The organism is Pseudomonas sp. F220 (assembly GCF_057813935.1).
Map to the genome: position 1 here is coordinate 1 of NZ_JBVASJ010000006.1, position 55,588 is coordinate 55,588.

56 protein-coding genes (1 of these 56 cut by a window edge) are annotated in these 55,588 nt (G+C 58.9%); 24 read left to right on the forward strand and 32 right to left on the reverse strand.

Annotated features, from left to right (window positions below):
- Positions 1 to 826: reverse transcriptase domain-containing protein (locus ACZYSM_RS07810; RefSeq protein WP_489070465.1), on the forward strand; the 826-nt coding region annotated here is incomplete at its 5' end.
- A 171-nt stretch (positions 827 to 997) separates the two neighbouring features.
- Here ACZYSM_RS07810 and ACZYSM_RS07815 read toward each other — a convergent pair.
- The 15 genes from ACZYSM_RS07815 to exaC form a co-directional block, all read right to left on the reverse strand.
- Positions 998 to 1,426, reverse strand: a complete 429-nt coding sequence (locus tag ACZYSM_RS07815; RefSeq protein ID WP_489070467.1) for a hypothetical protein — start codon at positions 1,424 to 1,426, stop codon at positions 998 to 1,000.
- Entirely contained in the window at positions 1,389 to 2,291 is a 903-nt protein-coding gene (locus ACZYSM_RS07820; protein ID WP_489070469.1) for a DUF6731 family protein, read from the reverse strand. Before ACZYSM_RS07820 ends, ACZYSM_RS07815 begins: the two co-directional genes overlap by 38 nt.
- 335 nt (positions 2,292 to 2,626) lie before the next feature.
- Positions 2,627 to 2,902: a hypothetical protein gene (locus ACZYSM_RS07825; RefSeq protein WP_489070471.1), complete on the reverse strand. Its 276-nt coding sequence runs from the start codon at positions 2,900 to 2,902 to the stop codon at positions 2,627 to 2,629.
- Complete coding sequence (locus ACZYSM_RS07830; RefSeq protein ID WP_489070473.1) at positions 2,899 to 3,879, reverse strand: integrase domain-containing protein; 981 nt, start codon at positions 3,877 to 3,879, stop codon at positions 2,899 to 2,901. The genes ACZYSM_RS07825 and ACZYSM_RS07830 overlap by 4 nt, the downstream gene beginning before the upstream one ends.
- Positions 3,866 to 4,246: a hypothetical protein gene (locus tag ACZYSM_RS07835; protein WP_489070829.1), complete on the reverse strand. Its 381-nt coding sequence runs from the start codon at positions 4,244 to 4,246 to the stop codon at positions 3,866 to 3,868. The genes ACZYSM_RS07830 and ACZYSM_RS07835 overlap by 14 nt, the downstream gene beginning before the upstream one ends.
- A gap of 275 nt (positions 4,247 to 4,521) precedes the next feature.
- Positions 4,522 to 4,803, reverse strand: a complete 282-nt coding sequence (locus tag ACZYSM_RS07840) for a hypothetical protein (protein ID WP_489070475.1) — start codon at positions 4,801 to 4,803, stop codon at positions 4,522 to 4,524.
- A 458-nt stretch (positions 4,804 to 5,261) separates the two neighbouring features.
- The gene (locus tag ACZYSM_RS07845; protein WP_489070477.1) at positions 5,262 to 6,491 is read right to left on the reverse strand and encodes a tyrosine-type recombinase/integrase; all 1,230 of its coding nucleotides are present in this window, start codon (positions 6,489 to 6,491) and stop codon (positions 5,262 to 5,264) included.
- Between the two features lie 525 nt (positions 6,492 to 7,016).
- Positions 7,017 to 7,544: an inorganic diphosphatase gene (ppa, locus tag ACZYSM_RS07850; RefSeq protein WP_489070479.1), complete on the reverse strand. Its 528-nt coding sequence runs from the start codon at positions 7,542 to 7,544 to the stop codon at positions 7,017 to 7,019.
- A 110-nt stretch (positions 7,545 to 7,654) separates the two neighbouring features.
- Complete coding sequence (locus ACZYSM_RS07855) at positions 7,655 to 8,467, reverse strand: M90 family metallopeptidase (protein WP_489070481.1); 813 nt, start codon at positions 8,465 to 8,467, stop codon at positions 7,655 to 7,657.
- Between the two features lie 6 nt (positions 8,468 to 8,473).
- Positions 8,474 to 9,130: a DedA family protein gene (locus tag ACZYSM_RS07860; RefSeq protein WP_489070483.1), complete on the reverse strand. Its 657-nt coding sequence runs from the start codon at positions 9,128 to 9,130 to the stop codon at positions 8,474 to 8,476.
- A gap of 270 nt (positions 9,131 to 9,400) precedes the next feature.
- Positions 9,401 to 9,862 (reverse strand): GNAT family N-acetyltransferase, encoded by a 462-nt coding sequence (locus ACZYSM_RS07865; RefSeq protein ID WP_489070485.1) that lies wholly within the window; start codon positions 9,860 to 9,862, stop codon positions 9,401 to 9,403.
- Between the two features lie 119 nt (positions 9,863 to 9,981).
- Positions 9,982 to 10,794 carry an ethanolamine ammonia-lyase subunit EutC gene (eutC, locus tag ACZYSM_RS07870; RefSeq protein ID WP_489070831.1) on the reverse strand — a complete coding sequence of 271 codons (813 nt, stop codon included), beginning with the start codon at positions 10,792 to 10,794 and terminating at the stop codon, positions 9,982 to 9,984.
- An 11-nt stretch (positions 10,795 to 10,805) separates the two neighbouring features.
- On the reverse strand, positions 10,806 to 12,200 hold the full coding sequence (locus ACZYSM_RS07875) for an ethanolamine ammonia-lyase subunit EutB (protein WP_489070487.1): 1,395 nt from the start codon (positions 12,198 to 12,200) through the stop codon (positions 10,806 to 10,808).
- Positions 12,201 to 12,386: 186 nt separating this feature from the next.
- On the reverse strand, positions 12,387 to 13,757 hold the full coding sequence (gene eat, locus ACZYSM_RS07880; protein ID WP_489070489.1) for an ethanolamine permease: 1,371 nt from the start codon (positions 13,755 to 13,757) through the stop codon (positions 12,387 to 12,389).
- A gap of 245 nt (positions 13,758 to 14,002) precedes the next feature.
- On the reverse strand, positions 14,003 to 15,523 hold the full coding sequence (exaC, locus tag ACZYSM_RS07885) for an acetaldehyde dehydrogenase ExaC (RefSeq protein ID WP_489070491.1): 1,521 nt from the start codon (positions 15,521 to 15,523) through the stop codon (positions 14,003 to 14,005).
- 437 nt (positions 15,524 to 15,960) lie between these two features.
- Here exaC and ACZYSM_RS07890 point away from each other — a divergent pair, with 437 nt between their 5' ends.
- From ACZYSM_RS07890 to ACZYSM_RS07905, 4 genes are all read left to right on the forward strand, one after another.
- A complete protein-coding gene (locus ACZYSM_RS07890) occupies positions 15,961 to 17,877 on the forward strand; it encodes a sigma-54-dependent Fis family transcriptional regulator (protein ID WP_489070493.1) in 1,917 nt (638 codons plus the stop codon).
- Positions 17,878 to 18,177: 300 nt separating this feature from the next.
- Positions 18,178 to 19,527 (forward strand): UDP-N-acetylmuramate:L-alanyl-gamma-D-glutamyl-meso-diaminopimelate ligase, encoded by a 1,350-nt coding sequence (gene mpl / locus ACZYSM_RS07895; RefSeq protein WP_489070495.1) that lies wholly within the window; start codon positions 18,178 to 18,180, stop codon positions 19,525 to 19,527.
- Entirely contained in the window at positions 19,524 to 20,156 is a 633-nt protein-coding gene (ubiX, locus tag ACZYSM_RS07900; RefSeq protein WP_489070497.1) for a flavin prenyltransferase UbiX, read from the forward strand. The genes mpl and ubiX overlap by 4 nt, the downstream gene beginning before the upstream one ends.
- Positions 20,149 to 20,433: a YceK/YidQ family lipoprotein gene (locus ACZYSM_RS07905; RefSeq protein ID WP_489070499.1), complete on the forward strand. Its 285-nt coding sequence runs from the start codon at positions 20,149 to 20,151 to the stop codon at positions 20,431 to 20,433. Before ubiX ends, ACZYSM_RS07905 begins: the two co-directional genes overlap by 8 nt.
- A gap of 113 nt (positions 20,434 to 20,546) precedes the next feature.
- On the opposite strand, the gene ACZYSM_RS07910 is transcribed toward ACZYSM_RS07905, so the two are convergent.
- From ACZYSM_RS07910 to ACZYSM_RS07920, 3 genes are all read right to left on the reverse strand, one after another.
- Positions 20,547 to 21,188, reverse strand: coding sequence for an oxidoreductase (locus ACZYSM_RS07910; protein ID WP_489070501.1), 642 nt, complete (start codon positions 21,186 to 21,188; stop codon positions 20,547 to 20,549).
- A 27-nt stretch (positions 21,189 to 21,215) separates the two neighbouring features.
- Entirely contained in the window at positions 21,216 to 22,934 is a 1,719-nt protein-coding gene (locus ACZYSM_RS07915) for a C13 family peptidase (RefSeq protein WP_489070503.1), read from the reverse strand.
- Positions 22,935 to 23,033: 99 nt separating this feature from the next.
- Positions 23,034 to 23,489 carry a MaoC family dehydratase gene (locus ACZYSM_RS07920; RefSeq protein ID WP_489070505.1) on the reverse strand — a complete coding sequence of 152 codons (456 nt, stop codon included), beginning with the start codon at positions 23,487 to 23,489 and terminating at the stop codon, positions 23,034 to 23,036.
- Positions 23,490 to 23,670: 181 nt separating this feature from the next.
- On the opposite strand from ACZYSM_RS07920, the gene ACZYSM_RS07925 reads away from it, so the two are divergent.
- Genes ACZYSM_RS07925 through ACZYSM_RS07935 form a run of 3 tightly spaced genes read left to right on the forward strand, consistent with a single transcriptional unit; the run spans position 23,671 to position 25,347 of the window.
- Positions 23,671 to 24,033: a CidA/LrgA family protein gene (locus tag ACZYSM_RS07925; RefSeq protein ID WP_489070507.1), complete on the forward strand. Its 363-nt coding sequence runs from the start codon at positions 23,671 to 23,673 to the stop codon at positions 24,031 to 24,033.
- Positions 24,030 to 24,746 (forward strand): LrgB family protein, encoded by a 717-nt coding sequence (locus ACZYSM_RS07930; RefSeq protein WP_489070509.1) that lies wholly within the window; start codon positions 24,030 to 24,032, stop codon positions 24,744 to 24,746. Before ACZYSM_RS07925 ends, ACZYSM_RS07930 begins: the two co-directional genes overlap by 4 nt.
- Positions 24,747 to 24,756: 10 nt before the next feature.
- Positions 24,757 to 25,347, forward strand: coding sequence for an LON peptidase substrate-binding domain-containing protein (locus tag ACZYSM_RS07935; protein WP_489070511.1), 591 nt, complete (start codon positions 24,757 to 24,759; stop codon positions 25,345 to 25,347).
- 24 nt (positions 25,348 to 25,371) lie between these two features.
- Here ACZYSM_RS07935 and ACZYSM_RS07940 read toward each other — a convergent pair whose 3' ends face one another.
- Both ACZYSM_RS07940 and ACZYSM_RS07945 read right to left on the reverse strand, forming a co-directional pair.
- The gene (locus ACZYSM_RS07940) at positions 25,372 to 26,688 is read right to left on the reverse strand and encodes a bifunctional DedA family/phosphatase PAP2 family protein (protein ID WP_489070513.1); all 1,317 of its coding nucleotides are present in this window, start codon (positions 26,686 to 26,688) and stop codon (positions 25,372 to 25,374) included.
- Between the two features lie 68 nt (positions 26,689 to 26,756).
- Positions 26,757 to 27,452 (reverse strand): DNA-3-methyladenine glycosylase, encoded by a 696-nt coding sequence (locus ACZYSM_RS07945; protein ID WP_489070515.1) that lies wholly within the window; start codon positions 27,450 to 27,452, stop codon positions 26,757 to 26,759.
- A gap of 177 nt (positions 27,453 to 27,629) precedes the next feature.
- Here ACZYSM_RS07945 and ACZYSM_RS07950 point away from each other — a divergent pair, with 177 nt between their 5' ends.
- The 13 genes from ACZYSM_RS07950 to ACZYSM_RS08010 all read left to right on the forward strand — a co-directional run bounded on the left by ACZYSM_RS07950 (position 27,630) and on the right by ACZYSM_RS08010 (position 40,212).
- On the forward strand, positions 27,630 to 28,901 hold the full coding sequence (locus ACZYSM_RS07950; RefSeq protein WP_489070517.1) for a glutamate-5-semialdehyde dehydrogenase: 1,272 nt from the start codon (positions 27,630 to 27,632) through the stop codon (positions 28,899 to 28,901).
- Between the two features lie 46 nt (positions 28,902 to 28,947).
- Entirely contained in the window at positions 28,948 to 29,592 is a 645-nt protein-coding gene (gene nadD / locus ACZYSM_RS07955) for a nicotinate-nucleotide adenylyltransferase (RefSeq protein ID WP_489070833.1), read from the forward strand.
- A gap of 70 nt (positions 29,593 to 29,662) precedes the next feature.
- Entirely contained in the window at positions 29,663 to 30,157 is a 495-nt protein-coding gene (rsfS, locus tag ACZYSM_RS07960) for a ribosome silencing factor (protein WP_489070519.1), read from the forward strand.
- Between the two features lie 9 nt (positions 30,158 to 30,166).
- Positions 30,167 to 30,634: a 23S rRNA (pseudouridine(1915)-N(3))-methyltransferase RlmH gene (gene rlmH, locus ACZYSM_RS07965; protein ID WP_003185785.1), complete on the forward strand. Its 468-nt coding sequence runs from the start codon at positions 30,167 to 30,169 to the stop codon at positions 30,632 to 30,634.
- 13 nt (positions 30,635 to 30,647) lie between these two features.
- On the forward strand, positions 30,648 to 32,543 hold the full coding sequence (gene mrdA, locus ACZYSM_RS07970; RefSeq protein WP_489070521.1) for a penicillin-binding protein 2: 1,896 nt from the start codon (positions 30,648 to 30,650) through the stop codon (positions 32,541 to 32,543).
- A 31-nt stretch (positions 32,544 to 32,574) separates the two neighbouring features.
- The gene (gene rodA / locus ACZYSM_RS07975) at positions 32,575 to 33,678 is read left to right on the forward strand and encodes a rod shape-determining protein RodA (protein WP_489070835.1); all 1,104 of its coding nucleotides are present in this window, start codon (positions 32,575 to 32,577) and stop codon (positions 33,676 to 33,678) included.
- Between the two features lie 17 nt (positions 33,679 to 33,695).
- Positions 33,696 to 34,706, forward strand: a complete 1,011-nt coding sequence (gene mltB, locus ACZYSM_RS07980; RefSeq protein WP_489070523.1) for a lytic murein transglycosylase B — start codon at positions 33,696 to 33,698, stop codon at positions 34,704 to 34,706.
- On the forward strand, positions 34,706 to 35,716 hold the full coding sequence (locus ACZYSM_RS07985) for a septal ring lytic transglycosylase RlpA family protein (protein ID WP_489070525.1): 1,011 nt from the start codon (positions 34,706 to 34,708) through the stop codon (positions 35,714 to 35,716). The genes mltB and ACZYSM_RS07985 overlap by 1 nt, the downstream gene beginning before the upstream one ends.
- Before the next feature lie 182 nt (positions 35,717 to 35,898).
- Positions 35,899 to 37,056 carry a D-alanyl-D-alanine carboxypeptidase family protein gene (locus ACZYSM_RS07990; protein WP_489070527.1) on the forward strand — a complete coding sequence of 386 codons (1,158 nt, stop codon included), beginning with the start codon at positions 35,899 to 35,901 and terminating at the stop codon, positions 37,054 to 37,056.
- Positions 37,057 to 37,136: 80 nt separating this feature from the next.
- A complete protein-coding gene (locus ACZYSM_RS07995; protein WP_008152827.1) occupies positions 37,137 to 37,412 on the forward strand; it encodes a DUF493 domain-containing protein in 276 nt (91 codons plus the stop codon).
- Positions 37,412 to 38,059: a lipoyl(octanoyl) transferase LipB gene (gene lipB, locus ACZYSM_RS08000; protein WP_489070530.1), complete on the forward strand. Its 648-nt coding sequence runs from the start codon at positions 37,412 to 37,414 to the stop codon at positions 38,057 to 38,059. Before ACZYSM_RS07995 ends, lipB begins: the two co-directional genes overlap by 1 nt.
- 1 nt (position 38,060) lies before the next feature.
- Positions 38,061 to 39,083 carry a lipoyl synthase gene (gene lipA / locus ACZYSM_RS08005; protein WP_489070532.1) on the forward strand — a complete coding sequence of 341 codons (1,023 nt, stop codon included), beginning with the start codon at positions 38,061 to 38,063 and terminating at the stop codon, positions 39,081 to 39,083.
- Between the two features lie 178 nt (positions 39,084 to 39,261).
- The gene (locus ACZYSM_RS08010) at positions 39,262 to 40,212 is read left to right on the forward strand and encodes a S66 peptidase family protein (protein ID WP_489070534.1); all 951 of its coding nucleotides are present in this window, start codon (positions 39,262 to 39,264) and stop codon (positions 40,210 to 40,212) included.
- Between the two features lie 163 nt (positions 40,213 to 40,375).
- Here ACZYSM_RS08010 and ACZYSM_RS08015 read toward each other — a convergent pair whose 3' ends face one another.
- The 5 genes from ACZYSM_RS08015 to leuS all read right to left on the reverse strand — a co-directional run bounded on the left by ACZYSM_RS08015 (position 40,376) and on the right by leuS (position 46,454).
- On the reverse strand, positions 40,376 to 41,698 hold the full coding sequence (locus ACZYSM_RS08015) for a lytic murein transglycosylase (RefSeq protein WP_489070536.1): 1,323 nt from the start codon (positions 41,696 to 41,698) through the stop codon (positions 40,376 to 40,378).
- 61 nt (positions 41,699 to 41,759) lie between these two features.
- The gene (gene arfA, locus ACZYSM_RS08020; protein WP_489070537.1) at positions 41,760 to 41,924 is read right to left on the reverse strand and encodes an alternative ribosome rescue factor ArfA; all 165 of its coding nucleotides are present in this window, start codon (positions 41,922 to 41,924) and stop codon (positions 41,760 to 41,762) included.
- A gap of 150 nt (positions 41,925 to 42,074) precedes the next feature.
- On the reverse strand, positions 42,075 to 43,112 hold the full coding sequence (gene holA / locus ACZYSM_RS08025) for a DNA polymerase III subunit delta (RefSeq protein ID WP_489070539.1): 1,038 nt from the start codon (positions 43,110 to 43,112) through the stop codon (positions 42,075 to 42,077).
- A 39-nt stretch (positions 43,113 to 43,151) separates the two neighbouring features.
- Positions 43,152 to 43,757 carry an LPS-assembly lipoprotein LptE gene (locus tag ACZYSM_RS08030; RefSeq protein WP_489070541.1) on the reverse strand — a complete coding sequence of 202 codons (606 nt, stop codon included), beginning with the start codon at positions 43,755 to 43,757 and terminating at the stop codon, positions 43,152 to 43,154.
- Positions 43,758 to 43,847: 90 nt separating this feature from the next.
- Entirely contained in the window at positions 43,848 to 46,454 is a 2,607-nt protein-coding gene (leuS, locus tag ACZYSM_RS08035; protein WP_489070543.1) for a leucine--tRNA ligase, read from the reverse strand.
- Positions 46,455 to 46,724: 270 nt separating this feature from the next.
- Between leuS and ACZYSM_RS08040 the strand changes: the two genes are divergently transcribed.
- A complete protein-coding gene (locus ACZYSM_RS08040) occupies positions 46,725 to 47,045 on the forward strand; it encodes a hypothetical protein (RefSeq protein ID WP_489070545.1) in 321 nt (106 codons plus the stop codon).
- 128 nt (positions 47,046 to 47,173) lie between these two features.
- Positions 47,174 to 47,935 carry a YdcF family protein gene (locus tag ACZYSM_RS08045; protein WP_489070547.1) on the forward strand — a complete coding sequence of 254 codons (762 nt, stop codon included), beginning with the start codon at positions 47,174 to 47,176 and terminating at the stop codon, positions 47,933 to 47,935.
- Between the two features lie 63 nt (positions 47,936 to 47,998).
- On the opposite strand, the gene lnt is transcribed toward ACZYSM_RS08045, so the two are convergent.
- The 5 genes from lnt to miaB all read right to left on the reverse strand — a co-directional run bounded on the left by lnt (position 47,999) and on the right by miaB (position 53,407).
- Positions 47,999 to 49,522 (reverse strand): apolipoprotein N-acyltransferase, encoded by a 1,524-nt coding sequence (lnt, locus tag ACZYSM_RS08050; RefSeq protein ID WP_489070549.1) that lies wholly within the window; start codon positions 49,520 to 49,522, stop codon positions 47,999 to 48,001.
- Positions 49,523 to 49,530: 8 nt separating this feature from the next.
- Positions 49,531 to 50,370: a CorC family transporter gene (locus ACZYSM_RS08055; RefSeq protein ID WP_489070551.1), complete on the reverse strand. Its 840-nt coding sequence runs from the start codon at positions 50,368 to 50,370 to the stop codon at positions 49,531 to 49,533.
- 5 nt (positions 50,371 to 50,375) lie between these two features.
- Positions 50,376 to 50,870, reverse strand: coding sequence for an rRNA maturation RNase YbeY (gene ybeY, locus ACZYSM_RS08060; RefSeq protein WP_489070553.1), 495 nt, complete (start codon positions 50,868 to 50,870; stop codon positions 50,376 to 50,378).
- Positions 50,863 to 51,882 (reverse strand): PhoH family protein, encoded by a 1,020-nt coding sequence (locus tag ACZYSM_RS08065; protein ID WP_489070556.1) that lies wholly within the window; start codon positions 51,880 to 51,882, stop codon positions 50,863 to 50,865. The genes ybeY and ACZYSM_RS08065 overlap by 8 nt, the downstream gene beginning before the upstream one ends.
- Positions 51,883 to 52,078: 196 nt before the next feature.
- Positions 52,079 to 53,407 carry a tRNA (N6-isopentenyl adenosine(37)-C2)-methylthiotransferase MiaB gene (miaB, locus tag ACZYSM_RS08070; protein ID WP_489070558.1) on the reverse strand — a complete coding sequence of 443 codons (1,329 nt, stop codon included), beginning with the start codon at positions 53,405 to 53,407 and terminating at the stop codon, positions 52,079 to 52,081.
- Between the two features lie 133 nt (positions 53,408 to 53,540).
- Between miaB and ACZYSM_RS08075 the strand changes: the two genes are divergently transcribed.
- The gene (locus ACZYSM_RS08075; RefSeq protein ID WP_003215457.1) at positions 53,541 to 53,867 is read left to right on the forward strand and encodes a DUF1820 family protein; all 327 of its coding nucleotides are present in this window, start codon (positions 53,541 to 53,543) and stop codon (positions 53,865 to 53,867) included.
- 127 nt (positions 53,868 to 53,994) lie between these two features.
- Here the strand turns inward: ACZYSM_RS08075 and ACZYSM_RS08080 are convergent, their stop codons facing one another.
- Positions 53,995 to 54,549, reverse strand: a complete 555-nt coding sequence (locus ACZYSM_RS08080; protein ID WP_489070560.1) for a tetratricopeptide repeat protein — start codon at positions 54,547 to 54,549, stop codon at positions 53,995 to 53,997.
- 223 nt (positions 54,550 to 54,772) lie between these two features.
- Positions 54,773 to 55,588, reverse strand: partial view of a glutamate-1-semialdehyde 2,1-aminomutase gene (gene hemL, locus ACZYSM_RS08085; protein WP_489070562.1) — the 3' portion only. Its footprint extends 468 nt past the window's final position; the window shows 816 of its 1,284 coding nt (coding positions 469–1,284); the start codon falls outside the window, past its right edge; its stop codon occupies positions 54,773 to 54,775.

Sequence of the window (55,588 nt, forward strand, 5' to 3'; positions counted from 1 at the left end):
GTCGAAATTCATAAGGGCGAAATTTTGGTGGTATTCCGGGTTGATCCCGATCCGGGGTTCAACGCCAGCGAGACGTCGACTGGCTCAGGCAGCAGAGAAAAAAGTATGCAAGATCGTACGCGGCGTAATCTCGCCGCTGCTGGCGAATATCTATCTTCACTACGTGCTGGATCTGTGGACAAGGCAGTGGCGCGAGCGACATGCCCGTGGCGATGTAATCGTTGTGCGCTACGCGGACGACAGCGTGGTGGGTTTCAGGACGCAATGGCAGGCTCAGCAGTTTCTGGTGCAGTTGCAGGAGCGGTTGGCCAAGTTCGGATTGTCCCTCAATGCCTCGAAAACACGACTGATTGAGTTTGGTCGTTTTGCTGCGAGAAATCGTAGGAAGCGAGGGTTAGGTAAACCGGAGACGTTTGATTTCCTGGGATTCACGCACTGTTGTAGTACCAACAGAAGCGGTGGCTTTCAAATACTGCGACTGACGGTCAAGAAGCGAATGCGTGCGACGCTACTGGCTATTCGGGATGAGCTGAAGCGCCGACGTCATGAACCCATCCGGGCTCAAGGGCAATGGCTCACTCGAGTGGTGAGTGGTTACTTCAATTACCACGCGGTGCCAGGAAACTTGAAGCTGTTGAGTGGCTTCAGGAAGGCCATATGCCGATATTGGCGTCAGGCCCTCGGGCGACGCAGCCAGCGAAATCGGCTGCAATGGTCTCGCTTCGGGTTGCTCACAGATCATTACATACCGAGTCCAAAGAACGCACACCCGTATCCTGAAGATCGCTTCGCGTCACGTACCCAAGGCAGGAGCCGTATGCGGTAGTTCCGCACGTACGGATCTGTGCGGGGGGTGGCAGGTAACTGCCATCCCTACCGCGACCGGGAAAGAGTGAGCGAGAGCAAGCTTGGCATCGGCGAGTTAGGCGGCAGAAGGCAATGCCGGACATGAAAAATCCGTTCGGCGGCGGGCCTAACTATCACACTGAAGCGCCGGCTAAATGGTCGACACGACTACCGCAAATTTTCTGCCCGACCCATAGGCATAAAGCAAGCTCAAGGTCAGAAAAAAAGCAGTAACTGTTGAGACATGCTTTACCGAGTCCTGGGCAACCACAAGTGCTGCCGTGCTGATAGCAAGCGTCACGAGAAGCAAGGCGCAGGTTAGGAACGCCTCGTCCATCAACACCTTGTAATGTCCCGTTTTCTTCATATTCGCAATCAGCGTCTTCTCGACAAGCGCAGTGATTATTGCGACTGACGCTATCAAGAAACCAAGGAGTGTTGCACAAACACCTGCCACCACACCTGTGGCGCTATAGATCTGAGCAGCTTCGACGTTAGACCAGCGTTCAAACGAATAGCCGACACCGGCAGATAAAAGCACCCTAATCAACAGCGCCATCTGGCGGCCCAAAGTAGTCATCTATGGATCCTTGGCATTCTTGCCTCGCAGTGTCTACGGCCTGATACATTGTGCCCGCCGGCGGGTACTTCGCGTTCGTCTCTAGCTCCTGAACTGAGAATACTCGATCAGCAATCAGGTCAATAGGATGCTCGATACCCTCATCATAGACGATAGCCTTGGCCGTCGAAGCGCCTAGGGAGGCCGCCTCTGTTAGCGCGCGTTTCAGTCGCGCCGCCAGGCTTCCGCGTGTATCGCTTCTGCGAGAGTCGATACCCATTTCGATATGAATCGAGTCAGCGTCCGATCCACTCATCATCTCCATCATGCCTCGGGTGAAGTCATTGTCGGAGTACATGTCAGGATTCGAAGGGCGGGGAATTGTCAGTATTATTTTTTTGAGGGAAATCTCATTGCGCATGATTCGTCTGGCTGCGTCCGGCGCGAGTATTGGCCCGGCGATGACTTTCGTGGACCATAGCGCGGATAGGAACTTGGCGAATTGATTCGCTGTGTTACCGTGCGAATTTCGGCACCAGCCGAGGAGGCTTCGAACAGGGTAGTAGACGAAGAAATTTCGCTCGACCAGCCCCTGATTGGCCTCGAGCTCTAGCTCAAGAGCATCCTGCCCGGCAGAACCGATTTCGGGAAGATCGCTGGTGCGAAATTTCCGGAACTGTCCAGCAAACGAGTCAGGCAGTGGTGCGGACCTTTGGAGTGGCTGCCATATTTCTCGCGTGTAGCCGTTAACCTCGAACGACCGGCTCCCAGGTCCTGCCACGATAGCCTCTAGGCCAGCAGCGATAGACGCAACGCTTGCTGTCGGCGTGATCGAAAGACTGTAAAAATCTATCACGTATTTTTTGTCTTGCACCGCATCTACCATGAATTTTCCCCATCCAAATCAATCACCTCAGGCCTCTCCTGGCATTAGGTACAAGTCGAGCAATCGGCAGGGCTACCGGTTACACCAGCTGCCCATTCCACACATACAGCACGCGAGTCCTACGGTGGGCCGTTAAATGATCAAGTTCATCGACACTTAGCGCATCAAGGTGTTGAAAGACGGCCTGATATTGACAGACGATCGCATTACAAACCACTACAAGCGCTATCGTAAAACCGGTATTACCGAGCCAAAACGACCCATTTAGGCACAAAAAAAGCACTCGCAGTATTCGCTAAGTGCCTATTCTGTAACGCTTATTTATGGATCTAGCGTTAGGTCAGTATTTCTCGGTTATTTCCTAATCGTTTCCAGATCAATAGGGTGGTGAGTCGATAGTAATACCGGGTGGCGTCTGAGTGGTCTTTCAGGTGCTGAGTGAGAAACCAGCGCACATGCTTGAGCTGCCAGGTCCAGGGATTATCTCGCTGCCATCGTTGTTGAATGGCCGCTTGCATGACTCGGGCTTGGCGTAGGTGGCGTTGCTGGGTGATCTTCGAGCCGGTCAGTACGCCGCTCAGGAACAGCGCCATATCGAAGGGCTTGCTCATGCTCGACCTCCAATGTAGGCCGACACTACATCGATCCGGTTATGCCCGAGCTCAAGGCTGATCTGCTGCCGCGCCTGTTGATCAAGGTCGCGGTCAATGCGATAGCAATGGCCGCCGTTGACCGGGGCGGCGTGGCCAGTGAGCTGTTCGTAACGCTCGCAGGCGTAGGCCGCTCGCAGTTCATGGAAACCCTTCAGGCCGTGTTCATGCAGCGTTTCACGGGCGGGGAGTACAGCCCGATGCAGAAACGCGGCGTAGCTTTCGTCGCGGGCCAGCAAGTTGCGGCTGCGGGGCGGCGATACCTTACGAGCAAACTGCAGCGCCGCTTTCACCGCTTCATTTACCGCGACCCATCGCGGCGCTGATGCGCCTGAGCGGCCGCCTTTGGTGCCGTCCTGAATGTTGATGCGGCCTAAGTGTTCGGCTTCTCGGTGCAAGCGTGGCAGGTCCGCCAGGATTGCTTCGCGCAGGCGCATACCGGTTGTTCGGGCTAACAGGACAATCGCGGCCACCCGCTCGTGGTGCTGTTCGCCCAGCGCCTCGAGTACTCGCCGCACCTGTTGGTGGTCTTGGCCATCCGGCGCGCGGGTGCGTACGCTCGAGCGCTGCTGTCCTAACGCCTGGCTCGGGCTGGCGATCCTCACATCCTGATCACCGCGCAGCGCAGCGAGGGTGCGGTTGACGCTGCTCAGGCGGTTCTGCGCGGTGGCGATGCAGAGTTCACCTTGCTGGGTCTGCTGGCGCAGGTACGCGGCGTAGTCTTGCAGCGTTTGTCGATCGATCTGGCGCGCATCGTTGTAACCAGGGCCGTCCGCTGATCGACACCAACGCACGAACGCATGCCAGCGATCGCTATGCGCTTTGACCGTGGCGAAGTGGCCGCCGGCAAACAAATCCTTTAGCGCTTGTGAGCCGGCATAGCTCAGCTGGCGGCCATAGCCAAAGTTGCGACCATCACGCCGACTAATCAAGGTCATCGTCATCACCGTTTTCGTTTGTTTGCAGAAAGAGCAGCAGGGCTTTCCAGTGAGGGCTGAGCCTGTCCACCTGCCGCCAGTGTGTCGGGCGGATCAGGAGGGCGTTCTCGTGGTGTTGCAGCAGTGCCCCTTCCTCACGCAGTTGCTCGATCAGCCGGGCGAGATTGGTAGGCTCCAGGGGTGGTGTGGCGACAGCGGCGACAGTGGCGACAACCCGCGTCGTTTCTGGCCTGGCGCGTGGCGACAGGGTGGCGACAGAAGCGGCGACACGCTGTAATTCTGGCTGGGGTTGATGTTGCGCTTGGTAGGGCGCCTGCTGGTATTCCAGCAATAGTTGTGGTGGCTCGAACGCTTCGGACAGTTGCATCGCAATTCTCCTGAGATTATCGACTTCGTCCTCACTCATCCCGCCACGGTTGTTGAGTGTTGCCAGGGATCAAGGCCCCTGCGACCTGTGAGGTTTGTCCACTACGCGGGACTGACGGCTCTTTACGACCGGGAGCTTGGGCATCTCATGATCTGGCCTCCTGAACACTTCCGTAGAAGTGGGCGGGTGGAGGCTGCACTGGCTGACGAGACCAATGCCGCGAGATCCTGAGTCAGGTGAAGGCAGTGATGTGATGACCGGGGCATGCCTGACTGTCAGTCAGGTGCAGTCCATTTCATGGGCTGCGGCACCATCATCGGCATCGCTGTGGTGAGTGAGCATTCGGTGTTTGTCACGCCGATTGTCACGAGGGGGAAAGCCGCAAAGGCCCGTGCGAGCAGGGCTGCAGCAGTGTGATATGCGCCCGTCTCTTTAGGGGGCAAAGAGACGGGCAACAGGTTGGCGCAAGAAATGGCCAAGCGGATAAGTTGCTGCAGAGCAGCCAGGAAGGAGTATGAGTTGCCGCAGTCGGCGCTCTGGAAGAAGTAGGCATCCATCACATGGGTAGTGACCGTGCGAGCCGCCGGACGCTAATCGCACTTGGGGTGAACCACCACGATGTGGCGTAGCCTCAAAGGTTCTGGCTACCTGGGTGCTGTCGAGGACAGCGCTTGTACAGTTCTGGTTTAGCGCTCGTTCCGCTCGCGGTCAACAGTATTTTGGGGGCGGCTGTTGCGCCAATCGGTATCGCTGGAAGACTTTGGAGGTCGGTGGTTTTCCATGGTCGGGTGGTCGTTCGTCGGTTTTTAATGTGAGCCCATGCGAGTGGGAATGCGGAGCCTTCCCGCTCGCGTGGGCTTGGCCGAGAAAGCCCCAAGAGCCAGGCTTGCAACGGCGACAGTCGCCACCTCTGTCGCCACGCTGCAGGCCAGGTATTACGCGGGTTGTCGCCGGTGTCGCCGCTGTCGCCAGCAGGGCGGATGTGCCTATCCACACCGATTAGCTCACCAAACACTCAAGTGTCCGCATCGCCTGGCTTTTGCTTGGGCGATGATGTGGCATATTTCGCCCAAGCGCTCATCAGCTCTCTTCGCTTGTCGAAAAAGTCTGATCGGGAATACGCGCTTTCAGTTTCCCCACGCTCGTCGTGAGCGAGGGCAAGCTCACAGATCTCTCGTGGGAAGGCTGTGGTCTCGCCGGCCCAGTCTCGGAATGTTGAGCGGAATCCATGGCGAGTGATGTGCTCATAGCCCAATTCGTGCAGAAGACTACGAATGCCGTTAGCGTGCATCACGCCGCTAAGGCCGTTACCAGGAAAGAGGTAGGGGCTTCGTACTCGAATTCGCGGCAGGGTTTTCACCAACTCGACGACCTCCGGTGCGAGGGGGATAGCGAATGGCTCGCGCGTTTTCATCCGTTCTGCGGGCAAGGACCATCGGCCTGATTCCAGATCGAACTCGTCCCATTGAGCAAATCTCACCATGTGGCTACGGGCGCCGGTAAGGATCAAGAATTGAGCGGCTATCGATACGGCGGTGGGGAGGTTACGTAGTGCCTGCATGAGTTCTGGTAGATCCTGCCATGCGAGGGCAGGGTGGTGAACACGCTTGCGAGCTTTCTTCTTTTCATGGCGGCTCAGCAGATTTTCCAGATGGCCGCGCCAGCGAGCCGGATTTTCACCGACCCGCAGCCCTCTCGATCTGGCGGCATCTAGAATCTGTTCAATCTGCCCGCGTACTTCATCTGCCGTGCGTGTTTTGGTCGACCAGATCGGCTGCAAAGTTTTGAGAACCTGCTTGGTCTCGATTTCATCTGCTGAAAGTTTCCCTAAATAGGGAAAGGCATAGAGTTCCAGCTTACGAAGCCAGCCTTTGCGCCACTTCTCCGACCAACTGGAGCCGTGGGCATCACGGTAGTCGTTGGCTAGCGTTTCGAAGGTAATCTGCTTCGCTTGTTCGCGGCGTTCAGCTTCTTTCTGAGCGGCCTGCTCAGCTTGTCGCTTGGCGAGTGGGTCATCGCCTTTCAGGACCTGAATGCGATTTTCGAATGCCGCAGCACGTGCTTTTTTCAGATCGAGACTAGGATACCCACCAAGGCCCATCTCCCTGCGTTTGCCGTGGAGCTGAAACCTCAGCACCCAATTTTTCCGGCCAGCGGAGGTCACGACCAGGCGCAGTCCATCACCGTCTTCATAGGTGCCTGGTTCGGTCAAATTTTCGACTAGTTTGGCGGTCAGCTTTCCCATGATTTTCGCTCTCCAATCCCCCACTTGATCCCCCACTTTGTCGTGGAAGCCGGTGGATTAAAAAAGAAGTCGCTGGAACAAAAATAGGCTGAAACCCTTGATCTAGCAAGGCTGTAGCGGATTTCAATAGATGAGGGTGGCTTTCAAAAAGGCATTAAAAAGCCGGCTTGTGGCCGGCTTCTCGGGGACTGGCTTGGCTTATTTTTGGTAAGCCGCGCCAGCCTTCAAAACGTACATCCAGATCTGGCGTCTGGCTGTGGGACTTGGCGAGAAAATTATCTGCCGTGTCGGGACGATCTGGCCGTTCGAAACGGTCGATGCGCGAATGTGGGGCGCAGCATACTGATTTTTTTGAAAAATTCCCAGCCCAAAGGGCGATCCAGAGCTGCCGCTTTCTCAATACCTGGCCCAGGACTTACTTGAAAGGCGCTGGCGGGCGGCGTTTGTTGTGTTTATCCCGGCATAAAAAAACCCCGGATAACCGGGGTTTTTTGAAACAGTCAGTGGCGATCAGCCAATGCCGTCTCAGCCTTTATAGGCAGCAACCGACTTCATGATCTCGGCGCGAGCGGCTTCTGCGTCGCCCCAACCTTCGATCTTCACCCATTTGCCTTTTTCGAGGTCTTTGTAGTTCTCGAAGAAGTGCTTGATCTGCTCAAGCAGCAGGCCTGGCAGGTCGGTGTACTCTTTGATGTCGACGTACAGTTGCGACAGTTTGTCGTGTGGAACTGCGATCACTTTGGCATCGCCGCCGCCATCGTCGGTCATGTGCAGAATGCCGACAGGACGTGCACGGATTACCGAACCTGGAGCAACCGGGTAAGGGGTCACGACCAGCACGTCGAGGGGATCACCATCGTCAGCCAGGGTGTTAGGGATGAAACCGTAGTTGGCCGGGTAGAACATTGGGGTGGCCATGAAACGGTCAACGAACAGGCAATCGCTGTCTTTGTCGATTTCGTATTTGATCGGCGCGTGATTGGCCGGAATCTCGATGGCGACGTAGATGTCGTTCGGCAGGTCTAAACCAGCCGGAATCTTGCTGTAGCTCATTGGGCGGTGCCCCCGTGGTTGGCCAAATGACTGGCCGGATTGACCAAAAAGTGGCATCAATTATAGTCATATTCCACCATCGATGCCACGTGCCAGAGGTCGTGTAGACCTTAGTCGTGTACCTGATAAGCCGGATGGCCTAGTTGCAATTGTTTGAGTCTGGCGAGTGGGTCCTGGCGATAAAACAGCTGCAATTGCTGATAGACCTTCGGGTAGGTGCTGTTCAGCACGTCCGGCGCGCTGAAGAAGTACTCACTGGTCACGGCAAAGAATTCGGCCGGGTTTTCCGCTGCATAGGGATCGATCCGGGTTTCGGCGTCGGGATTGCGATCCAGTTGGCGATTGAGGTTGTCGTAGGCGCTCTGCATTACCGAGGCCCACTCACTGGCGCGCATGTTGCTGTGCAGTGGCGGCTGGCCATTGGCGTTGCCGTTGAGCATGTCGAGTTTGTGCGCCAGTTCGTGAATCACCAGGTTGTAACCTTCCCAGCCGCCGCTGGCGAGCACGCCGGGCCACGCCAGAATCACGGGCCCTTGCTGCCAGGCTTCGCCGCTGTGTTCGCCGTTCCACTCATGTTCGACACCGCTGGCATCGCGATGGCGCTGCGGGCTGAGGAAGTCGTCAGGGTAGAGCACGATTTCGTGAAAACCCTGATACCAGTTCAGTTCGCCCAGATGCAGCAGCGGTAGTTGCGCCTGGGCGGCCAGCAGCAGGCGCTCTTCTTGGTGAAGTTCGACACCAGGCAGGGCAGTCAGGTGCTTGGCTTGCAGGAACAGCACGCTGGACTCGCGTAGCCATTGGTCTTCAGCGTCACTCAGGCCATCGAGAAAACTCAGATGTTGACGCACCCGCTGCCAGGTTTCAGTGGCAACGGGATGCTTGGCCAGCGTGCGCTGTCGGCGCCAGGCGCTGAGTGACCACATCGGTAATCAGCGCGATCCGGCTTTTGAGGTTGCGCGGCTCAAGCGGCTGCGTACGACGCTGATGATCATCGGCAGCAGCGATAGCAGGATGATTCCCACCACCAGTAGCGACAGGTTCTTCTTGATGAATGGCACGTTGCCGAAAAAGTAGCCCAGTGTGACCAGCCCGCCGACCCACAAAATGGTGCCAGCAACGCTGAAAGAGAAGAAGCGCGAGTAAGGCATTTTGGCAACGCCGGCGACGAACGGAGCAAAGGTCCGAATGATCGGCAGGAAACGCGCCAGGGTCACGGTCTTGCCACCGTGCTTTTCATAGAAGTCGTGGGTTTGCTGCAAATAGTCGCGACGAAAGATTTTCGAATTGGGGTTGCTGAACAAGCGTTCTCCGGCCGTTCGGCCGATCACGTAGTTGGTGCTGTCACCGAGGATCGCCGCCAGCATCAGCAGCCCGCCCAGCAGCACCGGGTCCATACCACCACCAGCGGCTACGGCACCCGCGATGAACAACAGCGAGTCGCCCGGCAGGAACGGCATCACCACCAGTCCGGTTTCGCAGAAGATCACCAAAAACAGGATGGCGTAGATCCACGGCCCGTAGTTGGTTACCAGCAAATCGAGATAGACATCGAGATGCAGAATAAGGTCGAGCGGGTTGAAATCCATGGGTGGCACCTGTGGTGATGGCCCGACTCAGCAGGCCTGTGCGAAGGCTTCGGACTATGAGGCTACAGGGAGGTGTAGTTTTTCTTACGGCCCGTGAAGGTCGGCATTATACGATTTGATATGTGAATTGCGTGTTGAGTTTGTAGCGGGGAATGTCACGAGGGGGAGAGTGATCGAAATCGCCAGGATCGTCCGAGCGCGGCCCGAACCTGCGGGCCGCGTTCGGACGATATTTTTGGTTGCGCCGACGCTTGGCGGTCGTGCGTCTGGTTACAGCTCTTCGCTGATGGGCAGTATGTAGTTCTTGAACTCGGTGTCTTCACGGAAACCGATGGACTCGTAGGTTTTCTGCGCCACTTCGTTGTCGATGCTGGTGGAAACCCGCATACGTACGGCATGGGTTTCCTTGGCCATTTTTTTTGCGGTGCGGATCAGGTTATCGGCCACTAGTTGTCGACGGGCGTCTTCGGCGACATAAATGTCGTTGAGGATCCACACGCGTTTTAGCGAGAGGGAAGAGAAACTTGGATACAACTGACAGAAACCCAGCAATTTACTGTCATCTTCATTGGACAGGGCCAGGTAGATCACCGATTCCTTGCGCCGCAGACGCTTTTCGAGAAAGGCCCGGGAGGAGTCGGGATACGGCAGCGCGCCATAGAACTCGCGATATTTGACAAACAGTGGGGTCAGCAGGTCCAAGTGTTCCAGGGTCGCTTGAGTAATCCGCATGATAGGCCTCAACTTCAAGTAGGTATGACGGCAAACGGGTCATTACTCGGGCAGCCGTGGCTTGATGCTGCCTAAAGCCTGCTAAAAGCGCAATCAGGACGCCGCCGATTACACCGGCTTTAAAGTAGGAAGTTGCCATTTGAGTGGGTGGTAGCGTCTGAATCCAATGTATGAACCTGTGCCTCGTCTTTCAAATTGACCCCAGACAGCTGCCGACGACAGGCCTCGCGCATCAAATACAGCAGCCGATGGGCGGCCATCCCGTAACTCAACCCCTCCAACCGAACATTGGAGATGCAATTGCGGTAGGCGTCGGTCAGGCCGACTTTAGGGTTGTAGGTGAAATACAGCCCGAGACTGTCCGGCGAGCTGAGGCCGGGGCGTTCGCCGATCAGGACCACCACCATTCGCGCCCTTAGCAGTTCGCCGATTTCATCGGCCACCGCGACTCGACCCTGTTCCACCAGGATCACGGGTGACAGCGACCAGCCTTCCGCCAAAGCCTGTTCCTCCATGCGTGCCAGAAACGGCAGGGTGTGCCGATGCACGGCCAGCGCCGAGAGGCCGTCAGCCACTACCACGGCCAGATCCACGCCTGCGGGGTGTTGCACCACCGCATAGTCCCGCAGCTTTTGCGCCGAGTCGTCACCCAGGCGTCGACCGAGATCGGGGCGTTGCAGATAGCTGTTGCGATCAGTGGCGGCACTGTGGAGCAACAGGCTGTTGCGTCCGCGCTCAGCCAGTTGCGCGCTGAGCCCGGCATGATCGAAGGGTAGATGCACCGCGTCGCGGGCCTGGGCGTGGGCGTACTGGAAGTCTAGTTGCGCACCGGTCGGCATGCTGGTGCCGACACGGCCGAGGGCGATCCGTGCCGGGGTCAGACGGCGCAGTTCCAGCCATGGGTTCTGGCTGTCGGTAGGCGGTTTTTCCATCACTCGTTCACTCATCCCAGTTGCGCCATAGCCTGGCGGAAGGCCGGCGGCAGGCTGTTGCCAAAGTGCACCTTGCCATCAGCCTGAGTAAAGATGCCCATTTTCGCCAGCCATTGCTCGAATTCCGGCGCGGGCTTGAGGCCTAGGGTCTGCCGGGCATAGAGCGCGTCGTGGAACGAGGTGGTCTGGTAGTTGAGCATAATGTCGTCGGACCCGGGGATGCCCATGATGAAGTTGATCCCGGCAACGCCGAGCAAGGTCAGCAGGGTGTCCATGTCGTCCTGATCGGCCTCGGCATGGTTGGTGTAGCAGATGTCGCAACCCATGGGTACGCCCAGCAGCTTGCCGCAGAAATGATCTTCCAGTCCGGCGCGGATGATCTGCTTGCCGTTATAGAGGTATTCCGGGCCGATGAAGCCGACCACGGTGTTCACCAGAAACGGTTTGAAGTGCCGTGCCACTGCGTAGGCGCGGGTCTCGCAGGTTTGCTGGTCGATGCCGTGGTGGGCGTTGGCCGACAGGGCGCTGCCCTGGCCGGTCTCGAAATACATCAGATTCTGCCCCAGCGTCCCGCGATTCAGGCTCAAACCGGCGTCGTAGCCTTCCTGCAGGACATTCAGGTTGATCCCGAAACTGGCGTTGGCTGCTTCGGTACCGGCAATCGACTGGAACACCAGATCCAGCGGTACGCCACGGTTGATCGCCTCAATGGAGGTGGTGACGTGGGTCAGCACGCAGGCCTGGGTGGGGATTTCGTAGCGCTGGATGATCGCGTCGAGCATTTCCAGCATGGCGCAGATCGAGGCGATGCTGTCGGTGGCCGGGTTGATCCCGATCATTGCGTCGCCGTTACCGTAGAGCAGGCCGTCGAGGATGCTCGCGGCGATCCCGGCCGGTTCGTCGGTCGGGTGGTTCGGTTGCAGACGGGTGGACAGACGCCCACGCAGGCCCATGGTGCCGCGGAACTGGGTCACCACACGAATTTTTTGCGCCACCAGTACCAGATCCTGCACGCGCATGATCTTCGATACGGCGGCGGCCATTTCCGGGGTCAGGCCAGGCGCCAGGACGCGCAGGCTTTGCTCGTCGGCGGCGTCGCTGAGCAGCCAGTCGCGAAAGCCGCCGACGGTGAGGTGGCTGACCACGGCAAAAGCGTTTTTGTCGTGGCTGTCGATGATCAGTCGGGTGACTTCATCACTTTCGTAAGGGACCAGCACTTCTTCGAGAAAGTGCTTGAGCGGGATGTCTGCAAGGGCCATCTGCGCGGCGACCCGCTCGCCATCGTTGAGGGCGGCGACGCCGGCCAGAAAGTCCCCGGAGCGCGCCGGGCTGGCCTTGGCCATGACTTCTTTGAGGCTGTCGAAGCGGTAGGTCCGGGCGCCGACGGTATGGGCAAATATGGCCATGGGCGGTGTCTTCCTGAATTCTGTGAATGTATTGATAACACTGAATAATGTGGGAGCGGGCTTGCTCGCGATGCAGGCGACGCGGTCTATCAGGGTGACCTCGGTGATGCAATCGCGAGCAATCGAGCGTCGACCGGCTGCTCCTATATGGAGCATGCGCCGGGAGTCAGCCCGGCGCAGGTGCAACTAGATACCTGTCAGCATGGCATCCGCCGGTGCATCGGAGCGTTGTTTGGCGGTCAGCTGGAAGTAAATGAAGCCTGCGGCCATGAACCCCAGGAAGATCATACCGATCAGCGTGTTGAACCAAGCCATCGCCACCAGGCAGACCACCGCCAGAAACAAGGCGATTCCCGGTACGATCGGATAGCCCGGCGCACGGAAGGTACGCTCCAGGTTCGGCTCGGTTTTACGCAGTTTGAACAGGCTGAGCATGCTGATGATGTACATCACGATGGCGCCGAACACCGACATGGTGATCATCGCCGCGGTCAGGGTCATACCTTGCAGGTTGACCAGACCGTCGCTGTAGATCGCCGCGATACCGATCACGCCGCCGGCCAGAATCGCCCGGTGTGGAGTTTGGAAGCGGTTGAGCTTAGCCAGCCCTGCGGGCAAGTAACCGGCACGAGCCAAGGCGAAGAACTGCCGCGAATAGCCAAGGATGATGCCGTGAAAGCTTGCCACCAGGCCGAACAGGCCTATCCACACCAGCATGTGCATCCAGTTGGAGTTATTACCGACCACCGTTTTCATCGCCTGGGGCAGGGGGTCGTTGATATTCGCCAATTGACGCCAGTCGCCGACACCGCCGGCCAGGACCATCACGCCAATTGCCAGGAACACCAAGGTCAGAATACCGCTGACATAGGCCTTGGGGATGGTGCGTTTCGGATCCTTGGCTTCTTCGGCGGCCATGGCCGCGCCTTCAATGGCCAGGAAAAACCAGATGGCGAAGGGGATTGCCGCGAAAATTCCGGGGATCGACGCAACAGTGAACTCATTGGAACCGGACCAGCCATTGAGCACAAAATTGCTGAAGCTGAAGCCCGGCGCAACTACGCCCATGAACACCAGCAACTCGGCCACTGCCAGTACCGTGACGACCAGCTCGAAGGTCGCGGCGATACTTACACCGAGGATATTCAGGGTCATGAACACGAAATAGGCACCCACCGCGGCTATTTTCGGGTCCAGTTCCGGGTACTGCACATTCAAGTACGCGCCGATGGCCATGGCGATGGCCGGCGGTGCAAAGACGAACTCGATCAGCGTGGCGATCCCGGCGATCAATCCGCCTTTTTCGCCAAACGCCCGACGGCTATAGGCAAACGGGCCACCCGCGTGGGGAATGGCCGTGGTCAATTCGGTGAAGCTGAAGATGAAGCAGGTGTACATCGTCGCCACCATCAGTGCAGTGACGAGAAAGCCCAGTGTGCCGGCCGTACCCCAGCCGTAGCTCCAGCCGAAATACTCGCCGGAAATCACTAGACCCACGGCAATGCCCCATAAGTGCAAGGTGCCGAGGGTGGGTTTGAGCTGTGTTGTAGAAGTCATAAGTCCTCTCTGTATTTTTATTGTTTGATCTACTGGACTTCGGGTGCAGCGGTTTGAATGGAATGGACGCTGTTCACGCAGCGGTTTATCTGTAGAGCAGGCATGCAAAGCCCGTGCCAGAGCGGCAGGGGGATGTTTGTTGTGTCTATTGGGGTGCCTTCGCGGGCAAGCCCGCTCCCACAGGGTTACGTAGCGTTTTTGTGGGAGCGGGCTTGCCCGCGAAGGGCTCACCCGGATTTCAGGGCTTAGAAGAAGCCAAGCGGATTGATGTCGTAGCTCACCAGCAGGTTTTTGGTCTGTTGGTAGTGGTCGAGCATCATTTTGTGGGTTTCACGACCGACGCCGGATTTTTTGTAGCCACCGAACGCGGCGTGCGCCGGGTACAGGTGGTAGCAGTTGGTCCAGACGCGACCGGCCTTGATCGCCCGGCCCATGCGGTAGGCGCGGTTGATGTCGCGGGTCCAGAGGCCGGCGCCAAGGCCGAACTCGGTGTCGTTGGCAATCGCCAGGGCTTCGGCTTCGTCCTTGAAGGTGGTGATGCTCACCACCGGGCCAAAGATTTCTTCCTGGAACACGCGCATCTTGTTGGTGCCCTTGAGCAGGGTCGGCTGGATGTAATAACCGCTGGCCAGATTGCCTTCGAGTTTTTCCACCTTGCCGCCGGTCAGCAGCTCGGCGCCTTCACCTTTGGCGATTTCCAGGTAGGACAGGATCTTGTCGAATTGCTGTTCGGACGCCTGAGCGCCGACCATGGTCTCGGTGTCCAGTGGGTCGCCGCGTTTGATTTGCAGGACCTTTTTCATCACCACTTGCATGAAGTCGTCGTAGATCGACTCTTGCACCAGTGCACGAGACGGGCAGGTGCAGACTTCACCCTGGTTGAAGAAGGCCAACACCAGACCTTCCGCGGCTTTCTCGATGAACTGTGGTTCGGCCTTCATGATGTCTTCGAAGAAGATGTTCGGCGATTTGCCGCCCAGCTCTACGGTCGAAGGAATAATGTTATCGGCCGCGCATTTCATGATGTGCGAGCCGACCGGGGTGGAGCCGGTGAACGCGATCTTGGCGATGCGTTTGCTGGTGGCCAGGGCTTCACCGGCTTCTTTGCCGAAACCTTGCACCACGTTGAGCACGCCGGGTGGCAGCAGATCGCCGATCAGCTCCATCAGCACGCTAATGCCCAGCGGGGTTTGCTCGGCTGGCTTGAGCACCACGCAGTTACCGGCGGCCAGCGCTGGCGCGAGTTTCCAGGCGGCCATCAGGATCGGGAAGTTCCACGGGATGATCTGGCCAACCACGCCCAGTGGTTCATGGAAGTGATACGCGGCGGTGTGTTCGTTGATCTCGGCAGAGCTGCCTTCCTGCGCGCGGATGCAGCCGGCGTAATAGCGGAAATGGTCAGCAGCCAGCGGGATGTCGGCGTTCAGGGTTTCACGCACGGCTTTGCCGTTGTCCCAGGTTTCGGTGACCGCCAGCAGTTCCAGGTTCTGTTCGATGCGATCGGCGATTTTCAGCAGCACCAGCGAGCGATCCTGCACCGAGGTCTTGCCCCAGGCGTCCGCTGCAGCGTGGGCGGCGTCCAGCGCCTTGTCGATATCTTCGGCGGTGGAACGCGGGAATTCTGCGATAGGTTGGCCGTTTACCGGTGAGGTATTGGTGAAGTACTGACCTTTGACAGGCGCAACGAACTCGCCGCCGATGTAGTTACCGTATTTGCTTTTGAACGAAACGATAGCGCCTTCAGTACCGGGGTGTGCGTAACGCATGGTGGGTATCTCCTGGCTTTTGTGCTTATTGGGGAGGACGCGCTGTAGCGCTTGTATAAGCCTAGAGCAAAGGTCGGGCCAGTCCGTTGTACATCAAGTAAATCAAGGGCTTGAGGCTTTTTTATCGGGCGGACGATCGGTGCATGTGACACTTGTGACACAGCCTGAGTGACACTTTGTACCGTAATCGGTACAGCCTGTGACTTGTCGGTCGAGCCGGGATTGCAATGGATGCACGGCTAGAGGATGCTGGGCGTCGAGTATCCCTGTAGCAGCTGCCGAAGGCTGCGTTCGAGTGCGAAGCGCTCGCTATCGAGCAAATCTCGTTTCAATGCTGGAATGCGGGACACAGGTTTTACGACCGCTGCGCGGCCGGACGTAGCCTTCGGCAACTGCTACGTGTGTAGGGCAGTACCTCTCGGGGAGAATAATAAGAAATGCAAAACAATCATTTGAGTCGGCACGCCCAGCAGGTGCTGACCGTGACTCAGGGCAAAACCCACTTGCATGGCCCGGGCAGCGATCCGTCCATTGCCCGCTCCTGGCTGCGTTGCCTTGAGGACTATCACCTCGATCCGGCTCTGAGTATCGCGCCGACGGTGCTCGAACATGGTCGCGTGCTCGAAAGCCGCGAGCGTTTGCAGCAAGTGCTGCAGATCGCCGGCAACGAAATGACCAGCCTCCATCAGCAACTCTCCGGCGCCGGCCATGCCGTGCTGCTCACCGACTCTCGTGGGGTGATCCTTAACTGCGTTACCGCGCCCGCCGAGCGCAAGATTTTCGAACGCGCCGGGCTCTGGCTCGGTGCGGACTGGAGCGAGGCCTGTGAAGGCACCAACGGCATCGGCACCTGCCTGGTGGAGCGTCAGTCGCTGACCATCCATCAAGACGAACATTTTCGCGGTCGCCACACCGGGCTTACGTGTTCGGCGAGCCCGGTATTCGACCCCCACGGTGAACTGCTGGCGGTGCTCGATGTGTCGTCGGCACGCCATGACGTTTCGCGTCAAAGCCAGTTCCACACCATGGCGCTGGTCAACCTCTCGGCGAAGATGATCGAGAGCTGTTATTTCCTGCGTTACTTCGACAACCAATGGTTGCTGCGCTTTCACTTGCAGGCCGAGTCCGTCGGTCTGTTCAGCGAAGGGCTGCTGGCGTTTGATGGGGAAGGGCGGATCAGCGCGGTCAACCAGAGCGCCTTGAATCTGCTGGGGCATGTGCGCGGCGGGCTGCTTGGCAAACCGGTGGAAGCCTTTTTCGATTGCTCTCTGGATGAACTGCTCGGTCGTGCCAGTGTGAATGCCAACGCCAGTTGGCCGCTGCGCACCCGTGACGGGCGCGGCTTGTTCGCCGTGTTACGTGGTCAGCCGCGTAGCGTGCCGACGCCAGTGGTACCCACTGCGCTGGTTGCCGAGCGTGTGCGCCTGTCGGGTATCTGCCTGGGCGATGCAGCGTTGCAAAACGATTTCCGCAAAGCCTTGCGGGTGTTCGAGCGCGATGTGCCGCTGCTGATCAATGGCGAAACCGGTTCCGGTAAAGAAGCCTTCGCCAAGGCTGTGCACCACGCCAGTCAACGGGCGGATAAAGCCTTCGTCGCGCTCAATTGCGCGGCGATCCCGGAAAGCCTGATCGAGAGTGAACTGTTCGGCTATCGCGGCGGCAGTTTCACCGGAGCACGCAAAGAAGGAATGCGCGGCAAGTTGCAACAGGCCGATGGCGGCACCTTGTTCCTTGATGAGATCGGCGACATGCCACTGGCCTTGCAGACCCGTCTATTAAGGGTGCTGGAGGATCGGCTGGTGGTGCCCATCGGCGGCGAGCCGCAGGCGGTCAACGTACGAATTATCAGCGCGACTCACCGTAACTTGCTTGATCGGGTGCAGGACGGCAGTTTTCGCGAGGACTTGTATTACCGCCTCAATGGCCTGGAAATCGCCTTGCCAGCATTGCGCGAGCGTAGCGACAAGTCGCAGTTGCTGGACTTCCTGCTGGCCGAAGAGGCCGCAGAGCAAAACGTACTGCTCGACGGGCCGGCGCGTCAGGCGCTGCTGGACTTCGCCTGGCCGGGTAATGTGCGGCAACTGCGCACTGTGCTGCGCACCCTTGCGGCACTGTGCGAGAACGGGCTGATCGGTTTTGAGGATTTGCCGGTGATGATCAGGCAAAGTCGGCCAGTTCCGTTGCTGACGGTCGTGGATGAGCCTTGCGAATATCCCCTAGACGATGCCGAGCGCCTGGCCCTGCTCAACACCCTGGAGCAACAGCGTTGGCACATGACCCATACCGCGGAGCAACTGGGGGTCAGCCGTAACACCCTTTATAGAAAGCTGCGCAAGCATGGGATTGCCCGCTAGAACTGGCTTTTGCTGTGTCAGGTGAATCCACCCCTCTCCCCAAAGGGGAGAGGGGGAAAGGGAGCAGATCTGCGTTGTTTTCAATACTCCCATTCAACTCGAGATTCCAGGTCGCAGTATCTCGAAAGGCATTTTCGATCAATTCCCTCTCCCCTCCGGGGAGAGGGCTAGGGTGAGGGGTTGGTTTTCGAATCGGATAGAAATTCTGAAATCCCCCACAGTCATTTAGCCTCTGTCACCTAAAGAGTGCGAATTTTCCCACCCTACGCTAACCTGCCTCGATGTTTTACGAGGTCGACTATGCACATTCATATTCTTGGTATTTGCGGCACATTCATGGGCTCGTTGGCGGTATTGGCCAAAGAGCTGGGCCATCACGTGACCGGCTCCGATGCCAACGTCTATCCGCCGATGAGCACTCAATTGCAGGCTCAGGGTATTGAATTGACGCAGGGCTACGATCCCGCCCAGCTCGATCCGGCACCGGATCTGGTAGTGATCGGCAATGCGCTGTCCCGCGGTAATCCGGCGGTTGAGTACGTGCTGAACAAAGGCTTGCCTTATGTCTCCGGTCCGCAATGGCTGGCCGACCATGTGCTGCAAGGTCGCTGGGTGCTGGCGGTTGCGGGTACTCACGGCAAAACCACCACCAGCAGCATGCTGGCCTGGGTGCTGGAGCACGCGGGCATGAGCCCGGGCTTCCTGATCGGCGGCGTGCCGCAGAACTTTGCCGTGTCGGCGCGCTTGGGCAGTACGCCGTTCTTTGTGGTCGAGGCGGATGAATATGACAGCGCCTTCTTCGACAAACGCTCCAAGTTCGTTCACTACCGCCCCCGCACCGCGATCCTGAACAACCTCGAGTTCGATCACGCCGACATCTTCCCCGACCTGCCGGCCATCGAGCGGCAGTTCCACCATTTGGTGCGGACCATCCCAAGCGAGGGCCTGGTGATCCATCCGACCACCGAGCCTGCGTTGCTGCGGGTGATCGAAATGGGCTGCTGGACTCCGGTACAAACCACCGGCGTCGGCGGCCAATGGCAGGTCAAGCTGCTCAGCGAAGACGGCTCGAAGTTTGAAGTCATGTTCGAAGGCGCCGCCCAAGGCGTGGTCGAGTGGGACATGACCGGTCAGCACAACGTCGCCAACGCCTTGGCCACCTTGGCCGCTGCACGGCATGTTGGCGTAGTGCCGTCCATGGGCATCGCCGCATTGAGCGCTTTCAAAAGCGTCAAACGGCGGATGGAGAAGGTCGCTGAGGTTCACGGCGTCACCATCTACGACGACTTTGCCCACCACCCGACCGCGATTGCCACCACCCTCGACGGTCTGCGCAAACGTATCGGCGACGCGCCGTTGATCGCGATCATCGAACCGCGCTCCAACTCCATGAAACTCGGCGCGCACCGTGATGGTTTGCCGGAAAGCGTGGTCGATGCCGATCAGGTGATCTGGTACTCGCCAGCGAACCTCGGTTGGGATCTCGGCGCAACCGCAGCGCTGTGCACCGTGCCGTCGATCGTCAGTGATTCGCTGGAAGGCATCATCGACCGGGTGAAAAGCCAAGCCAAGCCCGGTACCCACGTGGTGATCATGAGCAACGGCGGCTTCGGCGGCCTGCACGGCAAACTGGCCGAGGCGCTGCAATGAACAACAGCCCGGAACGCATCACTCTGGCGATGACCGGTGCGTCTGGCGCGCAGTACGGCTTACGCCTGCTCGACTGCCTGGTGCGTGAAGATCGCGAGGTGCATTTTTTGATCTCCAAGGCCGCGCAACTGGTGATGGCCACCGAGACCGATGTGTCGCTGCCGCCGAAAACCCAGATGATGCAGGCCTTCCTTACCGAATACACCGGCGCCGCTGCCGGGCAAATTCGCGTGTACGGAAAGGAAGACTGGATGTCGCCCGTGGCCTCTGGCTCCGGCTCGCCGAGCGCGATGGTGGTGGTGCCGTGTTCTACCGGGACCTTGTCGGCAATCGCCATGGGCGCGTGCAACAACCTGATCGAGCGCGCTGCGGATGTCACCTTGAAGGAGCGTCGTCAGCTGATTCTGGTGCCGCGTGAAGCGCCGTACTCCAGCATCCATCTGGAGAACATGCTCAAGCTGTCGAACATGGGCGTGACCATCCTGCCGGCCTCACCGGGTTTCTATCACCAGCCACAGACCATCGATGATCTGATCGATTTCGTCGTGGCGCGGATTCTCAATCTGCTGAACATCCCACAAGACATGCTGCCACGTTGGGGCGAACACCATTTGAGCAGCGATGAATAAGCTACTGAGCATTGTCCTGGCCCTGCAATTAGGCGGCTGCGCCACGGCGCGAACCCTGGATGCCGCCAAGCCAGGGGCGCCGGTCGTGTATTCGGGCACACGTCTGGACGTGTATGCGATGCAAGGCGGGTGCTGTGCCATGGACCGCTTCGGCGCCGAAGCACCGAGCTATCCGGGCGTCGATTTACCGGCCAGCGCGTTGCTCGACACCTTATTGTTGCCGCTGTCGGTGTTGACGGTGCTGGGGGTTGGGTTTCAGGCGACGGGTGGGTTGTAGGCACTAAAAGATCGTCCGAACGCGGCCCGAACCTATCGGCAGCTCCTACATTGACCGCGTATACCCGTAGGAGCTGCCGATAGATTCGGGCGCGTTCGGACGATCGTTTGATCTTATTTACCTAGTTTGCGCAACTCATCCGACTCGACGATTCGAGTCCCATCCTGTTCTTCCAGCGCCAGACGCCACATGGCCCGGGCCAATTGGCAGGCTTCGATGCCGTGGTATTTGCCGGGTAACAGTCTGGAAAATGGTGCTGCCAGTTGTTCGGCCAGGCGCGGCTCCAGACGCTCACCCAGCAAAAGGGAAGGGCGGACGATGGTCAGCTGCGGCCAGTCCTGGGCCTTCAAGGCATATTCCATTTCGCCTTTGACTCGGTTGTAGAGCACCGAGGACCTCCGATCGGCGCCGATGGCGCTGATCACGATCAGATGCCGCGCGCCCATCTCCCGGGCGCGTTTGCCGAAGGCCACGACCAGGTCGAGGTCCACCGCCCGAAAGGCTTGCTCGGAACCGGCCTGTTTGATGGTAGTGCCCAGGCAGCAGAAAGCGATATCGACGCGCCCACTGAGCTGTGGAAGAACCACTGCGGGGTCGCCCACTGGGTTTTCCAGATGCGGATGCTTGGCCAGCGGCCGGCGTGAGGGTGCTAATACGCGGCTGATCGTCGGCTCGTTGAGCAGGCGGTCGAGTAAATGTTCACCGGTCAGACCGGAAGCTCCGGCAAGCAAGATGTGCTGAGGCGTCAAGTACATAGTGTGTCCCCCTTGATACTGTTCAGCTTAGTTGCTCTTTGCTTCCTTGCTGTTCAACGAGGCGCTTTCGAGCGCCTTTCGTGCTTGCTGCTTGCGTAACAGTTGCCAGCGCGCGAGGACGCCCTTCGGTGCCCAGATTTGTGGTTCCGAGGCTTCGAAGTTGTCCGCCAATTCACGCTCGGCGACGGTCGCCTTGGCCAGGGTGAAGGCCTGCTGCAGGTCGTCGGTCTGGTTCAGTGCCTGGGCGAACAGTGCGTCGCCGAAGTAGGTGAAGTCGGCTTCTTCCGAACAGCCAAAGGACACCCTGTCAGCTCGCGAGGCCGTCATGATTAAAGTTCTTTCATCTTTGAGTGCCGGGATAAAGCCGCCGGAGTAACAGGCCGAGATCACAATGATCTTGTCGCGATTCTTCAGCGGTGCGAGCACTGCGGCCAACTCGTCGGCCGGCAGGTCGGCCAGCTCCAGGCGCGGCTGGTCCAGCACCAGTTCGTGTTCTTGGGTGCCGTGGCTGGTCAGGTAAATGAACAGCAAATCTTCCGGCCCACTGCGTTCGGCCAGAGTCAGCACCGCGCGTCGCAGGCTCTCTCGGGTGGCCATGGGCCGATCACCAAGGTGCTCGCGGTGGTTGACCAAGCGGATCTGACCATAGGCGCCAAAGCGGCTGGCGAGCATGTTGCTGACGTAGTCGGCCTCACGCAGGAACACACTTTGTTTGCCGTCACCGGCCAGCGTCAGGGTGTACAACTCGACCGCCGCAGTGGACGCCGGCACATTGGCCAAGGCTTGTTCGAGCAGGCGACCTTGAGCCAGCAAGCCGACTTCCAGTGTGTCCGGTAGCAGCTTGCCGTCAGCATCACGCACCCGTTGGCCATTAACCCAATAGCCGCTTTGCACGGTGCCATCGTGCAGCACCAGAGTACCGTGACCCTGATAGCTGTCGCCGTCGAACTGACCGATATAGAAGCTGCCGTCACTGAGGTTCAAGCGGCCCTGGCCGGTGAAGCGCCAGTCACTGAACTGCCCGATGTAGTGGCTGCCGTCGACTCCAATCAGCTCACCTTTGCCATTCAGTGCACCTTCTTTGAACTGGCCGATCCAGACATCGCCGTCGGCGTTTTCATAGCGGCCCTTGCCGTGCAATTGGTTCTGCTTGAAGCCGCCGACGTACATGTCCCCGTCGGCGCTATTGAAGGTGCCGTTGCCTTCCAGTTGACCATCGACGAAATGGCCAGTGAACTGGTTGCCGCTGGCATCGCCACGCTGGCCTTCGCCGTTAGGTTTGCCGTTGGCGAACTGACCCTGGTACTGGCTGTCGTCGTCGAGCTCCAGACGACCGAGCCCTGAATACTGGTCGGACTTGAATTCACCGCGGTAGGTCATACCGTCTTCTTTGAGCGTGCCTTCACCGTCGCGATGGCCGAGCTTGAAACCGCCGGTGTAGCTGCTACCGCTGGTAGTCAGAGTGCCTTGACCATGGAACAGGCCTTGCTGGAACTGCCCGCTGTACACTTCGCCATTGCTGCCGTGCCACTCGCCCTGACCATGCCACTGGCCCTTGTCGAACTGGCCCGCGTACCAGCTGCCATTCGGGTAGTCGACGCGGCCCTGTCCCTGCAACAGTCCGTTGATCACGTCGCCACGATAGCGTCCGCCATCCGGCAAGCGTGCATCGGGCGGCAATAGCGATTCGCCGTCGCCACAGGCGGTGAGCAACAGGGTAAGAACGAGGGGTGCAAGTGAGCGCATAGCGGGATCCGGGCAATTAGGGGACCGAGTATGCCGTAGCTATGGGTCTTATATAAGGGGCGAGCGAAACAGCAAAAGCTGTTTCGCATCCGGGAAGGATTAAACGAAGCAGAGGGACAGGGGTTCAGCGATATACGCCGGCTTTTCCTGGCCTTCGATTTCCAGGGTCACGGTGGCTTTGAACAACCACTGGCCGGGCTTCTTTTCGGTGACTTCAGTCAGGTCGACCTTGAGTCGGACTTTGGAGTTGACCTTGACCGGCTGAATGAAACGCACGCTATCGAGGCCATAGTTGACGACCATTTTCAAACCTTCTGGCAATACCAGAATGTCTTCCATCAGTTTGGGAATCAACGACAGCGACAAAAAGCCATGGGCAATCGTGCCGCCAAACGGTGTTTGCGCAGCCTTCACCGGATCAACGTGGATGAACTGAAAGTCGCCTGTGGCTTCAGCGAACAGGTTGATGCGTTCCTGATCAATGGTGAGCCATTCGGAACGTCCGAGTTCCTTGCCGACATAATCTTTGAGCTCTGCAACTGGAACATAGGGCATTGAGACTCTCCTTGGGTTCATCGGTTTTATAGTTTTTTGAGTAATGGGGTTGGCCCCCAGGCAACCACTTTAGATCATCATGGCCACTTGCTCCGGTCAACCATTTATGGTTTTTGCGAATGCCGGTTCATAGCGCGTGGCGTGCTTATAATGCCCGGCGCGATTTTGCGGGAGATGACGGATGTTGTTACGCGGCCTGACCTGGCTGGTGCTGTTTCAATTGCTTGGCACCGCCATCAATCACTTGTTTTTGCCGGTTCTACCGGGGCCGATTGTCGGTCTACTGCTGTTGCTGGTGTATCTGATTACCCGTGGCGAAGTCGCTGAACCGCTGAGCCTGGCGGCCAGCAGCCTGCTGCGTTACTTGCCGTTGTTGCTGGTACCGCCAGCGGCAGGGGTGATGGTTTATGCCGCCGACATTGCTGCGGACTTCTGGGCGATCGCCGGCGCGCTGGTGCTGTCGCTGGTGATCTCCATGGCCTTCGTCGGCGTGCTGATGAACACGCTGGTCAAGCGCCAGGCGCGCCGGGAGGATGCCCAATGACCTTCGATTGGCAGAGCGCCTGGGCGGCGGTGATTCATCATCCATTGTTCGGCATCGGTATTACTCTGGGCGCCTATCAGCTGGTGCTGGCGGCGTTCGAGAAAACCCGCTGGATTTTTTTGCAACCGGTGCTGGTGTCGATGCTGCTGGTGATCGGCGTACTGCTCGGCTGCGGCCTGACCTACGCCGAGTACCGCAAAAGTACTGAGATACTCAGCATCTTGCTGGGGCCGGCAACCGTTGCCCTGGCGGTACCGCTCTATCTCAATCTGCGGCGGATTCGGCAGCTGTTCTGGCCGATATTTACTACGCTGGTGATAGGGGGTGTGGTGGCGACCGGCCTCGGCGTGTTGCTGGGTGGGTGGTTCGGTGCCGAGCACATGATTCTGATGACTATGGCGCCCAAGTCGGTGACCTCGCCGATCGCTATGTTGGTGGCCGAGCAGATTGGTGGTGTCGCGGCATTGGCGGCGGTCTTTGTGTTGATCACCGGAGTGATCGGGGCGATTTTCGGACCGAGTCTTTTGACTCGATTAGGTGTTCATAGCCCCGAAGCTCGCGGCATGGCGCTGGGCATGACGGCGCATGCGGTCGGTACCTCGGTGGCGTTGCAGGAAAGTGAAGAATGTGGCGCTTTCGCCGCGTTGGCGATGAGTTTGATGGGCGTGGCCACGGCGGTGTTCCTGCCGCTGGCGGTGTCGATGGTGGTTTAAGGAAACCTTTATGAGTCTGGCGCTATTCCCTCTGAACACGGTGTTGTTCCCTGGTTGCACCCTCGATCTGCAGATTTTCGAGGCGCGTTACCTGGACATGATCAGCCGCTGCATGAAGCAGAACGGCGGCTTTGGCGTGGTGTGCATTCTCGAGGGTGATGAGGTTGGCGTCGCACCAGAGGGTTATGCCCTGGTCGGGTGTGAGGCGTTGATTCGTGATTTCAAACAGCAGGACAATGGCCTGCTGGGGATTCGCGTTGAGGGCGGGCGCAGGTTTCGCGTGCTGAGCACCCAAGTGCAGCGTGATCAATTGACTGTTGCCGAGATCGAGTGGCTGGGCGAGGTGCCCGAGCAACCCTTGCAGGATGAAGATGCCGACCTGATCGCCTTGCTCAAGGCCCTGGCCGAGCACCCAATGGTCGAAGCCTTGAACATGGGCACCGAGGCAACGGGCCAGCAATCATTGGCCAATCAGCTGGCTTATCTGTTGCCGTTTTCTGAACTGGACAAGCTCGACCTGCTGCAACTGGACGATCCGCAACAACGCCTGGACGCGATCCAGGCGTTGCTTGATGAGTTGCAGGGTGAGTTGTTTGCCTGAAAACGATCTTTTGATCTGCTTGCGTTAGTACGCGTACAGCAACATCGCATTAGGCAGATGCCGCAGTGCGAAGAAGCCGAACAACGCCGCAAGCGGTGGCAGTACCAGCCACCAGACTTTGGTCGGCATCGCGCCCAGGGAGGTCTGGCGCTGGATCAGGTTCAGGCTGGCCGCGCAAACGCAGGCGGCGAGCATGGCGCCTGCCAGTACATCCGTCGGCCAATGGGCCCCGAGATACACCCGCGATAGCGCAATCGACGCCGCTGGCAAACAGCCCAGCAACAGCCAGGTCAGGCGCATCCGCGGTGGCTGGCCGCGTCCGGCAAGTACCGCCAGGGTCAGGAACAAGGCGAATGAACCGGAGCTATGGCCGCTGGGCATGCTGTAGCTGGTCAGTGGATCGGTCAGCACTTCGGGGCGTACCCGGGCGAAAAACCATTTTGTCGCTGTATTGCCCAGCGCCGTGACGAGCAAGGTGCTACCGGTGAAGATCGCTTGACGCCATTGGCGCGTCGCTAGCAGCAATATCGTTAGCAGGGCGCTGGCGGCCAGCATCGCTCGGAACTCGCCGATTTGCGTGGCCATCACCATCGCCTCATCCATCGCCGGGCTACGGTGCTCCTGTACCAGCGTTATCAAGCCTTGGTCGAACAGGTTCAGGTATGGGTAACCGACAAACAACCCCGCTAATACCGCCAGGCTCAATCCCGCGATCAGTAGCGTGGATTTGCGATGGCGGCGTAAGGTGCTGTTGATGCTCAGCCCCAGCAGTACGGCAATACTGCCCACCACGACCCCGGCTTGTGGCCAGAAGCCTTCCGGTAACGGCAAGCGGATGGCCGCGCCAGTGGCCCAGCCCGGCAGCAAATAGGCGACCGTCCAGCCCGCTGCCGCCAATACGCTGACTGCAATAAAGCGTGGAAACGGCATGTCGAACATCCCGGCAACCATCGGCAGCATAGGTCGCAACGGACCAATAAAGCGCCCGATCAGCAAACTGGCGATGCCATAGCGCTGGAAATATGTCTCGGCGCCGCTGATCCACTCTGGGTGATGGCGCAGCCCCGGTAGGCGCCGGATGTTCTGGTGAAAGCGTCTGCCGAGCAAGTAAGACACCACATCGCCAAACAAGCCACCGAGAAAACCCAGTAGCAGGGTTTCACCCAAGGACAGTGCGCCACTGCCGGCCAGTACCGCGATGGCAAATAACAACACCGTGCCTGGCACGATCAGCCCGGCAATTGCCAGGCACTCGACGCACGCCACTATGAATACCGCAGCAGCCAGCCATTGCGGATTTGCCGTCAACCAGATGGTCAGGCTATCGAGCCATGGGCCCATAGATTCAACTCCGTTGGATTGTTGTCATGTAGGAGCCGAACCTGCGGCAGCTCCTACGGGACGGTGTTTCAGATTAGAAAATAGTCGCGACCTTCGACCTGGCCACGGCGTAGCGGGTTTCGGGTGCAATAAGGCGCGTAGGCTGCATCGACGAAGCGGTACATCAAGTGTTCGTCGCGCCCGTGCGGGATGCCCAGCCGAGTGGTTTGAATGATGTGTGCAGGCGGCGTGCCGACATTTTCGACAAACAGCAGCTCATGATCGAAGCGTTTTGCGTCCCACCTGGGCACTTTCAGACCCAGCGCTTTGCAGAGCAAGGTCTGGCCGGCGCAGAGCTTCTGCGACGGGCGGGGTCGACCGTTGGCGTCGGGGTTGTTCAACAGCATTTGCGCCAGGCTGGCGGGGCCCGACCACTCGTCGACCCAGGGATAGGCCGATTTGATCAGGACGGCATTGCCCGGTCCTTGCGCGCTGAAGTTCAGCGAATCACCGCCACGGGCGTAGTACATATAGATGTGGCCGCCACCCAGAAACAAAGCTTTACGTTTTTCTGTGTGGCCGAGGGAGGCATGGCTGCCTTTCTCGGCACAGTAATAGGCTTCGGTCTCGATGATTCGCGCGCTGAGCCATAGATCGCCGACCCGGTGACGGATGACTTTGCCCAGCAGTTCGCGGGCCAGCACTTGAGCGTCACGGTCGAAAAAAGGGTCAGCCAGCGCCTTGGGCATGTTCGAAGCAGACAGTGGAACGGTCAGGTTGGACATGGTGGCAAGCGGCAATTAAGGCAAATTGAGTCGCGATGATAGCAATTTCAAGCTTAATCACGGCTGAACGTCCTCTATTTGCCCTCCATTTCGACCATCCGCCCGTCACCGCTGTTAGTAGGAGAGCGCGACAGCTATAATCTGCCGCTTTCCTCTTTGCCAAGACCACAACAGACCATGACTGAGTCCGTTCTTGACTACATGACCCGCTTGGGTCGCGCTGCCCGCGAAGCCTCCCGCGTGATCGGCCGTGCCAGCACCGCGCAGAAAAACCGCGCGCTGCACGCCGCCGCCGCCGCGTTGGATGCTGCTCGCGCCGAGTTGACCGCCGCCAATGAACTGGACCTGGCCGCTGGTCGGGCCAATGGCCTTGAGCCGGCCATGCTTGAGCGTCTGGCGCTGACTCCGGCGCGGATCGACAGCATGATTGTCGGTTTGCGTCAGGTGGCCAGCCTGCCGGACCCGATTGGCGCGATCCGCGACATGAGCTATCGGCCGTCGGGTATTCAAGTGGGCAAGATGCGCGTGCCGTTGGGCGTTGTGGGAATCATCTATGAGTCGCGTCCCAACGTGACCATTGACGCCGCGAGCCTGTGCCTGAAATCGGGTAATGCGACCATCCTGCGTGGCGGCTCCGAAGCTATTCATTCCAATCGCGCTATTGCCATCTGCATTCAGAGTGGCCTGGCCGAAGCCGGCTTGCCGGCGGCTGTGGTGCAAGTGGTTGAAGTGACTGATCGTGCTGCCGTTGGCGCGCTGATCACCATGCCCGAATACGTCGACGTGATCGTGCCCCGTGGCGGCAAAGGCCTGATCGAGCGCGTCAGCCGTGACGCCCGTGTGCCGGTCATCAAGCACCTGGATGGTATCTGCCACATTTATGTCAGTGCCCACGCCGAGTTGCCGAAGGCCCAGCGAATCGCGTTCAACGCCAAGACTTATCGTTACGGTATCTGCGGTGCCATGGAAACCTTGTTGGTTGACCAGGCGGTCGCTGCCGATTTCTTGCCGGCGATGGCCGAACAGTTCCGCGCCAAGGGTGTCGAGCTGCGGGGTTGCGAGCGGACTTGCGCAATCATCGATGCAGTCGCGGCAACCGAAGAAGACTGGAACACCGAATACCTGGCGCCGATCCTGTCGATCCGCGTGGTCGACGGGCTGGATGAGGCCATCGAACACATCAATCATTACGGCTCCCATCACACCGACTCGATCGTCACCGAACATCAGGGTGAAGCCCGGCGGTTTGTGGCTGAAGTTGATTCAAGCTCGGTGATGATCAACACCCCGACCTGCTTCGCCGATGGCTTCGAGTATGGATTGGGTGCGGAGATTGGCATTTCTACTGATAAGCTGCACGCCCGCGGCCCGGTGGGTCTCGAGGGTTTGACCTGCGAGAAGTACATCGTGGTCGGTGATGGCCAGTTGCGCGGTCAGGAGTCGGTCTGACTTGGCCGATAAACGCCAGTCAGCTGCCGTGACCCAAAGCGAACCCCTGTCTCGACGCATTGGCGTGTTGGGCGGGACCTTCGATCCGGTGCACATCGGCCATTTGCGCGGTGCGCTGGAGGTGGCCGAATCGCTGGCGCTCGATGAGCTGCGTCTGACACCTAGTGCCAGACCACCGCATCGGGATACGCCGCAGGTCTCGGCCCTCGACCGTCTGGCGATGGTCGAATGTGCGGTGGCGGGCGTTGCGCCGTTGGTGGTGGACGCTCGCGAGCTGCACCGGGACAAGCCGTCCTACACTATCGACACCCTGGAACTGATGCGGGCCGAGCTGGCCGCAGATGACCAGTTATTTCTGCTTTTGGGCTGGGACGCATTTTGCGGCCTGCCCACTTGGCACCGCTGGGAAGAGTTGCTCCAGCATTGCCACATCCTGGTGCTGCAACGCCCGGATGCCGACAGCGAACCGCCGGATGCCTTGCGCAACCTGCTGGCGGCGCGCTCGGTGAGCGACCCGTTGGCCCTCAAGGGGCCGAGCGGACAGATTGCATTCGTCTGGCAGACGCCGCTCGCGGTATCCGCCACCCAGATCCGTCAACTGCTGGCCAGCGGTAAGTCGGTACGTTTCCTGGTGCCTGACGCGGTCCTGGCCTACATCGATGCGCACGGACTTTACCGTGCGTCGAACTGAAAAGGAGCGCTTCAAGGCACGAATAAACGTGAATTGAAGCGCCTGAACATACGAGCAAAACGAGTTTTATATGACTGACAAAGACGTATCTAAAGTAAAGCGCAAAGGCACGTTCAAGAGCGCCCCGCTGCCAGTAACGGCTGAAACCGGCGTGGTACTCTCCGGTGAAGAGCTGGTCAAGGTTGCCGTAGCGGCCCTGGAAGACGTGAAGGCCCAGGACATTCAGGTGATCGACGTTCGTGAAAAGCAGAGCATCACTGACTTCATGATCATCGCTACAGGTACTTCCAACCGCCAGATCGGCGCGATGCTGGATAAGGTTCGCGAGGCGGTCAAGGCTCAGGGCGTCAAGCCGCTGGGTGAAGAAGGCAAGGGCAACAGCGACTGGGTGCTGCTGGACATGGATGATGTCATCGTGCACATGATGACCGCCTCTGCACGTCAGTTCTACGACCTTGAGCGTCTGTGGTCTGGTGCTGAACAGAGCCGTGCTCTGAACGCTGCTCACCACAGCCCGGAAAACTCCCACGAGCACTTCATCAAGCTCAACCGCGACCAGGAATAAGGGACCGCTGTGCGACTGCGTCTGATCGCCGTCGGTTCTCGCATGCCCAAATGGGTGGAGGAAGGCTGGCATGAATATGCCAAGCGTCTGCCATCCGAGCTGGCGCTGGAACTGGTGGAAATACCGCTCAATACCCGTGGCAAGAACGCTGACGTGGCGCGCTTCATCCGTCAGGAAGGCGAAGCCATGCTGGCCAAGGTTGGCCCGAATGAGCGGATTGTCACGCTTGAAGTGCACGGTAAACCCTGGAGCACCGAACAACTGGCGGTCGAGCTGGATCGCTGGCGGCTGGATTCGCGCACGGTGAATTTTATGGTCGGCGGCCCCGAGGGGCTGGCGCCGGAGGTTTGTGCGCGGGCCGATCAGCGCTGGTCGCTGTCGCCACTGACGTTGCCGCATCCGCTGGTGCGGATTCTGATCGGTGAACAGCTGTATCGCGCCTGGACAGTTCTGTCCGGGCACCCTTATCACAAATAGCATCGCGCCCTAAATGTCCCAACCGATCCGCATCAAGGACCACGAGAAAGACGCCCGTCTGGTGCGTGGCCGGGTCGTGTTCGGTGCAATAGCGGTGGTGTTCCTGATTGGGGTGCTGATCGCGCGGCTGTATTTCCTCCAGGTGATCCAGTACGAGTATCACTCCACGCTGTCGGAGAACAATCGCGTTCATGTGCAGCCCATTCCGCCGACTCGCGGGCTGATCTTCGACCGTAATGGGGTTGTGGTGGCCGATAACCGGCCCAGCTTCAGCCTGAGCATGACCCGCGAGCGCTCCGGGGACTGGCAGCAAGTACTCGATGTGATCGTCGAGGTTCTGCAACTGACACCGGAAGATCGGGTGCTGTTCGAGAAACGCATGAAACAGGGGCGCCGGCCATTCGAGCCGGTGCCGATTCTGTTCGAGCTGGACGAAGAGCAAATCGCCCGCATCGCGGTCAATCAGTTCCGTTTGCCGGGTGTAGAAGTGGTCGCGCAACTGGTTCGTCACTATCCACAGGGGGCGCACTTTGCCCACTCTGTGGGGTATATGGGGCGGATCAACGAGAAAGAGCTCAAGAGCCTCGATCCAGTCAATTACAGCGGCACCCACCATATCGGCAAAACCGGCATCGAGCGCTTCTACGAGCCCGAGTTGCATGGTCAGGTGGGTTACGAAGAAGTCGAGACCAACGCCCGGGGCCGCGTGTTGCGGGTGCTCAAGCGTACCGATCCGATTCCCGGCAAGGACATTGTCCTGAGCCTGGACATCAAATTGCAAGAAGCCGCCGAGCTCGCCCTGGGTGGTCGACGTGGCGCGGTGGTGGCGCTGGACCCGAGCACCGGCGAGGTACTGGCGATGGTCAGTCAGCCGAGTTTCGACCCGAATCTGTTCGTCACCGGTATCAGTTTCAAGGCCTACGCCGAGTTGCGTGACTCCATCGATCGTCCACTGTTCAATCGGGTCCTGCGCGGTCTGTATCCGCCGGGTTCGACGATCAAACCGGCGGTGGCGATTGCCGGGCTGGACTCCGGTGTGGTCACCGCCTCGAGCCGCGTGTTCGATCCCGGTTACTACCAACTGCCCAACTACGATCACAAATACCGTAACTGGAACCGCACCGGCGACGGCTATGTGGATCTGGACACGGCGATCATGCGTTCCAACGACACCTATTTCTATGACCTGGCGCATAAGCTGGGGATTGATCGGCTGTCGGCCTATATGGGCAAGTTCGGGCTTGGCCAGAAGGTTTCCCTGGATATGTTCGAAGAGTCCCCGGGCTTGATGCCGTCGCGGGAATGGAAGCGTGCGACTCGACGTCAGGCCTGGTTCCCGGGTGAGACGCTGATTCTCGGGATTGGCCAAGGCTACATGCAGGCGACGCCGCTGCAATTGGCTCAGGCTACGGCGCTGGTAGCCAACAAGGGCAAGTGGAATCGCCCGCACCTGGCTAAAACCGTCGAAGGTGAGAGGCCGCGCGATGAAAACCCGATCGCCGACATCGTCCTGCGTGATCCATCCGATTGGATGAAGGTCAATCACGGCATGCAGCAGGTGATGCACGGTGCCCGCGGCACTGCGCGCAAAGCGGCCATTGGCTCGCCATACCGGATTGCCGGTAAAAGTGGTACGGCACAGGTTGTGGCGATCAAGCAGGGCGAAAAGTACGACCGTTCAAAAGTTCAGGAGCGCCACCGCGACCACGCCTTGTTCGTCGGTTTTGCTCCGGCCGATAACCCGAAAATCACAGTGGCGGTCATGGTCGAGAACGGCGAGTCCGGTTCCGGCGTCGCCGCACCGGTAGTGCGTCAGGTGATGGATGCCTGGCTACTGGGCCAGGACCACCAGCTCAAGCCTGAGTTCGCCAGCCCTATAAGCGCGGAGGCTACGGCCCGTGAAGAGTAATTTTGATCGCATCCTCTCCAGTGAGGATGTGATGCGTCGTCGTGCGACGCTGTTGCAGCGTATGCACATTGATGGCCCCTTGCTGATCCTGCTGCTGACGCTCGCGGCGGGCAGTTTGTTCGTGCTGTATTCAGCCAGTGGCAAAAGTTGGGATCTGCTGATCAAGCAGGCCACCTCGTTTGGTATCGGTCTGGTGTCGATGGTTGTCATCGCTCAGCTTGAGCCTCGCTTCATGGCGCGATGGGTGCCACTGGCCTATGTGCTGGGTGTCGTGCTGTTGGTGGTGGTGGACGTCATGGGCCACAACGCCATGGGCGCCACGCGCTGGATCAACATTCCCGGGGTGATCCGCTTCCAGCCCTCTGAATTCATGAAAATCATCATGCCGGCGACCATCGCCTGGTACTTGGCCAAGCGCACCTTGCCACCGCAACTCAAGCATGTGGGCATCAGCCTGATGCTGATCGGGGTTCCATTCATCCTGATCGTGCGCCAACCCGACCTCGGGACTTCGCTGCTGATTCTCGCTGGCGGCGCGTTCGTGCTGTTCATGGGTGGCCTGCGCTGGCGCTGGATACTCAGCGTGATCGCCGCCGCTGTTCCCGTGGCGGTCGCTATGTGGTTTTTCATCATGCATGACTACCAAAAGCAGCGGATCCTGACCTTCCTCGACCCGGAGAGCGATCCGCTCGGCACCGGCTGGAACATCATTCAGTCCAAGGCCGCCATCGGCTCAGGCGGTGTATTCGGTAAAGGTTGGCTGCTCGGCACCCAGTCCCATCTGGACTTTTTGCCGGAAAGCCACACCGACTTCATCATCGCGGTCCTGGGCGAAGAATTCGGCCTGGTGGGTATCTGCGCCTTGCTGCTGATTTATTTGCTGTTGATCGGTCGTGGGCTGGTGATTACCGCTCAGGCGCAGACATTGTTCGGCAAATTGCTCGCCGGTAGCCTGACCATGACGTTTTTTGTTTACGTTTTCGTCAACATCGGTATGGTCAGTGGCCTGTTGCCGGTAGTAGGGGTGCCATTGCCGTTTATTAGCTATGGCGGAACTTCGCTGGTGACACTGCTGTCAGCGTTTGGGGTTTTGATGTCGATCCATACCCATCGTAAGTGGATCGCACAGGTTTGAATAAGGTGAAGATTTCAATGCAAGTAATGCGTGGCTGGGCTACTCGATACGCTCCGTGGGTCGGCCTGGTAGGCATCCTTGTTGCGGCGCAGGAAGTGCTGGCCGGCGATTATGAAGGCTCGCCGCAAGTGGCCGAATTCGTTGGTGAAATGACCCGCGACTACGGTTTCGCCGGGGAGCAATTGATGGGCGTGTTCCGCGAAGCCGAGCGCAAACAATCTATTCTCGACGCAATTTCCCGGCCTGCCGAGCGGGTCAAACAATGGAAAGAGTACCGCCCGATGTTCATCACCGACGCGCGCATCGCTCGTGGTGTGGATTTCTGGCGTCAACACGAAGCTGTCCTGGCCCGTGCCGAGCAAGAATATGGGGTTCCAGCTCAGGTGATCGTGTCGATCATCGGCATTGAAACCTTCTACGGCCGCAATACCGGCAACTATCGGGTGATCGACGCCTTGTCGACCCTGAGCTTTGACTACCCGCCACGCGCCGAATTCTTCCGCAAAGAATTGCGTGAGTTTCTGCTCCTGGCCCGTGAAGAACAGCTCGACCCGTTGACCCTCAAAGGTTCTTACGCTGGTGCCATGGGCTTGCCGCAATTCATGCCGAGCAGCTTTCGCGCCTATGCTGTGGACTTCGATGGCGATGGTCACATTAATATCTGGACCAACCCTGACGATGCCATCGGCAGCGTTGCCAGCTACTTCAAACGTCATGGCTGGGTCGCCGGCGAGCCGGTGGTCAGCATGGCCACTGTGCGAGGCGATCAGGTTGACGAGGGTTTGACCCCGGGAATCGAACCGGTCAAAACGGTCGGGGAGTTGCGGGCGCTGGGCTGGTCGAGTCATGATGCGCTGCGCGATGATATGCCGGTCACGGCTTTTCGCCTGGACGGCGACAATGGTCCAGAATACTGGATGGGTCTGAACAATTTTTACGCGATCACGCGCTATAACCGCAGTGTGATGTACGCCATGGCCGTGCATCAGCTGTCTGATTTGCTGGTCCAAGCACGGGGCGTCAAGTAATGCGGGCAATGCCGATTCATAAACCCCTGAAGCTGATGGCTTTCGCCGCGCTGTCGTTGCTGATGGTCAGTTGTTCGACCAGCCGCGCACCGCAGCAGAAATCATCGACCGCCGTTCGCGCAATGCCTGGCCTGGATATCAACCGCGCCCATAAAGACGGTGCGCCGTGGTGGGATGTCGATGTTTCGCGCATCCCGGACGCCACACCAACCTTGCACCAAGGCCCCTACAAGGCCAACCCATACACGGTGTTGGGCAAAAACTACTTCCCGTTAAGCGAGTCGAAGAACTATGTCGCCTCGGGCACGGCTTCCTGGTACGGCACCAAGTTTCACGGTCAGAACACCGCCAACGGCGAAGTCTATGACCTGTATGGCATGAGTGCTGCGCACAAGACCCTGCCGCTTCCGAGTTATGTCCGGGTGACCAACCTGGGCAACAACAAGAGCGTGGTTCTGCGAGTCAACGATCGTGGGCCGTTCTACTCAGACCGGATCATCGATTTGTCTTACGCGGCAGCCAAGAAGCTCGGTTATGCCGAGATCGGCACCGCGCGGGTCAAGGTTGAGGGCATTGACCCGCAAGAGTGGTGGGCCCAACGTGGTCGGCCAGCACCGTTGATGCTCAACGAACCGCAAGTGGCGCAAAACGCTGCTCCTGTGCTGACGGCTTCGGCCGGCACGGTCGAGCAATGGACGCCGCCGCCGCAGCAGCACGCCGCAGCCGTTGTGCCGGTGCAGATGGATGCAAAAAAAAGCGCTTCTGCACAAGCCTCTGGCCAGTATCTTCAGGTGGGCGCCTTCGCCAACCCGGACGCTGCAGAGCTGCTGAGATCGAAGCTGAGCGGGATGGTGCAAGCTCCGGTGTTCATCAGCTCGATCGTGCGCAATCAACAAACGCTACATCGGGTACGGATGGGGCCGATCGGCACGCCGGGTGAAATCCAGCAAGTGCAAAATAGCGTGCGATTGGCCAATTTGGGCCAGCCGAGCGTAGTAACAGCAGAATAGTGACATCAGATTGAGGGCCTGGCCTTGTTCGCAAGGTTGGGTTCCGGTTGTTGGTTCGTCAAAGAACAAAAGCCCGGTGAAGGGCCATAGAGTCAGCAACTGAACACGCGACAACCGGGGGCCGGTTGTCAGAATAGTTTTGCCCGCGAGGGCAAGTTTCCATTAGCAATTTCGAGAGACGGATGAACATCACCACCTTTGCCAAACGCCTGTGCCTGCTTGTCCCGCTGATCATCACACCTGCTGCCTGGGCGGCAGAGATGATGCCGTCGCCACCGCAACTGGCTGCCAAGGCCTATGTGCTCATGGACGCCAGCAGCGGTAACGTGCTGGTCGAGAACAATGGGGACCAGCGCCTGCCACCGGCGAGCCTGACCAAACTGATGACGGCCTACATCGCGACCCTGGAAATCCGTCGGGGCCAGATCGGTGAAAACGATCCGGTGACCGTCAGCGAGAACGCCTGGCGTACCGGCGGTTCACGGATGTTCATCAAGGTTGGCTCTCAGGTCACTGTCAGCGACCTGCTGCACGGCATCATCATTCAGTCGGGCAACGACGCCAGTGTTGCGCTCTCCGAGCACATCGCCGGTAGCGAAGACGCGTTCGCCGACATGATGAACAAAACCGTCGCCGATCTGGGCATGACCAACAGCCACTTCATGAACCCGACCGGTCTGCCAAACCCGGAGCACTACTCGTCGGCTCACGACATGGCGCTGCTGGCCCGTGCAATCATCCACGAAGACCCGGCTCACTACGCGATCTACTCGCAGAAAGAGTTCTTCTGGAACGGCATCAAACAGCCGAACCGCAACCTGCTGCTGTGGCGTGACAAGACTGTCGACGGTCTGAAAACCGGTCACACCGATGAAGCCGGCTACTGCATGGTGTCCTCGGCGGTGCGTGACGGTCAGCGTCTGATCGCCGTGGTCTTCGGCACCAACAGTGAAACGGCTCGCGCTGCTGAAACCCAGAAGCTGCTGACTTACGGTTTCCGCTTCTTCGAAACCCAGACCTTCTACCAGAAGGGCGCCGAGTTGGCTCAGGCTCCGGTCTGGAAAGGCACCACCAACCAAGTCAAGGCCGGTCTGGCTGAAGATCTGACCATGACTTTGCCTAAAGGCCAGTTGAAGAAACTTGCTGCAAGCATGACCATGAATCCGCAACTGGTCGCGCCGATCGCCAAGGGCGACGTGATTGGTAAAGTCGAAGTGAAACTGGACGATAAAGTCGTGCACAGCGCCGACTTGATCGCACTGGACGCTGTCGACGAAGGTGGTATCTTCCGCCGCATGTGGGATAGCATCCGTCTATTCTTCTACGGCTTGTTCAACTGATTATTGTGGTCCGCGTGCCTCTCGCTCTGACTTAGAGCGGGGGGTATGTCCGTCGCCACGGCTTACGAGGCCGTTACGCCATGACAGATACTGAAGTAAAGGCGCCAAAAATCGAATTTCCTTGCGCTGATTATCCGATCAAAGTGATCGGCGATACCGGCGTCGGTTTCAAGGACAAGATCATCGCGATCCTTGAGAAACACGCAACCGTTGACCACAAGACCCTGGCCGAGCGCCAGAGTACCAACGGCAAGTACACGACCATCCAGCTGCACATCATCGCCACCGGCCAAGAACAGCTGTACGACATTAACAGCGAGTTGCGGGCCACCGGTTTCGTACACATGGTGCTGTGATGCCGCAAGCCCTGGGCTTTCGCGAGCTCGGCCAGATGGCTTACGAACCGGTCTGGCAGGCCATGCAGCGCTTCACCAACGAGCGTGGCACTGAGGCTGCCGACGAGATCTGGCTGGTCCAGCATCCGCCGGTCTTCACTCAAGGCCAGGCGGGCAAGGCCGAGCACTTGCTGCTCCCCGGAGATATTCCGGTGGTGCAAGTGGACCGCGGCGGTCAAGTGACGTATCACGGCCCCGGTCAGTTGGTGGCTTATCTGCTGCTGGACGTGCGCAAGCTGGGGTTTGGTGTGCGCGAATTGGTCAGCCGGATGGAGCTGTGCCTGATCGAGCTACTGGCCAGTTATGGCGTCACGGCGGTGGCCAAGGCCGATGCGCCGGGGGTCTACGTCGACGGAGCGAAAATCGCCTCCCTGGGCCTGCGGATCCGCCACGGTTGCTCCTTTCACGGCCTGGCCTTGAACGTGGATATGGATCTGGAGCCGTTTCGACGTATTAATCCCTGTGGCTACGCCGGGCTGGCGATGACCCAGTTGAGCGAACACACAGGACCGATTGAATTTGCCGAGGTAAGTGCCCGGCTGCGCGTGCAGCTCGTCAAACACCTCGACTATGCTGAGCAGACGACCCTAACGGGCGGAATCGATTGATATGACTACTGCGCAAGACGCTGTGCAAACCCTGATCCCGACGCTGGATGTATCCGAGCGCGTCGCCCGTCCGAAAGTTGAAGCCGGCGTTAAGTTGCGCGGTGCCGAAAAGGTCGCGCGCATTCCGGTGAAGATCATTCCGACCACCGAGTTGCCTAAAAAGCCAGACTGGATTCGCGTACGCATCCCGGTTTCCCCGGAAGTCGACCGCATCAAGGCCTTGTTGCGCAAACACAAGTTGCACAGCGTCTGCGAAGAAGCCTCGTGCCCGAACCTGGGTGAGTGCTTCTCCGGCGGTACCGCGACCTTCATGATCATGGGTGACATTTGCACCCGTCGCTGTCCGTTCTGCGACGTCGGCCACGGTCGTCCGAAGCCACTGGACGTCGACGAGCCGAAAAGCCTGGCCATTGCCATTGCTGATCTGGGTTTGAAGTACGTGGTGATCACTTCGGTTGACCGCGACGACCTGCGTGATGGCGGTGCCCAGCACTTTGCCGACTGCATCCGCGAAATCCGCCTGCTGTCGCCAAACGTACAGCTCGAAACCCTGGTCCCGGACTACCGTGGCCGGATGGACGTGGCGCTGGAAATCACCGCCGCCGAGCCGCCAGATGTGTTCAACCACAACCTGGAAACCGTGCCGCGTCTGTACAAGGCTGCGCGTCCGGGTTCGGATTACCAGTGGTCGCTGACATTGCTGCAGAAGTTCAAGCAAATGATGCCGCATATTCCGACCAAATCTGGCCTGATGCTTGGCCTGGGCGAGACCGACGAAGAAGTCATCGAAGTCATGAAGCGCATGCGCGAACACGACATCGATATGCTGACCCTTGGTCAGTACCTGCAACCGTCGCGCAGCCACTTGCCGGTTCAGCGCTTCGTGCACCCTGACGTGTTCGCCTGGTTTGCCGAAGAAGGCTACAAAATGGGCTTCAAGAACGTTGCATCCGGTCCGCTGGTGCGTTCTTCGTACCATGCTGACGAACAGGCAAAACTGGTTAAAGCCAGCTTGATGTCCTGATCCAGACCACCCGCAGGAATCTTCATTCCTGCGGGTGGCTTGGTTTTTCAGAGGTGCAAAACAGCGCACTACTGAACTCAGCACCTTTTTCTTCACGTCCTGTGACTGCTCATCCCCTTCTATTTGCAAGCTTTCGTGTCTACTGTGCGTTGAAGAATTCACGCAGGGAGAACCATGGATGACGATTCGATCAACAGATAAGACCTGCGATCACGTGCCAGTGCCCGCATTGCCATCCAATGGAGTGATCGGCTTGATCGCCCCAGCAGGTCCGGCGGCGCTGGATACCGGGAAGGCCGCTCAATGGATGCAAACCAGGGGCTACACCCTGCGTATCTTTCCCGGCGTCGAACAGACTGACGGCTACCTTGCCGGAAGCGATGAGGTTCGCTTGAACGACTTGCACGCAGCGTTTGCCGACAGTAGCATCGACGCGATCCTTTGCCTGCGTGGTGGTTACGGAAGCCCGCGCTTGCTGGACCGGATCGATTTCGACCTGCTGCGCTGCAATGCCAAGCCTTTTGTGGGTTACAGCGATATCACCGCGTTGCACCTGGCGATCAGTCGTTATGCAGGTTTCGTGACCTTTCATGGGCCGATGCTCAACGCCGATCTGCTGGGCGATAAACAGCAGCCTACAGAATCCTCGTTGCTCGGCATGCTCAGAGGAGAGTTGCAGTCCGGGAGTGTATTGAGCCACCCGCAGGCTTATCCATTGACCACGATTGTGCCGGGCATCGCGCGCGGTCGCTTGCAGGGAGGCAATCTCTCAATGATTGCAGGCACCCTGGGCACGCCTTACGAGATCGATGCCGACGGTATCATTCTGTTCATCGAGGACATCAACGAGCCGCTGTACCGCATCGACCGTCTACTGACCCATCTAAGGCTGGCCGGCAAGCTGAGCAAGCTCTGTGGGGTCTTGGTGGGGGACATTGCCGGGGTGGATGAGCAGGCGCTGGCGGTGTTGCTCAAGCAAACCTTCGAACCGCTACAGATTCCAGTACTCGCCGGTTGGCGTAGCGGGCACTGTGATCCGAACCTGACCCTGCCGATGGGGGCGATGGTCAGGCTGGATGCAGGGGCTCAAGAGTTGGTGCTAGAGCAGGATGTGGTGGTTCGTTCGTAGACCATCACTCCCATGCGAGGGCGTGGGTATAGCAGAAAAGATCGTCCGAACGCGGCCCGAACCTGCGGCAGCTCCTACGGTATTACGTTCACACAGAAGTCTGGTGAGCGTGGTCGGCGTAGGAGCTGCCGCAGGTTCGGGCCGCGTTCGGACGATTTTTGCTTTAACGATTACGCAAACTCTCCAGCAGCTTATGCGTCGGATAGCCATCAGCCGGCCAACCAAAATACTGCTGTGCGCTGCGAATCGCCTTACGGGTATTGGCGCCGATGATTCCGTCGGCATTACCTGCGTCGTAGTTGTTGGTGCTCAGCAGGCTTTGCAGCTCGATCCGCTCGGAGCGGCTCAACGGCAGGTCATCTTTCGGCCATTCGCCGCTGATCAGGCCAGCACCGCTAAAACGCTCGGACAACAGGCTTACAGCCAAGGCATAAGACGACGAATTGTTGTACTTGAGAATGGCGCGGAAGTTGTCGAGGACCAGGAACGCCGGGCCGCGATAACCGGCTGGCAGCAACAGGGCCGCGGACAGTTGTTCGGAGCCGGCTGGCACGCTCGCACCGTTGGGCAGTTTGAGTCCTAGCTGCATCCACTCGGCAACTGTCTTGCGGATCGAGCCATCGGCCAGCGCATAGTCGAAACCGTTCACCAGTTGAACTTCGAACCCCCAAGGCTGACCCTTCTGCCAGCCCGAGCTTTGCAGGTAGTGAGCGGTCGAGGCCAGGGCGTCGGCCGGGCTGCCCCAGATATCGCGCCGACCATCACCGTCGAAGTCGACCGCGTGGGTGAGGTAGGTGGTCGGGATGAACTGGGTTTGCCCCATGGCGCCCGCCCAGGAACCGAGCATTTTCTCGGGCTCGATATCACCCTGCTGGAGAATCTGCAGAGCGGCCAGCAATTGGGTATGGGCAAACTCCGGCCGTCGGCCTTCGTAGGCCAGGGTCGCCAGTGAGCGGATCACCGACTTGTCACCCTGGAAGCTGCCGAAGTTACTTTCCATACCCCAGACCGCTACCAACGCCTGGCGATCAACGCCATAACGTTGCTCGATGTTCTGCAAGATCCCGGCATATTGGTAGAGCAGCCCTTGGCCCTTGCGTACACGCAGGGCGGAGAGGGCGCCGTCGAGGTATTCCCAGACCGGACGGGCAAATTCTGGTTGGCTGCGGTCGGCGCGGATCACGCTCATGTCCGGCGTGACGCCAGCAAACGCCCGGTCGAAAAGTGTCGGGCTGATGCCAGCGGCCAGAGCATCTTTGCGAAAGGCAGCCAGCCATTCGGCAAAAGTCTGCGTTGGCTGAATATCCAGATCATCGCCAGTCGGGACAATTGGAGGAGTGACGGCGGGAGCGGAGACGGCAGGAGCGGTCTGGAGCGGTTGGGCGTCGGCGGCGGTCGGTTTTTCCGCGCAGGCGACTAACAGAATAAGGCTGGAGGCAGCGATCAGTTGGCGTAAGTGCCAACGACGGGAAATACAAAAGGGCATGCACAGGTCCAGAAAATACGAATCAGGTGTCGACCTTATCACGCCGAGGGGGGTATCTGCTTTAAGCAGCCAGAAAGTAAGAAGCCTCCCAGCTTTTAGACTGGAAGGCTTCGCGGCGGTAGCTGCCTTTGCCTTTGCCGGCTCGTTCCTGACGGCTGCGGAACAATGGCTGGGCGATGATGGATTTGGCCTTGTTGGGGCCATGCGTTGATGGCTTATTGCTCATGGTGAGATCTCGCTCGTGAGGGGGTATGCGGTGCAGATCATCGGACAGAGTCGAGATTCTGTCCAGCCCCTGCAATGTGTAGGATCTTTCGACCGTTTTCGCGGGCAACGCTTCGTTTGCCCGCGAATGGCCGTTATGCGGTCGAAAGACTTACTCGGCAGGCAGCGTCAACCGTTGACCTGCCATCAACAACGACAACCGACTCAGACTCATCCACGGAGAGCCTGCGGCCTGGCCTTTGATCTGTGCATCGATACGCTGGGCATCGAGCAGCAATTGCCCCCAGCGTTGGGCTGAGTGGCGTTGCAGGGCTTTGCTCATCAGCGGCTTGCGCTTATCCCAGACCGGCGGACGCGCCAGGCTGAAGGCTTTGTCCAGCGGCACCCCTTGGCTGTATTGCAGCGACAGGTTGGCCAGCAGGCGCAGCTCTCGGGCCAGGGCCCAGAGAATCACCGGCGGTTCGACGCCCTCACCGCGCAGACCTTCGAGCATGCGCAAGGCGTGGGCGGCTTCACCGTTGAGAATCGCATCCATCAGCCCGAAAACATCAAAGCGTGCACTGTCGGCGACCGCGGCTTGCACCGTATCGATGGTGATCTGACCACCTTCGGCCATCAGTTTGAGCTTTTCGATTTCCTGAGCTGCGGCCAACAGATTGCCTTCCACGCGCGCCGCAATCAGTTCGACAGCGTCCTGGCTGGCCGTGAGGCCGGCCTGAGACAGGCGTTGACGAATCCATTGTGGCAACTGGTTGGCATCCACCGGCCAGATCTGCACGAACTGGGTTTGCTGACCTTCGATCAGCGCTTTGCCCCACTTGGTTTTCTGGGCGCTGCCGTCGAGCTTGGGCAGGCTGATCAACAGCAGGGTGTCTTCGGCAGGACGTGAGCAGTATTCAATGAACGCAGCGGCACCTTTGTCACCGGGCTTGCCGGAAGGCAGGCGCAGTTCCAATATGCGTTTTTCGGCGAACAGCGACATGCTGGCACCCGCTTGCAGCAGCGTGCCCCAATCGAAGCTGGCGTCGGCACTGAACACTTGACGCTCATCGAAGCCTTGCTGGCGGGCAGCAGAACGGATGGCATCGGCGGCTTCCTGGCACAGCAGTGGGTCATCGCCACTGATGATGTACACAGGCGCAAGGTTACCTTGCAGGTGTTTAGCGAGTTGGGCGGGGGCGAGTTTCATAAGAAGAGGCGAACGGGGCGCTTGAGCACCCCGTAAGGCTTACTGGTTCTGCAACTGCAGGGGCGATTGGCGAGGTGTTTCCGCTTCAGCCTTTTGTGCCGCGTCCAGTGCGTCGGCGTCAGCCTTGGCTTTGGCAGCAGCGGTTCGCTGCAATTGATCCAGCTGTGTCGGGCTCATCTGCTGCAGGCGCAGCACCATGCGCTGCACGAGGTCACGACGCATTTCCTTGCGCACCAGGTCCGCTTCCTGGTCGGAACCTACCAGGTTGTTGCCGTCGTGGAGGAATACCTTCTGCACTTGCAGCTTGTCACTGATTAACGGCAGGTTGTCGTGGCCCTGAATTTCGTAGTACAGCACGGTGGTCAGCTCGTATTCGGCCGAGCGCCCGGCACCGGCATAGCTGAGGGAGCGTTGGTTTTCCTGCTCATCCGTCAGCGCCAGCTTATAAGGGGCGCCAGCGTAGACTTTGACACCGCTGCTCTCCAGTACCTGACGCAGTTGTGTGATGGTCTCGCCATAGGCGTTACGGGCACTCAGGTCGAGCTCTGTGATGGCGAGCTCGGTGGAACCGGTACCGCGCAGCTGGAAGCCGCAGGCGCTCAGCAGTACAGCGAGGCCCATAACCAGCAGATTGCGTTTGATCATCTTGATGCTCCCCTTGAAACCATGTGGGCCGACTGTGCGGCCCCGGAGGTTTTGCTCGGCGCCAGGTCAGCGACCTGGCGCCTGATCCAATTAGCTAGCGACGATATTGACCAGTTTGCCGGGCACTACGATCACTTTACGAATAGTCAGGCCTTCGGTGAAGCGCAGCACGTTTTCATTGGTCCGGGCGGCGGCTTCTACTTCTTCGCGGCTGGCGCTGGCAGGCATTTCAATATGACCACGCAGCTTGCCATTCACTTGAATGACAAGCTGCAGGCTGTCCTGCACCAGTGCGCTGTCATCCAGCGCTGGCCAGGTAGCATCAATGACCGCGTCGTTGTGGCCCAGCTGGTTCCACAGTTCATGGCTGATGTGTGGGGTGATCGGCGCCAACAGCAGAGTGACGGTTTCCAGACCTTCGTGCAGCAATGCGCGATCCTGATCGGTGCCTTGAGGGGCTTTTTCCAACACGTTCATCAGCGTCATCACCTGAGCGATGGCGGTGTTGAATTTGTGGTTCTGGCCGACGTCGTGGCTGGCTTGCTTGATGGCCTGATGGATAGAGCGGCGAATGGCTTTCTGCTCGTCGTTCAGGCTGGCGATGTTCAGTTTGCCCGGCAGGCCCTGAGTCACGTGGGCTTGAGCCAGGCGCCAGACGCGCTTGAGGAAACGGTGCGAACCTTCTACGCCGGAGTCCGACCATTCCGCGCTCATGTCGGGCGGCGAGGCGAACATCATGAACAGGCGGCAGGTGTCTGCGCCGAACTGGTCAATCATCGACTGTGGGTCGACGCCGTTGTTCTTGGACTTGGCCATCTTCTCGGTGCCGCCGATTTCCACCGGCAGGCCATCTGCGATCAGCTTGGCGCTGATAACCTTGGCCTTGCTGTCGCGTTCGAGTTCGACGTCCGCCGGGTTGAACCAGGTGTAGGCACCGTTGGCTTCGCGACGATAGTAAGTCTCGGCGATCACCATGCCCTGGGTCAGCAGATTCTTGAACGGTTCGTTGGAACTCACCAGGCCTTCGTCGCGCATCAGCTTGTGGAAGAAGCGCGCGTACAGCAGGTGAAGAATCGCGTGTTCGATACCGCCGATGTATTGATCCACCGGCAACCAGTGGTCGGCCGCGGATTTTTCCACCAGGCCACCTGCATAGTGCGGCGAGGCGTAGCGGGCGTAGTACCACGAGGACTCGACGAAGGTGTCCATGGTGTCGGTTTCACGCTTGGCAGGCTGGCCGCATTTCGGGCAGCTGCACTCGTAGAACTCGGGCATGCGCGCCAGTGGCGAACCAGCGCCATCCGGTACGACGTCTTCCGGCAATACGACCGGCAGTTGATCTTCCGGAACCGGCACATCACCGCAGGTGTCGCAGTGAATGATCGGGATCGGGCAGCCCCAGTAGCGCTGGCGGCTGATGCCCCAGTCGCGCAGGCGGAACTGGGTGCGCGAGGCGCCGAGGTTTTTCTTGATCAGTGCGACTTCCATGGCATCGAAGGCGCCTTCGAAGTCCAGGCCATCGAACTCGCCGGAATTGATCAGCGTGCCATGTTCGCCGTAGGCGTCTTGCCATGGCGACGGGTTGGTGTCGCCTGCGCTTGTGCGCACCACGGATTTGATTGGCAGGTTGTACTTGGTGGCGAACTCGAAATCGCGCTCGTCGTGTGCCGGTACGGCCATTACCGCACCGTCGCCGTAGTGCATGAGGACGTAGTTGGCGACCCACACTGGCAGTTTTTCGCCGGTCAGTGGGTGCTCTACGAACAGCGAAGTCGGCAGGCCTTTCTTCTCTTGGGTCGCGACGTCGGCTTCCGCCACGCTGCCGCCTTTGCATTCAGTGATGAAGGCTTGCAGCTCAGGGTTGCCTTTCGCGGCCAGGGTCGCCAGATGATGTTCGGCGGCCACTGCGACGTAGGTCGCGCCCATCAGGGTGTCCGGACGGGTGGTGAAGACTTTCAGTGCGCCGGCTTCACCGATGGAGGCCTGGTCGTAAGGGAACTGCACTTCCATGCCGCGGGATTTACCAATCCAGTTGCGCTGCATGGTTTTGACTTGTTCAGGCCAGCCCGGCAAATCGTCGAGACTCTCCAGCAACTCATCCGCGTAGGCGGTGATCTTGAAGTAGTACATCGGGATTTCGCGCTTCTCGATCAGCGCGCCAGAGCGCCAGCCGCGACCGTCGATCACCTGTTCGTTGGCCAGAACGGTCTGGTCCACCGGGTCCCAGTTGACGGTGCCGTTCTTGCGGTAGATCACACCTTTTTCGAACAGGCGAGTGAACAGCCATTGTTCCCAACGATAGTAATCAGGTTTGCAGGTGGTGACTTCGCGCGACCAGTCGACCGCCAGGCCCAGGCTTCGCAGCTGGGTCTTCATGTAGGCAATGTTCTCGTAAGTCCACTTGGCCGGCGCGACGTTGTTTTTCATCGCGGCGTTTTCTGCCGGCATGCCGAAGGCGTCCCAACCCATGGGTTGCAGGACGTTTTTGCCTTGCATGCGCTGATAGCGCGAGATCACGTCGCCGATGGTGTAGTTGCGCACATGCCCCATGTGTAGCTTGCCGCTGGGGTAAGGGAACATCGACAGGCAGTAGAACGTCTCCTTGCCTGGTTGTTCACTGACTTCAAAGGACTTTTGCTCGTCCCAGAACGACTGGGCGGCGGCTTCGATTTCACGGGGCTGATATTGTTCGTGCATGGCTACTTTTGAACTGAATAGGGGTGGCCTAATCCTCTTCAAGGTGACGCTGGACGGTGACGACGCCAAATGTGGCGTTTTCGGTGCCCAGTCGCGCTGGAAGTGGAGTTACAGGAAGCGCCGTAGCATACATGACCGCGCTCTACCGAGGGAAACCCTGATTGCACCCAGCGGCGCCCCCGGGGCCGTTGGTCGCGGCAACAGGCCGGTTTCCTCAGCGGGACTAAGCTCTAAAAGGGGAGTGAGTCTTATGTTCAATGAGGTGAGCGGATGGTTGAGTCGCAGCGAAAAGTAACAAAACCCGAGTTGTATGAACGGCTGATCGACCGTCTTGGTATGGCCTTAGATGCGGCAAAAACCGCAGGCCGGTTGCGCGATGAGCGTCCTGTCGAGTTGGAGTTACGTGGTTTGAGTCGCGCTGAGTTTGAGTTGATCAAGGCTTACCTGGACCGCAGCATACGTGAGGGATATTCAAACGTGTTGGAAGCTGTAAAACATAAAGAAGCACCACATTCAGCCAATATCATCTGGTTGAGGGGCAAGGCACCTGGCGGGGACGCGGTAAAGATTCGGTCCCTACAGTTCAAATAGGAGTATGCCGCCCAGTCAGGCACTTTGCAGGACGTCACATATTCAGGTCTTTCGATTGAAATGCCTTCAACATTTGTTGTTGCTTTTCTTCAACCCACTTAGGCTTCGGGCATCTTTGGAGATGCTCGATGCCTTTTCGTTATTTCGTTAAACAACTTCTTTTACCTCCCGGCATTTTTTTGCTGTTGTTTCTGGTCGCCTGGTGGTTTCGTCGCTCCCGGCCCCGCTTGGCGGGCGTGTGCTTTGCGCTGGGGGTTGGCGGTTTTTGGTTGATGAGTTTACCGATTGTCGTGGAATGGAGTGCCCAAGCGCTTGAGCGCGAGCCACCGCTGGCCCGTAACGAATGGGCGAACTTGGCCGAGCGCGCGGATGCGATTGTGGTATTGGGCTCGGGCCGAGAGCGGGGCGATCCGGCCTGGGGCTCTGACCAGCCGACTGGCGTGGGGTTGGAGCGCGAACGCTATGCGGCCCGCCTGGCCAAAGCTTCAGGCTTGCCGGTGTTGACCAGTGGTGGTTTGCATTACGGAACGCCGCCCACTGAGGCGGCAATGATGGCCGAGTCTATGCAGGATGATTTTGGTGTGACGGTCCGTTGGCAGGAAGGGCGCAGTAGCACGACCTGGGAGAACGCTCAGTTCAGCGCTGAGGTGCTTGTGCCGCTGGGCATCAAACGGGTGGTTGTGGTGACCCAGGCCTGGCATATGCCGCGTTCAGTCTGGAGTTTCGAACGGGCGGGTTTCACCGTGGTGGCGGCGCCGGTAGGCTTTTTGGGTGTTGATAATGCTCGGCCGTTCGGTGGCTGGATGCCGGAGTTCCAGTCGATTTGGCAGAGCGGGCAGTTGCTTAATGAGGCGGTGGGGCAGGTCGGTTATTCGTTGTTTTACCGCTGAAAGTTAAAAGATCGTCCGAACCGCGTTCGGACGATCTTTTTATGGTGACCCAAACTCCGGGTGTTAAACCGTTTTGGCAATACGGCTGGCCAGTAGCGCCCAACCAAATAACAGCACGCACAGAATGATCAGCGGCCACGAACGCCATTGTAGGTAAGGCGTCAGGTTGTGCATTGGCACCACTTCGCCGTAGAGGATGCCGCGTTCGAATTGTGGGATCTGCACGGTGATCTTGCCAAATGGGTCGATCAAACCTGTGACGCCGTTGTTAGTGGCGCGAATCATCCAGCGTCCCGCTTCCAGGGCGCGCATCTGTGCCATCTGCAAGTGCTGCAGCGGGCCGATGGAGGTGCCGAACCAAGTGTCATTGCTAATGGTCAGCAGAAGGTCGCTGCGGGCCGAAAGGCTGGCTGCGAATTCCGGGTACACCACTTCATAGCAGATGAACGGCGCAATCTGATAACCCTTCGCTTGCAGCAACGGTTGATCGGCCGGGCCGCGGGCGAAGTCTGACATCGGCAGATTGAAGAAGGCGATAAGCCCGCGCAGCAAGTCCTGCAACGGCACGTACTCGCCAAACGGCACCAATTTCTGTTTCAGGTAAGTGCCGTCACCTTCGCCGACCACGGTGATGCCGTTGAAGTAGCGCTTTTCATGACGCACCTCCTGACGGATCGGGACGCCGGTGATCAGCGCGGATTTACGCTCTGCGGCGAAGTTGCCAAGCATGCTCAGATAACCTTCGGCCGATTCCTTCAGGACCGGAATGGCGGTTTCTGGCCAGATGAGCAAATCCACACGCTTGGAACTGAAGCTCATGTCGCGGTACAGCGCCAGTTGTGCGTTCAACTGCTCCGGGTCCCACTTCATGCTTTGTTCGATATTGCCCTGAATCGCCGCAACCGTCAGTGGATCACCGGCAGGGCTGGTCCAGGCATGACCTTTGAGCGCCATGCCGATAGCCCAAGGGCCGACTAGCAGCAACAGACCGGCAACGATGAACACTGTACGACCGGTCTTGATCAATCGCGGCAGGTTGTACAGCAGCGCGGCGGTCAGGGCCAGGGTGAAGGAGATCAGCCACATGCCACCCAGTGGCGCGAGCCCGGCCAGTGGGCCGTCGAGCTGGCTGTAGCCGGAATACAGCCAAGGAAAGCCGGTCAGGAACCAGCCGCGGAACGCTTCCTGGGCCAGCCACAGGGCGGCAAAGGCCAGGGCGTCGGCCAGAGGTGCTTCGTTGCGGCGCAGCCAGCGCGCCCAAATCCAGGCGGGTAGGGCAAAGAACCAGGCAATCGCAGCGGTGAAGGCCAGCATCAGCAACCCGGCCAGCAGCACCGAAGCACCGCCAAAGTTGTGAATGCTGTAGTAGATCCAGCTGGTGCCGGCGCCAAACAGGCCGAAACCGAAACACCAGCCACGGCCCAAGGCCTGACGTGGGCTCAGTTCACGCAAACCGGCATAGAAGAAGCCGACCGCCAGCAATGCCAGTGGCCAGATATCGAACGGCGCCAACGCCAGTGTGGTGATTGCACCGGCCGCCACGGCCAGCAGGTTACCGGGCCAGCCGGGGCGGGTGATCCAACGCATTTCAATCCTTAGCGTGCAATAGGGGTCAGGCGCAGCAGATGAATCCGGCGGCTATCGGCATTCAGAATGCGGAAGCGATAGGCGCCAATTTCGGTGATTTCATTACGTTTAGGCAAATGCCCGAACGCACTCATCACCAGGCCTCCGACAGTATCGAATTCATCGTCAGAGAATTCGCTGTCGAAAAACTCGTTGAAGTTTTCGATCGGGGTCAGCGCCTTGATCAGGAAGTCACCACTGGGCAGTGGCTTGATATAGCTGTCTTCCTCGACGTCGTGCTCGTCTTCGATATCGCCGACGATCTGTTCCAGCACGTCTTCAATGGTCACCAGACCCGCCACGCCGCCGTACTCGTCGATGACGATGGCCATGTGGTTATGGTTGGCGCGAAATTCGCGCAGCAGCACGTTCAGGCGCTTGGACTCGGGGACGAAGGTCGCCGGACGCAGCAAATCCTTGACGTTGAAGCTGTCGCCGTTTTCCTTGAGGATCAGCGGCAGCAGATCCTTGGCCAGCAAGACGCCCATGACGTCGTCGTGGCTTTCGCCAATCACCGGATAGCGCGAGTGCGCGGAATCGATGACCGCCGGGAGGAACTCGCGGGGTGTCTGGGTCGCCTTGATGCTGACCATCTGCGAGCGCGGAACCATGATGTCCCGTACTTGCAGGTCAGCGACCTGGATGGCGCCTTCGACGATGGCCAGCGCTTCGCTGTCCAGCAACTTGTTCTGATGGGCTTCGCGCAGCAGCTCCAGCAGCTCCTGACGGTTTTTCGGCTCGTGGGCAAAAGCTTGGGTCAGTTTACCCAGCCAGGACTTTTGCCCGTTGCTCGATCGGTCTTCGCTCATAGCGATTACTCTAAATCCTTTGTTGTTACGATTGGATGGTGTTCGGTTTCGTCGTCTGCATACGGATCAGGATGACCCAGTTCAGCAAGCAACGTTCGTTCCAGTGCTTCCATTTCTTCGGCTTCATCGTCATCTATATGGTCGTAACCAAGCAGATGCAAGCAGCCATGAATGACTAGGTGCGCCCAGTGGGCGTTGAGTTCCTTGCCTTGTTCGGCCGCCTCGCGGACGACCACAGGCACGCAGATCACCAGATCTCCGAGCAGTGGGATGTCCAGCAGTTCGTCCGGCACATCGGCCGGAAAGGACAATACGTTGGTAGCGTAATCCTTCTGCCGCCAGGTGTGGTTCAACTCCCGGCCTTCAGCCTCGTCGACCAAACGGATGGTCAGTTCGGAATCGGCAGTGCGCTGTCGCAGGGCCAGCTCGCACCATTGGCGGAACTCGGCTTCGCTGGGGGCAGGAGCATCGGTTGCCAGTTGCAGATCAAGCTCAAGCATCGCGGCGGTTGTCCTTTGCAGAGGCAAACTTGGCTGGCTCGGCTTCAGCACGGCTTTCGAAACGCTCGTAGGCTTCGACGATGCGTTGCACCAACGGATGGCGCACCACGTCTCTGGAGGTGAAGTGGGTAAAACTGATGCCCGGCACTTCCTTGAGCACGTCGATCACATGGATCAGCCCGGACTTGGTGCCCTTGGGCAAGTCGATCTGGGTGATGTCGCCGGTGATGACCGCGGTTGAGCCAAAGCCGATCCGCGTCAGGAACATCTTCATCTGCTCAACAGTGGTGTTCTGGCTTTCGTCGAGAATGATGAAGCTGTTGTTCAGCGTTCGTCCGCGCATGTAGGCCAGCGGCGCGATCTCGATCACTTGACGTTCAATCAGTTTGGCAACGTGTTCGAAGCCAAGCATTTCGTACAGTGCGTCATACAGCGGACGCAGGTACGGGTCGATTTTCTGTGCCAGATCGCCGGGCAGGAAGCCGAGTTTTTCGCCCGCTTCAACCGCTGGACGCACCAGCAGGATGCGGCGTACTTGCTCGCGCTCCAAAGCGTCCACCGCACAGGCAACCGCCAGATAGGTCTTGCCGGTACCGGCCGGGCCGATACCAAAGTTGATGTCGTTGCCGAGAATCTCCTTCACATAGCGCTGCTGATTCGCGCCGCGAGGACGAATCATGCCTTTTTTGGTACGCAGTGCGACGGAGGGTTCCGCGGATGGATGGTTGTCCAGCTCTTCCACGGCCGATTCCTGCAGGAACAGGTGAACCGTGTCCGGCGACAGCTGGGTACCTTTGGTTTCCCGGTACAGGCGGCGCAGGATGTTTTCCGCAGAGGTGGTGTGTTTGGGTTCGCCGATCAGTTCGAACTGGTTTCCGCGGTTGCGGATCTCGACGCTCAGGCGTTGTTCGATCAAGCGCAGATGCTCGTCGAATTGCCCGCACAGATTGGCGAAGCGGCGAGCCTCAACGGGCTCGAGGATGAAACGATGTGGTTCTATGGGTGCGTTCAAGGTCGCTTTTAGCCGCCCTGGGGCAATGGAGATGAAATCAAGGATAGCGCCAGTGGGCTACGTGCGAAAGCACTTAAACAACCGATGTCTATTCAAGGCTGGCGCGGTCCCTGTGGGAGCCGGGCTTGCCCGCGATGAACGATGACGCGGTGCTTCTGACAGCTCGCGGCGCCCCCATCGCGGGCAAGCCTCGCTCCTACATAATCAAAGAACCACGAAGCGAGTGCGGCTGTGCGGCATCGATATGCACATCGGCGAACTGCCCGATCAGCTGCGGATTGTCGCAGCGGAAGTTGACGATACGATTATTCTCGGTGCGACCCTGCAGTTCACCCGGGTCCTTCTTCGAATAATCGGTCACCAGAATGCGCTGGGTCGAACCGACCATTTGTCGGCTGATCTCGAAGCCTTGCTGGTTGAGTCGATGTTGCAGGGCGTTCAGGCGTTCTTTCTTCAGCTCTTCCGGAGTCTCGTCGGCCAAATCAGCCGCCGGGGTGCCCGGGCGCTGGCTGTAGACGAATGAGTAGGAAAAGTCGAAACCGACGTCTTCGATCAGCTTCATGGTCTGCTCGAAATCTTTTTCGGTCTCGCCGGGGAAGCCGACGATGAAGTCCGAACTGATGCAGATGCCTGGCACAGCAGCCCGCAACTTGCGCAGTTTGGATTTGTATTCCAGCGCGGTGTGGTTGCGCTTCATCGCCGCCAAAATGCGGTCCGAGCCTGATTGCACCGGCAAATGCAGGTGTTTGACCAACTCTGGCACTTCGGCATGAGCCTGGATCAGGCTGTCGGAGAACTCCAGTGGGTGCGAAGTGGTGTAACGAATACGTTCGATACCGTCGACGGCGGCGACTACGCGGATCAGTTCGGCAAGGTCCGCCAGGCGACCGTCATGGGTCTGGCCGCGATAGCCGTTAACGTTTTGCCCAAGCAAGGTGACTTCACGTACACCGTTTTCGGCCAGGTGGATGATTTCGGCCAGCACATCGTCAAACGGGCGGCTGACTTCTTCGCCACGGGTATAAGGCACCACGCAGAATGTGCAGTACTTGCTGCAGCCTTCCATCACCGAGACGTAGGCGCTGGGACCGTCGACGCGGGGTTCTGGCAGATGATCGAACTTCTCGATTTCCGGGAACGAGACGTCAACTTGCGGCAGCTTGGTGCGGCGCGCGGCGTCGATCATTTCCGGCAGACGGTGCAGGGTCTGTGGGCCGAAGACTACGTCGACATAGGGCGCGCGGTCGCGAATTGCCGCACCTTCCTGGCTGGCCACACAACCACCGACGGCGATCACCATGTCCGGGTTGGCCAGTTTCAGCTCGCGCCAGCGGCCGAGTTGGGAGTACACCCGATCCTGGGCGCGCTCGCGGATAGAGCAAGTATTGAGCAGGATAACGTCCGCGTCTTCGGCGCGGGCGGTGACTTCCAGGGCCTGATGTTCACCCAGCAGATCGACCATGCGCGAGCTGTCGTACTCGTTCATCTGGCAACCGTGGGTTTCGATGTAAAGCTTCTTGGCCATGGGGGTTCATCAAGTGGTTCAAAGAACCGCACATTATAGGGAACATGCGTCAAGGTTCCTACCGTTGCGCGTCCGGTGGCTATGCTATAGTTTGCGCCCTCTTTTATATCCCCCGATGTGTTACCCGCCCACCATGACCAAACGTGAAGCTCCAATCTACAAGGTGATTTTCCTCAACCAGGGCCAGGTGTTCGAAATGTACGCCAAGCAGATCTATCAAAGTGATCTGTGGGGCTTCCTGGAAGTGGAAGAGTTCGTCTTTGGCGAGCGCACACAGCTGGTCGTCGACCCTGGCGAAGAAAAGCTCAAGGCGCAGTTCGAAGGCGTGGTACGCAGTTTTGTGCCAATGCATTCGATCGTGCGCATCGATGAAGTCGAGCGCCTGGGCACGCCAAAGATCAGCGAAGCCCGCGGTATGAGCAACGTCATGCCGTTTCCGATGCCGATGCCGGAGAAGTAACACTACACAAGACCGAGTCGCTCCTATCGCGAGCAATCGAGCGTCGACCGGCTGCTCCTACAGGGGCAGCGCAAAACCTGTAGGAGCGAGCTTGCTCGCGATGGCGTCAGAAAAGTCGATGCAGAACTTAAGGCAGCGGTGAGAAAGGCGAGCGCCCGTCGGCGCTTTGCAGTTCCAGCAGGTATTTGCGGAAAATCTGTCCCAACACCTGGGTCGCGACTTCCAGTTCGTCACGCTTCATGTGTTCGGCGACTTCGTCGGCAGTGTCCAGTGCATCCTCGGCGCCATTGACCGCCGCCATTTTCAGTACGATATACGCCTGAACGTTATTGGCCGGAACGCCTTCGCCGTGGAAAAACATGGTGCCGAGTTTGAATTGCGCCTGGGCATGGCCTTGCAGAGAGGCTTTCTCGAAGTAGCTCAGGGCTTGATTGAGGTCACGCGGCGCATTTTTGCCTTCGTAATAGAATTCACCCAACTCGTATTGTGCTTCCGCATCCCCGGTATCCGACGCTTTCTGGCAGGCGGCGAGTGCCTCTGACAAGTCTTGCGGCTGAGTATTGAGGGTGCAGCGACCCATCGCTGGGATCAACAACGAGTTGCCGCCTGCTTGTGCTTGCGCGAGCAGGGGCTGAAGGAGCAACAGGCAGCCCAATGCAAGGGTGCGGCCGGTGCGGTTCATGGGAATCGACTTACCTCTGAGGGGCGCGTGGACCCATCGAGGGATCCAATAAGCGCGCATTATGAAATAAGCAGGGCCATCCTTACAAAGTCTTTACTCGTTTTTCTGCTGCGCGGCCCGATATCTCCCGGTTTGTAGGAGATTTTGTGCTTTAAAGGGCGAAAAAGGGAGGTAAAGGTTTTGGAAAACCTGACGCCACCTAAGCGGCGTCAGGTGGGACGGCTTATTTCAAAGCAGCAAAAGCACGCTCAGCAGCATCCAGGGTCAGTTTCAGTTCAGCGTCGCCATGGGCAATTGAGGTGAAACCGGCTTCAAAGGCACTCGGCGCCAGGTAAACGCCACCTTCGAGCATCAGGTGGAAGAAGCGTTTGAACAGGCTGGCGTCGCTGGACATGACGTCATCGAAGGTCACGATGTCGTCGGCGGCGCTGAAGTACAGCCCGAACATGCCGCCGGCCTGAGTGGTCACGAACGGAATACCGGCTGCGTCGGCGCGTTGTTGCAGGCCGTCAAGCAGACGACTGGTGTAGTCGCTCAGCTCTGCGTGGAAGCCCGGACGGCTGATCAGACGCAAGGTGGTCAGGCCCGCAGCCATGGCTAGCGGGTTGCCGGAGAGAGTGCCGGCCTGGTAGACCGGGCCCAGCGGGGCGATGTGCGACATGATTTCGCGTTTGCCACCAAAGCAGCCCACCGGCATGCCGCCACCAATGATCTTGCCGAATGTGCTCAGGTCCGGGGTCACACCGTAGTGCGCCTGGGCGCCACCGAGGGCGACGCGGAAACCGGTCATCACTTCGTCGAAAATCAGCACCACGCCATGTTTGTCGCAGAGCGTGCGCAGGCCTTCGAGGAAGCCCGGCGCCGGTGGTACGCAGTTCATGTTGCCAGCCACTGGCTCGACAATGATGCAGGCCACTTCCTGACCGACTTCGCTGAGCATTTGCTCGACTGCACCGATGTCGTTGAACGGCAAGGTCAGGGTGTGTTTGGCAAATGCTGCGGGTACGCCCGCAGAGCTTGGCACGCCTTGGGTCAGTGC

Excerpts from the sequence above, each read along its gene's own strand:
- ACZYSM_RS07815 (WP_489070467.1), bottom strand. The coding sequence starts at position 1,426 with ATGACTACTTTGGGCCGCCAGATGGCGCTGTTGATTAGGGTGCTTTTA.
- ACZYSM_RS07820 (WP_489070469.1), bottom strand. The coding sequence starts at position 2,291 with ATGGTAGATGCGGTGCAAGACAAAAAATACGTGATAGATTTTTACAGT.
- ACZYSM_RS07825 (WP_489070471.1), bottom strand. The coding sequence starts at position 2,902 with ATGAGCAAGCCCTTCGATATGGCGCTGTTCCTGAGCGGCGTACTGACC.
- ACZYSM_RS07830 (WP_489070473.1), bottom strand. The coding sequence starts at position 3,879 with ATGACCTTGATTAGTCGGCGTGATGGTCGCAACTTTGGCTATGGCCGC.
- ACZYSM_RS07835 (WP_489070829.1), bottom strand. The coding sequence starts at position 4,246 with ATGCAACTGTCCGAAGCGTTCGAGCCACCACAACTATTGCTGGAATAC.
- ACZYSM_RS07840 (WP_489070475.1), bottom strand. The coding sequence starts at position 4,803 with ATGGATGCCTACTTCTTCCAGAGCGCCGACTGCGGCAACTCATACTCC.
- ACZYSM_RS07845 (WP_489070477.1), bottom strand. The coding sequence starts at position 6,491 with ATGGGAAAGCTGACCGCCAAACTAGTCGAAAATTTGACCGAACCAGGC.
- ppa (WP_489070479.1), bottom strand. The coding sequence starts at position 7,544 with ATGAGCTACAGCAAGATTCCGGCTGGTTTAGACCTGCCGAACGACATC.
- ACZYSM_RS07855 (WP_489070481.1), bottom strand. The coding sequence starts at position 8,467 with ATGTGGTCACTCAGCGCCTGGCGCCGACAGCGCACGCTGGCCAAGCAT.
- ACZYSM_RS07860 (WP_489070483.1), bottom strand. The coding sequence starts at position 9,130 with ATGGATTTCAACCCGCTCGACCTTATTCTGCATCTCGATGTCTATCTC.
- ACZYSM_RS07865 (WP_489070485.1), bottom strand. The coding sequence starts at position 9,862 with ATGCGGATTACTCAAGCGACCCTGGAACACTTGGACCTGCTGACCCCA.
- eutC (WP_489070831.1), bottom strand. The coding sequence starts at position 10,794 with ATGGAAAAACCGCCTACCGACAGCCAGAACCCATGGCTGGAACTGCGC.
- ACZYSM_RS07875 (WP_489070487.1), bottom strand. The coding sequence starts at position 12,200 with ATGGCCATATTTGCCCATACCGTCGGCGCCCGGACCTACCGCTTCGAC.
- eat (WP_489070489.1), bottom strand. The coding sequence starts at position 13,757 with ATGACTTCTACAACACAGCTCAAACCCACCCTCGGCACCTTGCACTTA.
- exaC (WP_489070491.1), bottom strand. The coding sequence starts at position 15,523 with ATGCGTTACGCACACCCCGGTACTGAAGGCGCTATCGTTTCGTTCAAA.
- ACZYSM_RS07890 (WP_489070493.1), top strand. The coding sequence starts at position 15,961 with ATGCAAAACAATCATTTGAGTCGGCACGCCCAGCAGGTGCTGACCGTG.
- mpl (WP_489070495.1), top strand. The coding sequence starts at position 18,178 with ATGCACATTCATATTCTTGGTATTTGCGGCACATTCATGGGCTCGTTG.
- ubiX (WP_489070497.1), top strand. The coding sequence starts at position 19,524 with ATGAACAACAGCCCGGAACGCATCACTCTGGCGATGACCGGTGCGTCT.
- ACZYSM_RS07905 (WP_489070499.1), top strand. The coding sequence starts at position 20,149 with ATGAATAAGCTACTGAGCATTGTCCTGGCCCTGCAATTAGGCGGCTGC.
- ACZYSM_RS07910 (WP_489070501.1), bottom strand. The coding sequence starts at position 21,188 with ATGTACTTGACGCCTCAGCACATCTTGCTTGCCGGAGCTTCCGGTCTG.
- ACZYSM_RS07915 (WP_489070503.1), bottom strand. The coding sequence starts at position 22,934 with ATGCGCTCACTTGCACCCCTCGTTCTTACCCTGTTGCTCACCGCCTGT.
- ACZYSM_RS07920 (WP_489070505.1), bottom strand. The coding sequence starts at position 23,489 with ATGCCCTATGTTCCAGTTGCAGAGCTCAAAGATTATGTCGGCAAGGAA.
- ACZYSM_RS07925 (WP_489070507.1), top strand. The coding sequence starts at position 23,671 with ATGTTGTTACGCGGCCTGACCTGGCTGGTGCTGTTTCAATTGCTTGGC.
- ACZYSM_RS07930 (WP_489070509.1), top strand. The coding sequence starts at position 24,030 with ATGACCTTCGATTGGCAGAGCGCCTGGGCGGCGGTGATTCATCATCCA.
- ACZYSM_RS07935 (WP_489070511.1), top strand. The coding sequence starts at position 24,757 with ATGAGTCTGGCGCTATTCCCTCTGAACACGGTGTTGTTCCCTGGTTGC.
- ACZYSM_RS07940 (WP_489070513.1), bottom strand. The coding sequence starts at position 26,688 with ATGGGCCCATGGCTCGATAGCCTGACCATCTGGTTGACGGCAAATCCG.
- ACZYSM_RS07945 (WP_489070515.1), bottom strand. The coding sequence starts at position 27,452 with ATGTCCAACCTGACCGTTCCACTGTCTGCTTCGAACATGCCCAAGGCG.
- ACZYSM_RS07950 (WP_489070517.1), top strand. The coding sequence starts at position 27,630 with ATGACTGAGTCCGTTCTTGACTACATGACCCGCTTGGGTCGCGCTGCC.
- rsfS (WP_489070519.1), top strand. The coding sequence starts at position 29,663 with ATGACTGACAAAGACGTATCTAAAGTAAAGCGCAAAGGCACGTTCAAG.
- mrdA (WP_489070521.1), top strand. The coding sequence starts at position 30,648 with ATGTCCCAACCGATCCGCATCAAGGACCACGAGAAAGACGCCCGTCTG.
- rodA (WP_489070835.1), top strand. The coding sequence starts at position 32,575 with ATGCGTCGTCGTGCGACGCTGTTGCAGCGTATGCACATTGATGGCCCC.
- mltB (WP_489070523.1), top strand. The coding sequence starts at position 33,696 with ATGCAAGTAATGCGTGGCTGGGCTACTCGATACGCTCCGTGGGTCGGC.
- ACZYSM_RS07985 (WP_489070525.1), top strand. The coding sequence starts at position 34,706 with ATGCGGGCAATGCCGATTCATAAACCCCTGAAGCTGATGGCTTTCGCC.
- ACZYSM_RS07990 (WP_489070527.1), top strand. The coding sequence starts at position 35,899 with ATGAACATCACCACCTTTGCCAAACGCCTGTGCCTGCTTGTCCCGCTG.
- ACZYSM_RS07995 (WP_008152827.1), top strand. The coding sequence starts at position 37,137 with ATGACAGATACTGAAGTAAAGGCGCCAAAAATCGAATTTCCTTGCGCT.
- lipB (WP_489070530.1), top strand. The coding sequence starts at position 37,412 with ATGCCGCAAGCCCTGGGCTTTCGCGAGCTCGGCCAGATGGCTTACGAA.
- lipA (WP_489070532.1), top strand. The coding sequence starts at position 38,061 with ATGACTACTGCGCAAGACGCTGTGCAAACCCTGATCCCGACGCTGGAT.
- ACZYSM_RS08010 (WP_489070534.1), top strand. The coding sequence starts at position 39,262 with ATGACGATTCGATCAACAGATAAGACCTGCGATCACGTGCCAGTGCCC.
- ACZYSM_RS08015 (WP_489070536.1), bottom strand. The coding sequence starts at position 41,698 with ATGCCCTTTTGTATTTCCCGTCGTTGGCACTTACGCCAACTGATCGCT.
- arfA (WP_489070537.1), bottom strand. The coding sequence starts at position 41,924 with ATGAGCAATAAGCCATCAACGCATGGCCCCAACAAGGCCAAATCCATC.
- holA (WP_489070539.1), bottom strand. The coding sequence starts at position 43,112 with ATGAAACTCGCCCCCGCCCAACTCGCTAAACACCTGCAAGGTAACCTT.
- ACZYSM_RS08030 (WP_489070541.1), bottom strand. The coding sequence starts at position 43,757 with ATGATCAAACGCAATCTGCTGGTTATGGGCCTCGCTGTACTGCTGAGC.
- leuS (WP_489070543.1), bottom strand. The coding sequence starts at position 46,454 with ATGCACGAACAATATCAGCCCCGTGAAATCGAAGCCGCCGCCCAGTCG.
- ACZYSM_RS08040 (WP_489070545.1), top strand. The coding sequence starts at position 46,725 with ATGGTTGAGTCGCAGCGAAAAGTAACAAAACCCGAGTTGTATGAACGG.
- ACZYSM_RS08045 (WP_489070547.1), top strand. The coding sequence starts at position 47,174 with ATGCCTTTTCGTTATTTCGTTAAACAACTTCTTTTACCTCCCGGCATT.
- lnt (WP_489070549.1), bottom strand. The coding sequence starts at position 49,522 with ATGCGTTGGATCACCCGCCCCGGCTGGCCCGGTAACCTGCTGGCCGTG.
- ACZYSM_RS08055 (WP_489070551.1), bottom strand. The coding sequence starts at position 50,370 with ATGAGCGAAGACCGATCGAGCAACGGGCAAAAGTCCTGGCTGGGTAAA.
- ybeY (WP_489070553.1), bottom strand. The coding sequence starts at position 50,870 with ATGCTTGAGCTTGATCTGCAACTGGCAACCGATGCTCCTGCCCCCAGC.
- miaB (WP_489070558.1), bottom strand. The coding sequence starts at position 53,407 with ATGGCCAAGAAGCTTTACATCGAAACCCACGGTTGCCAGATGAACGAG.
- ACZYSM_RS08075 (WP_003215457.1), top strand. The coding sequence starts at position 53,541 with ATGACCAAACGTGAAGCTCCAATCTACAAGGTGATTTTCCTCAACCAG.
- ACZYSM_RS08080 (WP_489070560.1), bottom strand. The coding sequence starts at position 54,549 with ATGAACCGCACCGGCCGCACCCTTGCATTGGGCTGCCTGTTGCTCCTT.